The 56,849-nt window shown below is 39.9% G+C and carries 67 protein-coding genes and 1 other annotated feature (1 of these 68 running past the window's edge); of the genes, 19 read left to right on the forward strand and 48 right to left on the reverse strand.

Translation table 11 applies throughout. The annotated features are described in order from the left end of the window. Positions 1-292 precede the first annotated feature (292 nt). The 4 genes from J7I96_RS25815 to J7I96_RS25830 form a co-directional block, all read right to left on the reverse strand. A complete protein-coding gene (locus J7I96_RS25815; protein WP_214770702.1) occupies positions 293-982 on the reverse strand; it encodes a response regulator in 690 nt (229 codons plus the stop codon). Continuing rightward, positions 976-2,571 (reverse strand): ATP-binding protein, encoded by a 1,596-nt coding sequence (locus tag J7I96_RS25820; RefSeq protein WP_214924647.1) that lies wholly within the window; start codon positions 2,569-2,571, stop codon positions 976-978. Before J7I96_RS25820 ends, J7I96_RS25815 begins: the two co-directional genes overlap by 7 nt. A 282-nt stretch (positions 2,572-2,853) precedes the next feature. Beyond that, the gene (locus tag J7I96_RS25825; RefSeq protein ID WP_214924650.1) at positions 2,854-3,267 is read right to left on the reverse strand and encodes a collagen-like protein; all 414 of its coding nucleotides are present in this window, start codon (positions 3,265-3,267) and stop codon (positions 2,854-2,856) included. Between the two features lie 147 nt (positions 3,268-3,414). Next, positions 3,415-4,341: a DNA-3-methyladenine glycosylase family protein gene (locus J7I96_RS25830; protein WP_285292108.1), complete on the reverse strand. Its 927-nt coding sequence runs from the start codon at positions 4,339-4,341 to the stop codon at positions 3,415-3,417. A 174-nt stretch (positions 4,342-4,515) separates the two neighbouring features. On the opposite strand from J7I96_RS25830, the gene J7I96_RS25835 reads away from it, so the two are divergent. Further along, positions 4,516-5,112: a bifunctional transcriptional activator/DNA repair enzyme AdaA gene (locus tag J7I96_RS25835; RefSeq protein ID WP_214924654.1), complete on the forward strand. Its 597-nt coding sequence runs from the start codon at positions 4,516-4,518 to the stop codon at positions 5,110-5,112. Next, positions 5,102-5,644: a methylated-DNA--[protein]-cysteine S-methyltransferase gene (locus tag J7I96_RS25840; protein WP_214770694.1), complete on the forward strand. Its 543-nt coding sequence runs from the start codon at positions 5,102-5,104 to the stop codon at positions 5,642-5,644. Before J7I96_RS25835 ends, J7I96_RS25840 begins: the two co-directional genes overlap by 11 nt. A 25-nt stretch (positions 5,645-5,669) precedes the next feature. Here J7I96_RS25840 and J7I96_RS25845 read toward each other — a convergent pair whose 3' ends face one another. From J7I96_RS25845 to J7I96_RS25860, 4 genes are all read right to left on the reverse strand, one after another. Next, a complete protein-coding gene (locus J7I96_RS25845; protein WP_214771306.1) occupies positions 5,670-6,113 on the reverse strand; it encodes a DUF2690 domain-containing protein in 444 nt (147 codons plus the stop codon). An 84-nt stretch (positions 6,114-6,197) separates the two neighbouring features. Beyond that, positions 6,198-6,659: a DUF2690 domain-containing protein gene (locus tag J7I96_RS25850; RefSeq protein ID WP_396020147.1), complete on the reverse strand. Its 462-nt coding sequence runs from the start codon at positions 6,657-6,659 to the stop codon at positions 6,198-6,200. Between the two features lie 371 nt (positions 6,660-7,030). Further along, the gene (locus J7I96_RS25855) at positions 7,031-7,657 is read right to left on the reverse strand and encodes an NUDIX hydrolase (protein ID WP_214924657.1); all 627 of its coding nucleotides are present in this window, start codon (positions 7,655-7,657) and stop codon (positions 7,031-7,033) included. A gap of 39 nt (positions 7,658-7,696) precedes the next feature. Then, complete coding sequence (locus J7I96_RS25860; RefSeq protein WP_311315237.1) at positions 7,697-7,963, reverse strand: transporter suffix domain-containing protein; 267 nt, start codon at positions 7,961-7,963, stop codon at positions 7,697-7,699. 229 nt (positions 7,964-8,192) lie between these two features. On the opposite strand from J7I96_RS25860, the gene J7I96_RS25865 reads away from it, so the two are divergent. Then, positions 8,193-8,873: a copper homeostasis protein CutC gene (locus J7I96_RS25865; protein ID WP_214924660.1), complete on the forward strand. Its 681-nt coding sequence runs from the start codon at positions 8,193-8,195 to the stop codon at positions 8,871-8,873. 31 nt (positions 8,874-8,904) lie between these two features. Here J7I96_RS25865 and J7I96_RS25870 read toward each other — a convergent pair whose 3' ends face one another. The 6 genes from J7I96_RS25870 to J7I96_RS25895 form a co-directional block, all read right to left on the reverse strand. Further along, positions 8,905-9,327, reverse strand: a complete 423-nt coding sequence (locus tag J7I96_RS25870; protein WP_214924662.1) for a UPF0715 family protein — start codon at positions 9,325-9,327, stop codon at positions 8,905-8,907. Between the two features lie 128 nt (positions 9,328-9,455). After that, positions 9,456-10,250, reverse strand: a complete 795-nt coding sequence (locus J7I96_RS25875; RefSeq protein ID WP_311315239.1) for a putative protein N(5)-glutamine methyltransferase — start codon at positions 10,248-10,250, stop codon at positions 9,456-9,458. 183 nt (positions 10,251-10,433) lie between these two features. Continuing rightward, positions 10,434-11,171, reverse strand: a complete 738-nt coding sequence (locus tag J7I96_RS25880; RefSeq protein WP_214924671.1) for a MerR family transcriptional regulator — start codon at positions 11,169-11,171, stop codon at positions 10,434-10,436. Positions 11,172-11,621: 450 nt separating this feature from the next. Next, the gene (locus J7I96_RS25885) at positions 11,622-12,464 is read right to left on the reverse strand and encodes a pentapeptide repeat-containing protein (protein WP_251029249.1); all 843 of its coding nucleotides are present in this window, start codon (positions 12,462-12,464) and stop codon (positions 11,622-11,624) included. Between the two features lie 250 nt (positions 12,465-12,714). Further along, complete coding sequence (locus J7I96_RS25890) at positions 12,715-13,173, reverse strand: VOC family protein (RefSeq protein ID WP_214924683.1); 459 nt, start codon at positions 13,171-13,173, stop codon at positions 12,715-12,717. Between the two features lie 197 nt (positions 13,174-13,370). Continuing rightward, positions 13,371-13,880, reverse strand: a complete 510-nt coding sequence (locus tag J7I96_RS25895; RefSeq protein ID WP_214924973.1) for a GNAT family N-acetyltransferase — start codon at positions 13,878-13,880, stop codon at positions 13,371-13,373. Between the two features lie 337 nt (positions 13,881-14,217). Between J7I96_RS25895 and J7I96_RS25900 the strand changes: the two genes are divergently transcribed. The 3 genes from J7I96_RS25900 to J7I96_RS25910 all read left to right on the forward strand — a co-directional run bounded on the left by J7I96_RS25900 (position 14,218) and on the right by J7I96_RS25910 (position 17,542). Beyond that, on the forward strand, positions 14,218-14,784 hold the full coding sequence (locus tag J7I96_RS25900; protein ID WP_214770668.1) for a sigma-70 family RNA polymerase sigma factor: 567 nt from the start codon (positions 14,218-14,220) through the stop codon (positions 14,782-14,784). Continuing rightward, on the forward strand, positions 14,781-15,920 hold the full coding sequence (locus J7I96_RS25905; protein ID WP_214924685.1) for a DUF4179 domain-containing protein: 1,140 nt from the start codon (positions 14,781-14,783) through the stop codon (positions 15,918-15,920). The genes J7I96_RS25900 and J7I96_RS25905 overlap by 4 nt, the downstream gene beginning before the upstream one ends. A 233-nt stretch (positions 15,921-16,153) precedes the next feature. Further along, entirely contained in the window at positions 16,154-17,542 is a 1,389-nt protein-coding gene (locus J7I96_RS25910; RefSeq protein WP_214770664.1) for an L-cystine transporter, read from the forward strand. 139 nt (positions 17,543-17,681) lie between these two features. Here the strand turns inward: J7I96_RS25910 and J7I96_RS25915 are convergent, their stop codons facing one another. The 16 genes from J7I96_RS25915 to J7I96_RS28530 all read right to left on the reverse strand — a co-directional run bounded on the left by J7I96_RS25915 (position 17,682) and on the right by J7I96_RS28530 (position 32,106). Beyond that, positions 17,682-18,884 (reverse strand): hypothetical protein, encoded by a 1,203-nt coding sequence (locus J7I96_RS25915; RefSeq protein WP_214924687.1) that lies wholly within the window; start codon positions 18,882-18,884, stop codon positions 17,682-17,684. A 153-nt stretch (positions 18,885-19,037) separates the two neighbouring features. Then, on the reverse strand, positions 19,038-19,694 hold the full coding sequence (locus J7I96_RS25920; protein WP_214924690.1) for a phosphatase PAP2 family protein: 657 nt from the start codon (positions 19,692-19,694) through the stop codon (positions 19,038-19,040). 229 nt (positions 19,695-19,923) lie between these two features. Next, positions 19,924-21,273, reverse strand: coding sequence for an amino acid permease (locus J7I96_RS25925; protein ID WP_214924692.1), 1,350 nt, complete (start codon positions 21,271-21,273; stop codon positions 19,924-19,926). A gap of 59 nt (positions 21,274-21,332) precedes the next feature. Beyond that, positions 21,333-21,569: a binding site (T-box leader), on the reverse strand. Positions 21,570-21,906: 337 nt separating this feature from the next. Continuing rightward, entirely contained in the window at positions 21,907-22,395 is a 489-nt protein-coding gene (locus J7I96_RS25930) for a hypothetical protein (protein WP_214924694.1), read from the reverse strand. A 158-nt stretch (positions 22,396-22,553) separates the two neighbouring features. Further along, positions 22,554-22,787: a hypothetical protein gene (locus tag J7I96_RS25935; RefSeq protein WP_214924696.1), complete on the reverse strand. Its 234-nt coding sequence runs from the start codon at positions 22,785-22,787 to the stop codon at positions 22,554-22,556. 387 nt (positions 22,788-23,174) lie between these two features. Then, positions 23,175-23,870 carry a cupin-like domain-containing protein gene (locus tag J7I96_RS25940; protein WP_214924699.1) on the reverse strand — a complete coding sequence of 232 codons (696 nt, stop codon included), beginning with the start codon at positions 23,868-23,870 and terminating at the stop codon, positions 23,175-23,177. 13 nt (positions 23,871-23,883) lie between these two features. After that, positions 23,884-24,957 (reverse strand): TldD/PmbA family protein, encoded by a 1,074-nt coding sequence (locus tag J7I96_RS25945; RefSeq protein WP_214924703.1) that lies wholly within the window; start codon positions 24,955-24,957, stop codon positions 23,884-23,886. Further along, the gene (locus J7I96_RS25950) at positions 24,954-26,192 is read right to left on the reverse strand and encodes a peptide arginase family protein (RefSeq protein WP_214924705.1); all 1,239 of its coding nucleotides are present in this window, start codon (positions 26,190-26,192) and stop codon (positions 24,954-24,956) included. The genes J7I96_RS25945 and J7I96_RS25950 overlap by 4 nt, the downstream gene beginning before the upstream one ends. Next, positions 26,182-26,976 (reverse strand): hypothetical protein, encoded by a 795-nt coding sequence (locus tag J7I96_RS25955; protein WP_214770638.1) that lies wholly within the window; start codon positions 26,974-26,976, stop codon positions 26,182-26,184. The genes J7I96_RS25950 and J7I96_RS25955 overlap by 11 nt, the downstream gene beginning before the upstream one ends. Beyond that, positions 26,961-27,926, reverse strand: a complete 966-nt coding sequence (locus J7I96_RS25960; protein ID WP_095393037.1) for a multinuclear nonheme iron-dependent oxidase — start codon at positions 27,924-27,926, stop codon at positions 26,961-26,963. Before J7I96_RS25960 ends, J7I96_RS25955 begins: the two co-directional genes overlap by 16 nt. Positions 27,927-27,952: 26 nt before the next feature. Beyond that, positions 27,953-29,839 carry a B12-binding domain-containing radical SAM protein gene (locus tag J7I96_RS25965; RefSeq protein ID WP_214924706.1) on the reverse strand — a complete coding sequence of 629 codons (1,887 nt, stop codon included), beginning with the start codon at positions 29,837-29,839 and terminating at the stop codon, positions 27,953-27,955. 96 nt (positions 29,840-29,935) lie between these two features. Beyond that, on the reverse strand, positions 29,936-30,070 hold the full coding sequence (locus tag J7I96_RS28515; RefSeq protein WP_285289419.1) for a hypothetical protein: 135 nt from the start codon (positions 30,068-30,070) through the stop codon (positions 29,936-29,938). A gap of 48 nt (positions 30,071-30,118) precedes the next feature. Next, entirely contained in the window at positions 30,119-30,253 is a 135-nt protein-coding gene (locus J7I96_RS28520) for a hypothetical protein (protein ID WP_258831800.1), read from the reverse strand. A 51-nt stretch (positions 30,254-30,304) separates the two neighbouring features. Further along, entirely contained in the window at positions 30,305-30,439 is a 135-nt protein-coding gene (locus tag J7I96_RS28525) for a hypothetical protein (RefSeq protein WP_258831801.1), read from the reverse strand. A 63-nt stretch (positions 30,440-30,502) separates the two neighbouring features. After that, complete coding sequence (locus J7I96_RS25970; protein WP_214924708.1) at positions 30,503-31,894, reverse strand: MFS transporter; 1,392 nt, start codon at positions 31,892-31,894, stop codon at positions 30,503-30,505. Between the two features lie 83 nt (positions 31,895-31,977). Next, positions 31,978-32,106, reverse strand: a complete 129-nt coding sequence (locus J7I96_RS28530) for a hypothetical protein (RefSeq protein WP_283866295.1) — start codon at positions 32,104-32,106, stop codon at positions 31,978-31,980. A gap of 168 nt (positions 32,107-32,274) precedes the next feature. On the opposite strand from J7I96_RS28530, the gene J7I96_RS25975 reads away from it, so the two are divergent. The 3 genes from J7I96_RS25975 (at position 32,275) to J7I96_RS25985 (ending at position 34,766) form a co-directional block, all read left to right on the forward strand. Beyond that, on the forward strand, positions 32,275-33,180 hold the full coding sequence (locus J7I96_RS25975) for a helix-turn-helix domain-containing protein (protein WP_214924718.1): 906 nt from the start codon (positions 32,275-32,277) through the stop codon (positions 33,178-33,180). 424 nt (positions 33,181-33,604) lie between these two features. Next, complete coding sequence (locus tag J7I96_RS25980; RefSeq protein ID WP_214924720.1) at positions 33,605-34,381, forward strand: MFS transporter; 777 nt, start codon at positions 33,605-33,607, stop codon at positions 34,379-34,381. A gap of 64 nt (positions 34,382-34,445) precedes the next feature. After that, positions 34,446-34,766, forward strand: coding sequence for an MFS transporter (locus J7I96_RS25985; RefSeq protein ID WP_311315240.1), 321 nt, complete (start codon positions 34,446-34,448; stop codon positions 34,764-34,766). A gap of 60 nt (positions 34,767-34,826) precedes the next feature. On the opposite strand, the gene J7I96_RS25990 is transcribed toward J7I96_RS25985, so the two are convergent. The 6 genes from J7I96_RS25990 to J7I96_RS26015 all read right to left on the reverse strand — a co-directional run bounded on the left by J7I96_RS25990 (position 34,827) and on the right by J7I96_RS26015 (position 38,836). Then, a complete protein-coding gene (locus tag J7I96_RS25990; protein WP_251029251.1) occupies positions 34,827-35,177 on the reverse strand; it encodes a hypothetical protein in 351 nt (116 codons plus the stop codon). 75 nt (positions 35,178-35,252) lie between these two features. Then, complete coding sequence (locus tag J7I96_RS25995) at positions 35,253-35,894, reverse strand: response regulator transcription factor (protein ID WP_214770626.1); 642 nt, start codon at positions 35,892-35,894, stop codon at positions 35,253-35,255. Then, positions 35,887-36,933 (reverse strand): sensor histidine kinase, encoded by a 1,047-nt coding sequence (locus J7I96_RS26000; RefSeq protein ID WP_214924729.1) that lies wholly within the window; start codon positions 36,931-36,933, stop codon positions 35,887-35,889. The genes J7I96_RS25995 and J7I96_RS26000 overlap by 8 nt, the downstream gene beginning before the upstream one ends. Further along, positions 36,930-37,676 carry a cell wall-active antibiotics response protein LiaF gene (gene liaF / locus J7I96_RS26005; protein ID WP_214924732.1) on the reverse strand — a complete coding sequence of 249 codons (747 nt, stop codon included), beginning with the start codon at positions 37,674-37,676 and terminating at the stop codon, positions 36,930-36,932. Before liaF ends, J7I96_RS26000 begins: the two co-directional genes overlap by 4 nt. A 157-nt stretch (positions 37,677-37,833) precedes the next feature. Beyond that, a complete protein-coding gene (locus tag J7I96_RS26010; protein WP_096338052.1) occupies positions 37,834-38,469 on the reverse strand; it encodes a PspA/IM30 family protein in 636 nt (211 codons plus the stop codon). A gap of 19 nt (positions 38,470-38,488) precedes the next feature. Continuing rightward, on the reverse strand, positions 38,489-38,836 hold the full coding sequence (locus J7I96_RS26015) for a lmo0954 family membrane protein (RefSeq protein WP_034309581.1): 348 nt from the start codon (positions 38,834-38,836) through the stop codon (positions 38,489-38,491). Between the two features lie 278 nt (positions 38,837-39,114). Between J7I96_RS26015 and J7I96_RS26020 the strand changes: the two genes are divergently transcribed. Next, a complete protein-coding gene (locus J7I96_RS26020) occupies positions 39,115-39,477 on the forward strand; it encodes a hypothetical protein (protein ID WP_215048191.1) in 363 nt (120 codons plus the stop codon). 57 nt (positions 39,478-39,534) lie between these two features. Here J7I96_RS26020 and J7I96_RS26025 read toward each other — a convergent pair whose 3' ends face one another. Next, positions 39,535-40,149: a TetR/AcrR family transcriptional regulator gene (locus J7I96_RS26025; protein ID WP_053536079.1), complete on the reverse strand. Its 615-nt coding sequence runs from the start codon at positions 40,147-40,149 to the stop codon at positions 39,535-39,537. A gap of 171 nt (positions 40,150-40,320) precedes the next feature. On the opposite strand from J7I96_RS26025, the gene kynU reads away from it, so the two are divergent. The 6 genes from kynU (at position 40,321) to J7I96_RS26055 (ending at position 45,929) form a co-directional block, all read left to right on the forward strand. After that, a complete protein-coding gene (gene kynU, locus J7I96_RS26030; RefSeq protein ID WP_214924735.1) occupies positions 40,321-41,598 on the forward strand; it encodes a kynureninase in 1,278 nt (425 codons plus the stop codon). A gap of 88 nt (positions 41,599-41,686) precedes the next feature. Next, the gene (locus tag J7I96_RS26035) at positions 41,687-43,108 is read left to right on the forward strand and encodes an amino acid permease (RefSeq protein ID WP_214924743.1); all 1,422 of its coding nucleotides are present in this window, start codon (positions 41,687-41,689) and stop codon (positions 43,106-43,108) included. A 45-nt stretch (positions 43,109-43,153) separates the two neighbouring features. Then, complete coding sequence (gene kynA / locus J7I96_RS26040) at positions 43,154-44,008, forward strand: tryptophan 2,3-dioxygenase (RefSeq protein ID WP_214770613.1); 855 nt, start codon at positions 43,154-43,156, stop codon at positions 44,006-44,008. Between the two features lie 39 nt (positions 44,009-44,047). Then, positions 44,048-44,674, forward strand: a complete 627-nt coding sequence (kynB, locus tag J7I96_RS26045) for an arylformamidase (protein WP_214924746.1) — start codon at positions 44,048-44,050, stop codon at positions 44,672-44,674. Between the two features lie 146 nt (positions 44,675-44,820). After that, entirely contained in the window at positions 44,821-45,453 is a 633-nt protein-coding gene (locus J7I96_RS26050; RefSeq protein WP_214924749.1) for a LysE family translocator, read from the forward strand. A 140-nt stretch (positions 45,454-45,593) separates the two neighbouring features. Beyond that, positions 45,594-45,929: a hypothetical protein gene (locus J7I96_RS26055; RefSeq protein WP_214924751.1), complete on the forward strand. Its 336-nt coding sequence runs from the start codon at positions 45,594-45,596 to the stop codon at positions 45,927-45,929. A gap of 50 nt (positions 45,930-45,979) precedes the next feature. Here J7I96_RS26055 and J7I96_RS26060 read toward each other — a convergent pair whose 3' ends face one another. Both J7I96_RS26060 and J7I96_RS26065 read right to left on the reverse strand, forming a co-directional pair. Then, positions 45,980-46,831: an MBL fold metallo-hydrolase gene (locus tag J7I96_RS26060; RefSeq protein ID WP_214924752.1), complete on the reverse strand. Its 852-nt coding sequence runs from the start codon at positions 46,829-46,831 to the stop codon at positions 45,980-45,982. 131 nt (positions 46,832-46,962) lie between these two features. After that, a complete protein-coding gene (locus J7I96_RS26065; protein ID WP_214924763.1) occupies positions 46,963-48,390 on the reverse strand; it encodes a phospholipase D-like domain-containing protein in 1,428 nt (475 codons plus the stop codon). Between the two features lie 199 nt (positions 48,391-48,589). On the opposite strand from J7I96_RS26065, the gene J7I96_RS26070 reads away from it, so the two are divergent. Next, positions 48,590-49,036 carry a hypothetical protein gene (locus J7I96_RS26070; protein ID WP_214770593.1) on the forward strand — a complete coding sequence of 149 codons (447 nt, stop codon included), beginning with the start codon at positions 48,590-48,592 and terminating at the stop codon, positions 49,034-49,036. A 493-nt stretch (positions 49,037-49,529) separates the two neighbouring features. Here the strand turns inward: J7I96_RS26070 and J7I96_RS26075 are convergent, their stop codons facing one another. Both J7I96_RS26075 and J7I96_RS26080 read right to left on the reverse strand, forming a co-directional pair. Continuing rightward, positions 49,530-50,090: a peptidoglycan-binding domain-containing protein gene (locus J7I96_RS26075; RefSeq protein WP_214924765.1), complete on the reverse strand. Its 561-nt coding sequence runs from the start codon at positions 50,088-50,090 to the stop codon at positions 49,530-49,532. 805 nt (positions 50,091-50,895) lie between these two features. Beyond that, on the reverse strand, positions 50,896-51,078 hold the full coding sequence (locus J7I96_RS26080) for a hypothetical protein (protein ID WP_214770586.1): 183 nt from the start codon (positions 51,076-51,078) through the stop codon (positions 50,896-50,898). Between the two features lie 178 nt (positions 51,079-51,256). On the opposite strand from J7I96_RS26080, the gene J7I96_RS26085 reads away from it, so the two are divergent. Both J7I96_RS26085 and J7I96_RS26090 read left to right on the forward strand, forming a co-directional pair. Beyond that, positions 51,257-51,490, forward strand: a complete 234-nt coding sequence (locus tag J7I96_RS26085; RefSeq protein ID WP_214924766.1) for a hypothetical protein — start codon at positions 51,257-51,259, stop codon at positions 51,488-51,490. Between the two features lie 64 nt (positions 51,491-51,554). Next, the gene (locus tag J7I96_RS26090; RefSeq protein ID WP_214924773.1) at positions 51,555-52,193 is read left to right on the forward strand and encodes a DUF2238 domain-containing protein; all 639 of its coding nucleotides are present in this window, start codon (positions 51,555-51,557) and stop codon (positions 52,191-52,193) included. Between the two features lie 10 nt (positions 52,194-52,203). Here the strand turns inward: J7I96_RS26090 and J7I96_RS26095 are convergent, their stop codons facing one another. The 7 genes from J7I96_RS26095 to J7I96_RS26125 all read right to left on the reverse strand — a co-directional run. Beyond that, positions 52,204-52,659, reverse strand: a complete 456-nt coding sequence (locus J7I96_RS26095; protein ID WP_214770577.1) for a DinB family protein — start codon at positions 52,657-52,659, stop codon at positions 52,204-52,206. A 347-nt stretch (positions 52,660-53,006) separates the two neighbouring features. Continuing rightward, positions 53,007-53,156 carry an FbpB family small basic protein gene (locus tag J7I96_RS26100; protein ID WP_095393069.1) on the reverse strand — a complete coding sequence of 50 codons (150 nt, stop codon included), beginning with the start codon at positions 53,154-53,156 and terminating at the stop codon, positions 53,007-53,009. Beyond that, a complete protein-coding gene (locus J7I96_RS26105; RefSeq protein WP_214770574.1) occupies positions 53,149-53,316 on the reverse strand; it encodes a Fur-regulated basic protein FbpA in 168 nt (55 codons plus the stop codon). Before J7I96_RS26105 ends, J7I96_RS26100 begins: the two co-directional genes overlap by 8 nt. Then, on the reverse strand, positions 53,237-53,848 hold the full coding sequence (locus J7I96_RS26110) for a flavodoxin domain-containing protein (protein ID WP_214924775.1): 612 nt from the start codon (positions 53,846-53,848) through the stop codon (positions 53,237-53,239). Before J7I96_RS26110 ends, J7I96_RS26105 begins: the two co-directional genes overlap by 80 nt. A gap of 263 nt (positions 53,849-54,111) precedes the next feature. Further along, entirely contained in the window at positions 54,112-54,714 is a 603-nt protein-coding gene (locus J7I96_RS26115; RefSeq protein ID WP_214924777.1) for a nitroreductase family protein, read from the reverse strand. Positions 54,715-54,765: 51 nt separating this feature from the next. Further along, positions 54,766-55,416: a DsbA family oxidoreductase gene (locus tag J7I96_RS26120; protein ID WP_214924983.1), complete on the reverse strand. Its 651-nt coding sequence runs from the start codon at positions 55,414-55,416 to the stop codon at positions 54,766-54,768. A 247-nt stretch (positions 55,417-55,663) separates the two neighbouring features. Further along, positions 55,664-56,849 carry the 3' end of an efflux RND transporter permease subunit gene (locus J7I96_RS26125; RefSeq protein ID WP_214924780.1) on the reverse strand. The gene runs 1,850 nt beyond the window's last position, so 1,186 of the gene's 3,036 nt are visible here — the last part of the coding sequence; its start codon lies beyond the right edge, outside the window; its stop codon occupies positions 55,664-55,666.

Consider the following 56,849-nt stretch of genomic DNA (forward strand, 5'->3'; position numbering starts at 1 on the left):
GCCGCTTTCAGGGGCAGCGGTTTTTATTTTAGGCTCTTTTCGTAAAGAATGCTGTTTTTAAAACGAAACGATTTAAGGTTGATTGGAGCGGAAGTGCGAGACTCCTGCGGGAGCAGCGGGACAGGTGAGACCCCACAGGCGTTTACGCCGAGGAGGCTCACCGCCCGCACCAAGGAAAGCGAGCATCTGGAGGGGAATCAACCACAACTCACTACCTGGTAAATAGCAACAAAGTATGTGAAAAAAGCCTAAAAAAGACACCTTCAATCTTGAAGGTGTCTCTCACATAATTCTATTGAATTTTATAATATCTTCGCTCAGGTCTCCCCACTACCCCATATACGACTTCCGCTTTACATTTCTTAACGGATATCAAGTATTCCAGGTAGCGTCTCGCCGTTGTCCTGGAAGCACCGATCTGTCCGCTCACTTGCTCAGCCGACAAACCGATATCGCTTGCTTCGAGTACCTCGATCACCTTCGCCAACGTGATTTCGTCGACCCCTTTCGGCAGGGCCTGCCCATCGTTCGATTCCGAAACGGATGAACCCTTTTTCAAAATGAGATCCACAAAATCCTGGTCTATCTCTTGTTTGGATTTCATCAGATGGACTTTCTTCAGATACTCTTCGATAACTTGGTTGAAGCGCTTCATCTCCACTGGTTTAATTAAATAATTCTCTACACCATAGTGAAGCGCCTTTTCCAGTTGTTCTTTATCCGTTGCCGCGGTAATCATGATGATATCCACATTCGGGAATTTTTTCCGTATGTCCGGAAGGAGGTCTGTACCAAGCTGATCTGGCATATAAACATCAAGCAAAAGCAGATCCGGGCTTTTTTGTTCCAAAATCCGAAGCGTCTTTTTGGCATTGACAGCTTTTCCGACCACTTCTATTTCATCAAAGTTTTTCAGGAATTTTTCATGGATATCCGCTACACGAAAATCATCCTCTGCAATGACTGCTCTTATCTTCAGCATTCTTTCCCTCCTCGCTGTTCTTTAGGAAGATAAACGGTGAATATGGTGTTCCCAACCTCGCTTTGAACTTCGATGATGCCGCCCAGCTCTTTTACGACATGATCAGCATTCGAAAGTCCATAACCACTCGGACTTCCGCTGTTTTTCGAAGTGAAACCCCGATCGAAAATATGGGCGATGGCATCCTCAGGTATTCCCTTTCCGTTATCACTCACTTCAAATACCATATCATTTCCGATATCTGTGGCGAAAAATTTCACCAGCGGCTCCTCCATGCTTGAAACCGCTTCAAGTGCATTATCGATAATGTTGCCTAGAATCAATGTTAGTTGTGACAGTTTTATATGATCCGGCAGTTTCTCCAGGTAGCTTTGTGCATCTATTTCAAAGATGATCTTCTTCTCCGATGCTTTCCCGATCTTGCCAAGTAACAGGGCTTGTACCTTTGTATCCTTTATCTGTTCGAACACGACACGGTTCAGGGAATGCAATTCTGATGTTTCGCTTTGAATCATATCGATTGCTTCATCGTATTCCCCTAATTGTATCAAACCTGAAAGGACGTATAGTTTATTGGTAAATTCATGGGTTTGTGCCCTTAAATCCTCTGAATGCATCTTCACTTCCGATAATGTGTTGACCATTTCCTCAATTTCCGTTCGATCACGGAATGAAGCGACAACACCGCTTACCCCTTCACTATCGAAAATTGGCGTACAATTGACGATAACGGATTTGTCTTCCCATGAAATCTCCTTATCCATTTGCGGTTCACCGGACTTCAGCACCTCGAATAAATATTTTGAAGGAAAAAGGCCATCGACGTTCAAATGGCGAACGGACTCTTTAATATCCAGCAATTTTTTTGCCGGCTGATTCATCGAGGTAATCAGCCCATTTTGATCAATGGCCAGAATCCCTTCTTTCACCGATTGAAGCACTGCATTTTTTTCTTTATATAAATTGGCGATTTCAAATGGTTCCAGCCCCAGTGTATCTTTACGTATGCTTCTTGCCAGCATATAACTGCCAATGATCGAGATCATGATGGCCACTAAAGATACAATCATCTCCTTGGACAAATCCTTGAAAATTTGGGCGCGCACATCGTCCACCAAAAAACCGACGGAGACGATCCCAATTATTTTTCCATCCTCATTGAATACCGGTGACTTCCCCCGAATGGATAGGCCGAGTGATCCTGCCGCTTCGGAGACATAATATTCGCCTTCCCGAATGGCCCTGCTATTATCCCCGCCTTCCATCCGCTTCCCAATTTCGGGAGCCAGCGGATGGGAATAGCGAATTCCCTCTGCATTCCCTACAACGATGAACTCAGCACCTGTTTCCCTGCGGATCTTTTCGGCAATCGGCTGGATGATGCCAGCGGGATCATCCGTCTCAAAGGCCTCTGTAACAGTTGGCATGAAGCTAATCGTCTTTGAAAGCTCCAACGCCAATTGAGCTTTATCCTTCGCTATTTGCCTTCCTTCCATATAGGAAAAAGTAGTCGTCAATAACAGGATCAAAAAAAGGCTCAACGATAGAACTAACCCTAGAATCTTGGTCTCCAGCGATACTTTCCTCATATTCAACAGCATCCTCTATTTTCATTTTCATTCACTAATTTTTATAGGAGCATAATGATTTTACCATTTCTATTAAATATTGAACATTGTTGACCGACTATTTCTCAGTATCCTATTTAAGTAAGATGGACACCCCGATGATGGTGCGAAGTTCAAGGTGCAGTTGTTTTCCACCTTGTAATCTTAATGATGTTTTTCTTTGGACAATGCTGCTTCTGTCTAGAAAGCAAAACAATCTGAAAAATAAAATGCTCAAAGGAAACATTTCCTTTGAGCATTTTTTCAAAAACAGGTAAATGAATTGATTTGTCTTGTATCTATGCCAAAAATCGTCCAGAACCTGCCATTCCACCTGAAGCCGGCAACAGAACGCGGACCGACGAAGATGGGGTAAAACCAGAAACGCGCACCATTGTTTAGCCATATAAAAGTATTCCTGAACAGACAAAACGAAATCGCACCCGGATCTATCGCAAATACTGAAGCCGATTGCTGTTGGGGGATAAACGCTGGCGGAGGGGCAGTAGGTGCTTGCGAACCCGGCGGCAGTCCCGGTTGACCTGGAAATTGGGGTAAACCAGGGATGCCCGGTTGACCTGGAAATTGAGGTGAACCAGGGATGCCTGGAAAGCCGGGTAGACCGGGAAACTGCCGTTCAAGATAAGCTTGATCTTCATACTGATACGTTGGGTACATATAGTCATTCACCTCTATAAGATTGAATGTAATAAGTTATGAAATATGGACCCAACGTGTTTGGGCTGGAAAGGCATTTATATTAGAAAATAATATATCTCCGAATATGGGGATATATCGACGTTACTTGCAGGTTTATCCCGGGATTCAATATAGCATTCTCCATAAATAGAAGGTTGCATAGGATTCCCAACCGGCCCACGCTTCCGATAGTTTCAGGATTTCCGCTTTCGTTGGTTTTGCTTCTGTTTGCATGAGAAGTTTCATGGAATTATGCAGCCCGACGTCATCGATGGGAAAGGCTGCTGGAAAACGCAAACAGCGCATCAAGACATAGTTTGCTGTCCACGGACCGATTCCCCGTATGTTGGTCAGCATTTTTTCAGCCTCTTTTACATCCTTTGCATTCAATAGCTTTTCTTTAGTAAGTTCCCCTTCTGCAATCAGTTGGGCAACACCTATTAAATATTCACACTTCTTTACCGTCATCCTCAAATCGGCAAAATCTTCGACAGTCAATTTCGCGATCGCATCAGGTGTCGGAAACAGCCAATATTGCGTTCCCTCGAATTCAACATGTTCACCAAATCCCTCCACAAGTCTCCGTTTCAAGGTATAGGCATAAGTCAAGTTAATCTGCTGACCAAGTATTCCCCAGGCAATCGCTTCAAATAAATCAGGGATGCCCATATTTCTCAGGCCGAAGAATTGGCTTACCGGCTTTTGCAATAAAGGGTCCTTTTGGGCCAATTCATAAAAAGGAAGCAGATTTGTCTCAAGATCGAACCAGTGACGAACGTATTGGCAAACAGCATCCTTTACCTGATTTTCCATCGGTGCTGTTCGTCCTGGGAAACGGACGGTCAGCTCCGTTTCATTCATCGCACTGATTTCTATTAAAAATGTCTCGTTTTCGACAATAAGTGCTCGATAAACTTTTTGATCAACAATATCGAACAGACATTCATTGGAGGATCTTGATAAGTATTTAAGATTTTCCGAAAAACTAAACTCCTTTGGTGCATGAATCCTCAATTCCATCATGCCTTCATCATTTGATAATGTCTCTTTCATCCTGCTCCCTCCTTTAGCTTTATTCTAATGACAAACCGATACGTTATCTTGCTCTTTCTTTGAACTCCCTAATTTTAGCAAAACTTATTGAACAATTACGTTATCTTGCTTTTATATTCTCAAAATGTTTGTATATCAACCCTTTCTTGTATACTAAATGGAGAGGTGAATGTAGTGAATCCGAAAAAAGCAGATTTCCCGAATGAATATTGGAAAGCTATTATAGATTGTGATGCAGCATATGATGATCAATTTTTATACGGAGTAATTACGACGGGCATCTTTTGCAGGCCCTCCTGTAAATCCAGGGTGCCCAATAAGGAAAACGTGAAGATCTTCAAAAATGCCATGATGGCTTTGGAAGAGGAATTCCGGCCTTGTAAACGATGTAAACCGGAAGGACTGAATGTGCCGACAGAAGAATGGGTTGAACAAATAGCCGAATGGATCGACTCCCATTACAGCGAACACCTCACTTTGAACAAATTGGCGGATATTTCCCACGGCAGCCCGTATCATTTACAACGATCATTCAAGCGTGTGAAGGGGATATCGCCCAGTGAATACATCCAGCGGCTTCGCCTTGAAAAAGCGACGAGGCTGCTGGAAACCTCCGAACTGCCGATAACTGAAATAGGCTTCGCTGCCGGGTTCTCCAGTACACCCTATTTCATGACGTTATTCAAAAGGAAAATGGGGAATACCCCTTCAGGATATAGGAATGCTTATCTCAAAACTCAAGCATTGGAGCGTGAAGAAAATGAAGAATGATAAAGAACAAACCATTGACTGGGCCATATTGCATTATGATAAGTGGCAATTATATGTGGCCAGGACGGAAAAAGGGCTTTGCTATGTAGGCTCTCCCGGTCAAACGTATGAAGAGCTGAAGTCCTTGATGCAAAAACGCTTTCCAAATGCGAACCTTGTTGAAAATGAAAAAGCATTAAATCCCTATCTAAAAGAACTACAAGAATATTTCGAAGGAACCAGGCAGACTTTCTCTCTTCCTGCAGATATAAAAGGCACGCCCTTTCAACAAGAAATTTGGGCAGCGCTGAATCAAATACCCTATGGACAAACTTGTTCCTATTCCGATATTGCCCAAATCATCCAAAGACCTGCAGCTGTTCGGGCGGTTGGTACGGCCATTGGCGCCAACCCAATTCTGATCACGGTGCCATGTCACCGGGTTATCGGAAAAAACGGGGCCATTACCGGCTACCGCGGAGGTGCGGAGATGAAACGATATTTACTTCAATTGGAAGCACAATCTGAGCGCAAAAAAAGCATCCGGCTATAAGGATGCTTTTTTACGTTTTTGTTTTTTAGTACCAAATAGTCACAGCTTTATTATAGGCATCACTATTTGGAATCGCATGTATCCCTTGGGCCTGTGCTTTGCGCGGGTCATAATCATATACCATTGGTGTATAGCATGAGGTCTGCCCGATATTCACGACACCATTGCCCCCGGAACTTGAGCATGTATAGGCCTTACCATCAGTACTTCGGACGATTCTGGCATCCGCTTCATGATTGTATACGGCAGGGCGTGTTACGGTCACTTTTGCCCAGGCGGTTTTACACACAGTGCTGTATTTCAATTCTACGTACGAATTGGAATCGATCCATTTTTTATCCTTCGTTACCGCCGAATCTGCACAACTATTATAGTAAGGACTTTTTCCATCATAGGTGTGTGTTTCGGCCAGTGCTTGATTTTTTCCAAATCCAAAGTCGACAATAAACATCGACAGTGTCATCACCATGGATAAACCTATCATTTTAAGCTTTTTATTCAATTCATTCATCCTTTCTTTGCAAAAATATAGATGAAGGTTTTTCTTTTTTCATTAATACCAGTCGGTTTCACCTGCTGTATATGGCCAAAAGGCTACCGCTTTCGCTTTTCGCGGATCTAAATCATATACCATCGGTGTATAGCATGACGTTTGACCTTTATTTATTTCACCATTTCCTCCAGGAGATGCACAGCTGAATTGTTTATTATCAGTATTTCGAACAACCAATGCCGTTGCCTCACCATCCGCTATAGCCGGTCTGCTTAGAGTGATCTTCGCCCAGGCGGTTTTACAGACAGTGCTGAATTTCAACTCCAAATTGGCAGAACCGCCATTGGCATAAATTTTCACCGACTTTTTCGTGACAGCGCTGTTCGCACAACTATTATAGTAAGGACTTTTTCCATCATAGGTATGTGTTTCTGCTGATGCTTTGCTTGCAAAAGAATCAAGGAAGCCAAAAAGGACTAAAGAAGCTACAAAAAATGAAATGCATAAAACCATTTTTTTCATTATTTCACTCATCCCCTTAACAAAATTCATACACTGTTCATCTTACAATTTTGTAATATTCTTACAAGTGATAAATTCCCTAGTTCATGAAAAACGACACCCCAGCCTTTACGGTGCAGCCAAGCATCATCATTACAGTCTGGTATGTCTCGCTATACCAGCTGAATCATCACAGAGACAAAGTCATTATCCCTATGAGCCATTCAGGACAAATAAGGTAATAACTAAGAACTTATGCGTATCAAGCTGGAACAAAACGAGCCAATAGACTGCCGTTGATCGGAAAAGATACAGGTCGATATACTTAATGTTTTTTCAAGAAAAAAGAAAAGCCCCGACAAAACTCGAATCGTTTTGCCAGGGCTTTATTTTCATTTAGCGAGGTTTTCTCTGATCAATCTAATGATGCTATCATAATAGGAACGACCATGCGGAACGAACTCATTCCGTCCAACAAATCGATCGACCATCATCCTGCGGCCTTCGTGATTCATTTCAAATCCCTTTATATTCACTTTGTCCTTCGCTTCGGTCCAAAGCTCTTCGAAGTCAGTCAGCACAACCTTCACCATCCCGGAAACCTCTTCTGGCTGCAGGGTGAAATCATCGAAGCTATGTGCACGTTCATATAGAAAGACGTTTGCCAGTTCTTTGTCGATGAAACCTTCTTTCGTTTGATGGTATTCAATAATCCCTAATGGAACCAACTCGTCAAAGGAAACGTCAATGCCTAGCTCTTCTTTAATCTCCCTTACTCCGTCGTATACCGTTTCATGAGCCAGTAAATGGCCGGCAGCCGTAATATCCCATAGATTCGGATAATCTTTTTTCATCGCACAACGATGCTGAAGATATAGGTAATCCACGCCCGCTTCCGAACTTGCGAACCAGCAATGGAAAACCTCATGCCAATGTCCCAATGTATGTACTTCCTCTCGCGAAGCCACGCCGGTTTGAATGCGATTGGAATCGAAAACTTTCAACAACTCCGTTTCCATTTGAGCTTCACTCCCAGCCCTTTTTTATTAAAAACAGCTTCATCCTTTTTCTTTTCTCCAATTTTTCGGGTTTAAATAGCCCTTATATTTAGCGGCCACTTCTTTACCGACCAAAAGCGCGCCTGCCCAAAACATCACTTCCGCAAAGACGATCGCACCTGTGATGACCCCAGCCTTAACCGCAGCCGAAAATGGCGTAAAAGGAGCTGCGACAGGAATGATCCAAGTGAGAAGGGAAATGATAAGGAATCCCATCCCTACTTTGTAAAACCTCGATTTCTTTATTTCCTTACTTTCTTTATCCAATTAAATAACCTCCGTCATGATGATTTTCATTGAATTACCCTGCCGAACATTCCACTTTCAAATATACCATCGGATATATTCTTTTTTTATACGTTTGAATGTTCATTTCGTTTCATAAATTTGAGAAATAAAGATATTCCATTTGTGGAAAACTATTAATGAATTGACTTTACGATTTTTAATGGATTTAATATTCATATAACACTTGCATGCAGGAAAGGAAAATCCAATGTACATTGAATTCATTGCCACAACAATAGAAGATGCCCTCATAATCGAAGAATCGGGCGCAGACCGAATCGAGCTTGTCAGTTCTTTAGCCGAGGGTGGATTAACTCCAAGCCACGCCCTGATAGAAGCTGTCGTCAATTCAGTGAAGATACCAGTCAACGTGATGGTAAGGCCTCATAGCCAATCTTTTTGCTATACGCGAAAGGAATTGGAAATCATGAAAAAAGATATCCAAATCATTCGATCACTGGGAGCGAACGGGGTCGTATTAGGTGCATTAAATGAAGAAAATGAAATCAATCGTCCATACCTCGAAGAACTATTGACCGTATGTGAAGGTTTGGAGATTACATTCCACCGAGCCATCGATGATACGCACGACCCTGTCATTTCAGCTGAAATGCTAGCAAAATATCCAGAAATCACTACGATATTGACCTCAGGTGGGCATGGGGATTTCCCTAGCCGCATGAAAACGATTCAACAAATGAAAAGAGTCTGCGGCGAGATAGCCCTACTGGTTGGGAGCGGCTTGAATAAGGATAATATCCTTTCTATCCATTCCGAACTGCATACCGGTCACTATCATTTCGGTACGGCTGTTCGAAAAAACAATAGTATCATTGAAGGAGTTACAATAGAAAAAGCTAAAGAAATCGTAAACTTGCTAAAGAAATAATGTTAGAAGGGACCATTTAACCGGTCCCTTCTTATGAAGCAGAGCTATTTTTTTGTAAAAAGACCGAATCCCAAAACCAAAAAAACAGTGCCGCTAAAAGGCTGATTGCATAGTAATTCTTTGTAGTTAAAATATCCAGGCTGAAGTCAAAATTAAGCACGGACCTATAAATGAATACGGCCGGCAAAGAGAAAAAAATATAAAGGCAAAAATAGTTTAAACTGAATTTTTTAGGATGTTTATTGAAAAGGACCTGTACCGGAACAGCAAATAATAAATATGGGATAACGACATAAAAAGAATTCACGATAATGCCAATCATCCCCCATGTATCCAGGCTGAATGCAACCATCACCGTGGAAAGCGACAGACAGGAAGAAACTAGACTAAAAAAATAATAAGGAATCACATCGCTTAGTTCCGAAACCTTTTGACTGATTTTCCAAAGTTCCATGTAAACCGACACCTCAAGATGACTTGGATTTTTTCATTGCTCGATTGCCTCATTTTGTTGCATAAATTTGATTTTTGAAGGTCATGTTTTTCCCTAGTCATAACTTAACAAATGCCCCAAACATTTCTTTAGAGTGCGGGCCTGGTTCCAATTACGACAGTGGCATCCAGTTCTTCACACTTTACCATTTGTGGCATCATTCCGTATCCAGCAAAGATTTCAACGGTCTGCATCGCTTGCCGCTCACTCGTCTCGACTAACAAATGGGAGCCCGGTGCCAGCCAAAGTGTTGCCGAGGCCGCCACCCTTCGCTGGACATCAAGCCCGTCCGCACCGCCGTCCAATGCCACCCTCGCCTCATGCATGCGCGCTTCATGGGGTAATAGACCGATTCCCTCAGTGGGGACGTATGGTGCGTTTGCGACCAGGACGTCAACACGCCCCCGTAAATTTGCTGGAAGCGGTTCATAGAGGTCACCTTCGTATACTTGACCATTGATTGAAGTGACGTTACGACGGGCGCATCGCACCGCGGCTGGGTCAATGTCGACTGCGTACAACTCGATACCTTCGAGAACATCGCCAACCGCGGAGCCAACCGCGCCCGTGCCGCAGCACAAGTCCACTATGACTGCTCCTGGCATAGCGAGTGCTGTCGCTTGGCGTACCAAAAACTCGGTCCGTCGGCGGGGTACGAAAACTCCAAGATCTACCTCTATCCGGATACCGCAGAATTCCGCCCAACCGATGACGTGTTCAAGGGGCAAACCCGCTATCCGTCTATCCACCATCCCAGCAAGCTCGGCCGTTGTCCGTGCCTCGTTGATAAGCAGCCGACCCTCTTCCTCTGCAAAAACGCAACCTGCGTCCCTAAGTTTAGTGACGATGCTTGTATAAATGGTATCTCCATTAATAGCCTCCACTTTACTTCCATCAACATCATTGATCTTCCCGAGGTTAAAAGAGTCATGCCTAAACTCCATAGGTTTCCCCCTATTCTCTTCGATTCTAAATATTCCCATAATCATAGTATACAACTTCTTAAACTTACCGTCCCTTCCGCTCCAAAATAAAAAGGTTGCCGCAGCAACCTTCCATCTTGGGATTTAATTTTTGTTCGCATCTGCAAAATGCGCCATCGCATCACACATGAATTTTGCCAATCCTTCACCGTATTGGTCAATATTTTTGGTGAAGCGTTGATCGTCCACGTACATTTGACCTAATCCTTTGAAAGCATCCAGCGAGTATGTGCCGAAGTTATTGTTCAAACAATCATACCATTCTTTAATGGCCTCTTGTGCCTCCTCCGACTTAGGCGAAGCATCTCGGATTGCCGCAAGTTTTAAATAGATCTCCGATACGACTTTCTGTGCATCCTTGGACATGCCCGCCACTTTAGCCTTCGACTCATCGACAGCTTTATCCCCCCAAAGCTTGCGGGCCTCTTCTTCATATGGATTCTGACTGAAGTCAAATCCTTCAAATTTCTCTTTATTCGTCATCTGAATTTCCCCTTTCATATGCTTGATCGATTTTTCGACCGTCTTAATTAATTTATCGAGCTGACTGCGTTTCTCCAGTAACTTTTTTTGATGTTGCTTTAACGCATCTTGTTTATCAAACGAAGAGCTGTTCACCATTTGTTTTATTTCCTTTAATGGCATGCCAAGTTCCCTGAAAAACAGGATTTGCTGCAACATCTCAAGATTATCATTCGAATAAAGGCGATAACCTGCATCGGTTATTTCCTCCGGCGATAATAACCCGATTTCATCATAATAATGCAGTGTCCGCACACTAATGCCAACCAAATCGGCTAGCTCCTTCACTTTCATCGCCACTGCTTCTTACCTCCTTTCGATAACATTTACATTAAGGTATCACGCAACGTCAGAGTCAAAGGAAAAAATGAAAATTTCCCGCCCAAATTTAAAAGACGACCCTTCCTAATGAAGAATCGCATGTTAGTAGAGTTCACTCTTTGTAAAAGCTTCGGATTAAAGCCAAATCCAATTTACTTGTCCGCTATTGATGTTCAGCACTATGTAGTAAATTTCCCATTACTCGCGAGTTTCGCGCTTTTACTCGTGAGTTTCGCGCTTTTACTCGTGAGTTTGGCACTTTTACTCGTGAATTTGGGCCTTTTACTCGTGAATTTGGGCTTTACTCGTGAGTTTCACGCTTTTACTCGTGAGTTTCGCGCTTTTACTCGTGAATTTCACGCATTTACTCGTAAGTTTGGCGCATTTACTCGCGAGTTTCGCGCTTTTACTCATGAATGAAACATTCTTCTACCTCCAATGATCGGGAATTCTTAATGAGTGCGGTAATTTTGTCTTCGTGTCGCCTTTAGCCGAGTTAATCTGTGCTTGTGTGATGAAGAAACTGCCGGTGAGATCGGCACCGCTTAAATCAGCGTCCCTAAAGTCTGCACCGATCAGGTCCGTCACTCTCATGTCGGCTTCCCTGAGGTCGGATGCAATAAGCAAAGCCCCTCTTAAGTTCGCTCCCCTAAGGTCAGCACCTCTCAATTTTGCACCGATCAGGTCACTTCCCCTACCTATTTTGTTCGGCTTCTTCTTATTTTTCTTAATTGAAACCTTTGCACGTACCATTTCACTTGTGCGCAGGAGTAAATCGTTAACGATCGTTCTATGAGCTGGTACATTCAGGTCCATGATAGACTTTGGACTTTGTTTAGTGAGATATTCCGTGTCTTCAAAAGCGGCCTGCAATTCCCGGTGAAGAGGTTGCGCATCTTCTAAATTAAGTGCTTCATTTAAGTAGCAAAGCATTTCATGCAGTTGTTGCATAATTGGAAAAACTTCGAACATTTCCTTTGCTGATGCGGGGTTGTTCCTCCAATCGTTTCCATCAAAGGTGAGCTGGGATACCTTTTGACCGGCACCGAAGCATTCATATACCGTACAGCCTTTATACCCTTTTACTCGGAGATTTTCATGGATGCCGCAACGATAATCGGATTGAAGGTTTGAACATGGTGTACCTCCATCTTTATCAAATGCAAAATCAGCAGACTTTGCATAAGGCAGGGCTACACAGCACAAACCAAAACAATTCTCACAGTCTGCACGTAATTGATTATGGATACTTTCGTTATTCGTTACTTGCATTCTTACACTTCCTTCTATAAACACTGGCTCTGCCTTTTTTAAAATCAAAAGTTTCATACAGTATATTTTTTTGTTTTCATTTTATCAAAAAAACCAATTAATCTATATATTAACAAAATACAAATAAACAAGAAATCTGAAATTAATCATTAGAGGGAAGCAAGTGCCCTAAGCCTTTCGTATTGATTGCTCATACTTGTATAGTAAATTAATGATTGAGACTGGGCGGGAAACTTTTCATTTACAAAGTTCACCTGGTTAAAAGTTCTTCCCATTCTTCAAGTGAAAGTTTTTCGGTCATATGCTTATAGGCATCAGGGACTTTTATCGAACACATAAGTTCGAGACTATTGCCATCGGGATCATTGAAGTAGACGGAAGCGTTTCCTTGGTTCGGACGGACAAATGGTTCAATCGTTGTCCTTTTTCCGAATGGGACGACTTCAATTTGCAAGGATTTGAGCCAAGTTAATGCATTTTTCATATTATCATAAGTTACCCGAAAGGCGATATGCCTTAGTGAAGGGTGGTATGGGGTTTGATATTCCTTCCCTTCCCATAAGCCTACCCAGCTTTTGTTTTCCTCGATCCAAAAGAAGGCAGTATCTTCACCCCTCCAAGCTAGTTTCAAGCCTATTTTTTTATAAAAATCCATAGAGATGTCCAGGTTCTTGACTGGTAAATGGGCTTCATATAAACCTTCTATCATATTAGATTCTCCTTCTCCTTTTAAGTAAACGAACTCTTTTGCCGGGGAAATATCTCGCAATTAAGTCCTTTGCGACCATCAAGCGGTCTATCCTCGGTTAGTATACAGGGAAGGTGCTTTCTGTGACAGCCGCTACCTCCCCCTTTTTTCACAATTGAAAAAATGGAATGCGTTCTATTATATAGAAGAAAATGGATTCAAAGGTTCCTACTATAATGGAAGAATGTTAGCTTTTGACCCGAATCCGCACTAAGTTCCCCATTAATCGAAATCCGTTCAAAACCGTTTTTCACCAAAACCTTTTGGGAGGCGATATTGTCACTTGTCGTTTTGGCATGCATTTGCGTCACATTCAAATCCGGCGCCAGCTTCACCAAAAGCTTTAAAGCTTCATTCGCAATCCCTTTTTGCGTAAACGCTTCACCGATTCTATAACCGACATGAGCCGTACCGTTGATGGGGTCGATATCCACAAGATTAATCCTGCCGACGATTATGCCTGAACCATCCTTAATCAAATAAAAAGAGGAGATGGCCTCTTCTTGTTCTTTTAATAATTCCTTATGCCTGATCCCAAACGTTCCAAAGCTATAATAATCATCACCCCGGCCCGGGACCGTTTGTTCGAAAAACCTTCTATTATTGCATTCAAATTCAAATAACGCTTGTGCATCCCGTTCATTAAGACTGTCAATGTATATATCCACCATTCTTTCACCCTTTCAAAAAACGCTAAGCATATATCATTCAAGAAAACAAAGGGCTTATCCTTCCTGATAAATAAATATAGAATAATCTTTCATTCAACAGTTTTTAGCAGCAATCAAGTGTTTTGTTAAAGAATCTATTTTTAGCCGCTAATATGGATAACACTGTCGCATACTGACAAAATTTGATACCCTCAATACCATATCATTCCAAGTGCGAATGGACCAATCATACCTACTACCTTCGAAAAAAATCCAAAATTATTGAGAACAAATCTTTTTACACACGTTGTATTAAATGTAAAAGCTTTTACAAAAAAACAAGGGGAATCATGTCATGAAGTCTACTGATAAAAATTTTATCGAGCGGTTGCAACGCCAAGAAGAAGACGCATTGGAATTTATAGTGGATACCTATTTGCCACTAATCAAGGGGGTCACATATAAGGTTCTCTCTCCTCTTAGGAACGACGGTGTCCTGGAAGAATGTATCAATGATATTTTTCTCTCAATTTGGAACCATTCGAAAAAGTTCCATGGGGATACAACAGATTTCAGAAAATGGATTTGTGCAATCGCTAAGTTTAAGGCGATTGATTACTATCGAAAAACCGTAAAGAAAATGGAGTATACGTCAAGTTATACCGAGATAGATTCAGAAAAATCAGCAGAAGATGAATTGATTATATCGGAAGACAGAAAAGAACTGCTTCAGTTAATCGATCTTTTAGAGCCTGTAGATCGGGATATTTTCATCATGAAGTACTTTCTTGGTTTAAAAAATGAGGATATATCGATAAAACTCGGGTTGACCAAAGCATCAATCGATAATCGAATTTATAGGGGCAAAAAGAAGCTAAGTCAAAAAGCTACGAATCTTAAGTTAGGAGGCAGTGTCGTATGAAGGATATTTATGAATTATTAAATGATATAGACATAGACGAAACTGAATTTAATGAAATGAAAGTCACCGAACTAGAAAAAGCGAAAGTCAAAAAAAACCTAAAAAAATCAATAAGCAAGAAGAAAAAAATGAAACGTTGGCAAAAGAATGTTCTCGCTGCTTCGATCATATTCGGGTTATCCACCGCAACGATTGGATTCTCGTTTACCGCTTCTGCTAAAAGCATTCCTTTGATAGGAGATATTTTCAGCTATTTTAGTAATGAAAACTCAGGTCTCCCCGATGATATCAAGAATAATGGAAAGGGTCTTTATAGTGATTATAAGGCCTACTCTAACGAAATGGGCTTTAGCGAAGAAAGCAATGGCCTTACTTTCACGATAAATGACGCCATTTATGACGGAAAAACGGTAACCATCACTTATACTATTGAAAGCGAAGAAGATTTGGGTAACGGATCATTCTACATTCCCAGCCCGAATATAAAAGAAATGAAAGCCCAAGGAGGATCGGATGGAATTTCAAAAGTAGCTGATAAAAAATATGTAGGCTTATTAACGGTTAGTAACTTGGAAGATCTTAAAGTGGATAAGGTAAATATAGACTGGAATATAAACAGCATTAGTATTACCGACATGGATAAAGAGATAAAAGGAAATTGGAATTTTGCTTTCTCTCTAGAGGCAACTGAAAGCAACGAGAAGGTCATCAATAAAAGTGTGAATCAACATGGAGTAAAAGTATCCGTCGAAAAACTATCGATCTCACCAATGTCCTTTGTGGTTGATTATCATCAAGAAGTGTCCGACTCAGTCAAAAACAAATGGGATGAAGCCTATGTGGAGTTGACGATTAAAGATGACTTAGGGAATGTATACGATGGTCAAGGTAACGGAGGAAGCGGTATTGATTCTTATAATATGAACTTCAGCAAAACATTTCAAAAAATCGATCCAAACGCTACAAAACTTATTGCGACACCACATGTAACATTACGTAATTTCACTTCAGAGAATCACGGAGAAGTAACCATAACGAAAGATGGTGAAGAAAAGGTGTCATCTTTCCCAACAAAGCCGAGTAGTGTTCCAAAAGAGTTGGTATTGGATGATATCGTGATTGATTTGAAGAAATAACAATTTTACCTGCAAGAGGTATACTGAACCCTAGATCCCAGAGTGGAGAAAGGTTCATGTATATCTCTTTTTTGTGACTTCTTATTCAGTCCATGAATATGGATACATACATGAATTACTGGAAAAGTCAAAAATAAATTATTTTCTTCTGGTAAAAAATCAACGGATGATGTATCATAGGCTTCAGATATTTATTATTCTGATTTGGTTAATCGGAATTAGGAGGAATATATATGATTGGTTATGTGTTTTTAAATCTTGCCATAATGCTCGTTCTTTTAGGCGTTTTATTTTACATGAATAAGAAGCATATTTCCTTTACAAAAAGGGTCTTTACTGGCCTTGGTTTAGGGATTGTATTCGGACTTCTTTTGCAGTATTTCTATGAACCTCAGTCAGATGCGATCGTTAAATCGGTCGATTGGTTTAACATTGTAGGTTCCGGCTATGTCAAGTTCCTGCAAATGATCGTTATGCCGCTTGTCTTCATTTCAATCTTATCCGCATTCACAAGATTGAAACTGACTAGCAATATCGGAAAGATCAGTGTCCTGATCATCGGAATCCTGCTTGGAACGACTGCGATTGCAGCTGCTGTCGGGATCACCTCGGCAACTGTATTCAATTTGGAAGCCGTTCAAATTGAGCAAGGGGAAGCGGAGTTAAGCCGCGGAGATCAAATCTCGGAAACATACGGTACGATTCAGGATAAAACGATGCCGCAGCAAATTCTTGAATTGATTCCGTCCAACCCGTTCCTTGATTTAACGGGTGCACGTCCGACATCAACCATTTCCGTTGTAATTTTTGCTGCATTTCTTGGGATTGCCTATTTAGGAGTCAAAAGGAAACAGCCTGAACATGCTGAATTTTTTGCTAAAATAGTAGATACATTGCACAGCATCATCATGCGCGTTGTAACATTGATCCTGCGTTTAACACCTTACGGGATCTTGGCGATCATGACGAAGACTGTTGCTACGAGTGATTTGGATGCCATCCTGAAATTAGGGAAATTCGTAGGTGCTTCTTATGTGGCCCTGATTGTCATGTTCCTCATCCATTTGCTATTGCTGATGCTTGCAGGATTGAATCCAATCGTATATTTGAGAAAAGCTTTCCCGGTATTATCGTTTGCCTTCACTTCAAGAACAAGTGCTGGCGCCCTGCCATTGAACATCCAAACACAGAAACAACTAGGGGTGTCCGAAGGTATTGCCAACTTTGCCGGATCCTTCGGCTTGTCGATCGGTCAAAACGGCTGTGCCGGAATCTATCCGGCCATGTTAGCGGTCATGATCGCTCCAACGGTTGGGATCAACCCGCTAGACCCTTCCTTTATCGCCATGTTGATTGCCATCGTGGCCATTAGTTCTTTCGGGGTTGCAGGTGTAGGCGGAGGAGCAACATTCGCTGCCATCCTTGTATTATCTGCAATGAACCTGCCAATCGCCTTGGCCGGCCTGTTGATTTCCGTCGAGCCATTGATCGATATGGGAAGAACGGCCGTGAATGTCAGCGGAAGCATGACTTCCGGTATTCTGACTAGTAAAATAACGGGTGACCTGGATAAAGAACAGTTCAGCGAAGACTCATCTTTGAAAATTGAAGCTGAAATGTAAAAGAAAAAAGCATCGGACTTCCTGTCATGGGAGGTTCGATGCTTTTTTTCATGGGGTGTACATTCAATTCAACCAAAAGTCTTGGTGCAATAAGTAATAAGGGAATGATGCTTGGAACCCAGTTAAGATAAAATTCAGTTTAAATAAGTACATGCCAGATATTTTCTTGTTTCTTATATCTTCCCTTTATTTCTCCAACGCCATCAATTATAAGCGAATCAATGGTTTCAGTGGGTTCATTCTCTATTATCAGATGTAATTTATTTATGTTTTGAATTCCATGATCAACATGGGCAATAACCGGTTGTTGAATAAGAAAATCTTCATTGTTCATTCTTACTTTTATAAAGCTCTTATGTAAAAGTCTATCTCCTGATGGGATCATATTCATTGGGTCAAAGGATTTAGCCATTATTTCCCCAACAATATATAAATGAATGCCTGCTTGTTTATTAAACTCTTCAAATGCTTTCATTCTCTTTTCCATAGCTAAATTAATGACTTCCTCTGTTTCAGAACTTATCTTCACATCAGCCATTGAATGCTCCATATAGTCACCGGACTGCTGTTTTAAAAGGTCATATAATGTTTCTTCTCTATCAAAAAAACTTTCCATCCAGCCTGGTGAAAGCTCTTCCAGTAACAAACACATACACAACCCGGAGCTATAACAACTACTTCTAATACTAGAAGTGGATTCATACTTGTTTATTAGTTGTTGTGCATACTTTTTTAATACTGAACCGTAATCAAACCGGCTTTTTTCCGAGTAAGCCTTCAATTCGACATACCACGCAGGTCCCTCAATGGTTTCAATCAATTTTTCGTATGTCAGGTATTCTTCAATCATGTCTGCTCTTTTTTCCCTTAGGGCAATGAAAGCATTAAGGTATTGTTTCTTCTTCATTATGTTATTTTCCAATAACGCATGATAAAGATTTGTCCGTTCCTGATTTCGCAATTCCACATTTTCTTTTGACAGCGGATATGTGATTCCCATCATTTCATCGGGAAACCGTTTTTCATCCTTTATGTATTGATAGCCGTGAAACAATTCATGAACCGCTATTGAAAACAAATCTTCATATTCCTTATAGTGATCCATATTAACAATTGCAGTGGGATATTCTTCATACATCATGATTGTGTCAGCAGTAAATTCGGTATCCCACTTTAAAATATGATATGTACATTTTGGATTGTTACTGAATTTAGGATGATTGAATAGATAAACATTACTCTTGTCATATATGGCATAAGCAACAAGTTCAAAACCCGGCCAATAATTTTCCAACTTTGCTTTAACCAAGTCTTCAGCCATTCGATCAAGATGATGAGGCATTCTTTTCCTCCCTCCACTGTTTCGATTCGATTAAAAACATAATATCATATATAATTTACATAAATGTCCAATTAATTTCAATAAAAAACAAAAAGCCACTGTAACATATCAACTCATGGGAGTGAATATTCTTACAGTGGCTTTTTCCTGTGGTCACTTTTTAATTTGCCTCGCTGCGTAATGATTGGCCTGAAAACCAGGTAGCGCATGGAAGGTATACTGGACGGCTGCATATACTCCGCATGCAAGGAGGATTCCTGCGAGTGCATCCAATACAGCATGCTGTTTCGTAAAGAGCGTGGAGAGGATGATCAGTGTTCCGAATGCAGTGACACTGGCATACTCCCATTTATGCTCTTCTTTCCGCTTATGGGCGACGATCATCATGATGAATGTGGTCAGTACATGTATGCTGGGAAGGCAGTTGACAGGTTGATCATGACTATAGATGAGCCGCATTAACTGGGCAAAGATATCGTTGCCCACGACTTCTGGACGCGGAACTGTCGTTTGCCAAAGGCAATATACAAGAAAACAGAGAAGTTTCCCCGATATCAAACTGCCTAATCCGACGAAATAGTGCTTTCGGTCAACAAAGCAATAGTAAATCAGCAATCCATAAATATACGGATACCAAAGTAAATAAGGAACGGCAAATTCTTTAATAAAGGGAATCTCCCTATCTAATATAGTCGTAACATCAACAGCATGACCTGAAGATTGATTGATGATTGAGTAGATGGAACTAGTAATCACCAAAAGTAATAAATAATATAACGGGTGAAAGGATAGTATGGAATTGTTTTTCATAGCTCGCTCCGGCTTTCAATATATATTGGTTTTTTTCCAAAGATTATTATACTACATTTTTCACTAGATTAACTCTTTAATCGCTAAAGTTAATGATTCCCATGAACTAGTAAAATGGATATCTCTTACTTTTAATCCGACTAAGAATACATAACGAAAGCCATGGCATATACCACGGCTTGATATGAAACTTATATGCGGGAAGGCAAAAGTGATCCCTCCGCCTTCTCTAGATATTGTTATGGCGTTTTTTCCATACATACGTTAAAGAAATGAAGATGTAGATGCAAAGTGTAATGATCGTAACGACTATGGATGTCGTGAAAATGATTCCGATCAGGATCGTTATTAAAGCGATGATCGCAGCCCAAGTCGTATACGGGAACCATTTTACCCTATAGGCACTTGTTTTTCCGGACTGTTGTTTACGTGATTTCAAATGGGCGAAAGCAATGATCAACCAGATGAATAATACGGTATATCCAAGCGAACCCATTAGGAAATCGAAGGTCTTGCTTCCAGCAAACAAGGAAATCAATACACCGCCATATAAAGCCGAAGTACACATTAATATTGCGGGAACAGGTACTTTCTTCTTGGATAAACGGGAAAAGACTTTCGGAACGCGACCATCCACGGCTTGTGTAAAGAGAACGCGGGATGAACCATATAACCCGGAGTTCATCGATGATATGATCGCTAATAGAACAACAGCGTTCATGATATGGTCGGCACCTGGAATCCCGATCATTTGAAAGACCATTACAAACGGACTTTCCTTCACCCCGTTCACTTCGTTCCAAGGAATTAAGCTAACGATGATGAAAAAAGGAATGATATAGAAAGAAATGATCCTGACCAATGTACTGCGAACCGCCTTTGGAACCACTTTTTCAGGATTTTTCGTTTCAGCTAATGTGACCCCGATGATTTCCGTACCGCCATATGAATAGATAACCACCAGCATCGCCGTGATCAAACCTGTCGATCCATTCGGGAAGAATCCGCCATGTTCGGTCAAGTTAGAAAAACCGACCGCGGTATGATCACCAAAAGTAACGAGCAGCAACAATAATCCAGCCATGATGAACACAATGATGACCGTAATCTTAATTAAAGCAAGCCAGTACTCCGTTTCTGCAAAAACCTTCACCGACAGCAAGTTAACCGCAGTAACTAAAACCGAAACAGCTAACGCCAGTATCCAGATTGGATATCCGGGCAGCCAATATTGAAGGAAAATCGCCGCAACCACTGATTCGGCCGCGATATTCAACACCCACATTTTCCAATAAATCCAATCCAGGAAATAGGCAGGATACTTTCCTAAGATCGATTGGACCAAATCCCTGAATGTTCGTGCACCGCTATTGCGGACCGCCATTTCAGCTAAACCTTGCATGATGAATAATAGGATGATTCCTCCTATCAAGTACGCAATGATTACGGAAGGGCCTGCCATATCAATGGCTGAACTGCTTCCTTTAAATAAACCTGCCCCGATGGCACCGCCTAATGCCATCATCGTAATATGCCTTGAAGTCATTGTCCTCTGTAAATTCCGTTTGTCCGTTTCCATATCCTAACCTCCCAAAAATCAAAAAAAGCATATCGTCTCTTCCTTCATAATCAAATGAAGAAAGAGACGATATGCCTTAAGCTTACCGCGGTACCACTCTTATTGGCTCTTTAAAGAACCCTGCTTTAAAAACCTTGTAACGAAGGTTAATCGTTAAAACAAAAGAATGGAATCATTCCTATCTTTCGCTTTACCACTCCCAGGCAAGTTCAAAGTATCATTGGACTGCGTCGCACCAACCCGCAGCTCTCTTCACCGAATAATAAGCTTTTACTACTCCTGTTCATTGCGTTTGAAAAATTATATCTGAATATTTTTAATAATATCCCATACTATACGGACTCAAGGTGAATTTGTCAATAACTTTCTTAGGATAATATTTTCAACGAAATAAATTAGGGGAAATCGTAAAAGCCCTTGATTCACTGGTGGACAAATAATATACAAATTCATTAGCACTTAAGAAACATCCTGCGGCTGCAGAATCAGGGGGTAGACGGCATTAAAAGATGAAAATGAAGAACCCCTGATGTGTGAAGCGTATTTGCAAGGTTTACTAAAGACAAAGAGTGCCCTTTTTGAATACCCTCAATTTACCAGTAGTTTCGTAAATTCAACAAATGTTCTTATGACTTATTTAGCAGGTTCTATATAGAAATAAATCCCACTTTCCTTGTCTATTGCAGGGCTTACTTCACTAGTTTGTGATTTAACGATAGGACTTTGATCTTCACTTAATCCAGTGTAAATTGTAAAACTCTTTCCTGATTGTGTTGTTGTTCCCCAACTTATCTGGGAGGAATACTTTTTGACTTTATCGTTTTTAACAAGAACATCTTGATCAGGGTCATACCAAGCAAACTTTCCTTCCTGCTCACTTATACTTGATACCCCTACTCCCAAGCCTTCTTCTAATTGTTTCTTATAAACAACAAATGTTTCTCCGTTTTCACTAACTTCTCCAATGATGTCTTCTTTTTTCATCTTTTCTTCTTTAATGCCATGATTAACCGTTTCTTCTTTGGTTTTATACCATTTCAATTCACCGGTTCCATTATCAGCCACTGCAGAACACCCTGTAAGTGCAATCATGGCTATTACAAAAGGCAGCACCACTTTCACTTTAAAAATCCCCCTTTTTAGAAAAGATGCAATACTTAAATCATGCATTCGAACGCAAATGAAATTACAATATATAGAAAAAACCTTTTCCCTATCCATCATCAATAATCCCCACTGGTCACCTAATCAAACCAATATATTCATAAAAGCCCAGACGTTTAAAACTCGATCCCTAACCAAGATGCAGCCACCATCAGAGCCCCAACGACAATCACTATAACCGGTCCTACAACAACTAATCCAAATAGCAGTGAGCCTACTGCGTCCAGGAAGATTCGAAATGGTCCTGCTTTTTCCTTTTTATTCTGTTGCTGCGTTAATAAATCTTCAAGATGACTGACTTTTTGATTCAATTGCTGCAACTCATGAAACACTTTTGTGTCCTGGTCCATGAATTACCACCCTTCCAAATTAACAATAAATGTTAATTATATCATTTACATCCATTTTCAAACAGTGAAATTGACGACTATTTTCTGGCACTGACACCAAAGTAAAGAGGATCTTCTACAAAATCTCTTTTTTCTGAGATGATTCACATTAGAACTTTGACCTTTAAGCGTACAAGAAGAATCGATAAATTCGTATAGAGGTTTTTTAAGAAGCAGGCGATGTATGAGGGGGCAAAAGGGATTCAGAAGGTAAAAAGAAAACAGCCCTATGGCTGATTTCCCGATTTCATTAAGTATGTCGGCACCACTAAAATCCACAGAATGTTTGTAAGCCGCAAATTTAGTAATTACGAGTTTTTAACCTGTCCATTTAAAAGGGATAAAGGGTTATTCCTTTTCATCTCTATACCAAAAATTCTCACTAACCGAGAAAGAAGTTTCGATATTTCGAACGGTATGCCACCAATTTTTAGGGGTGTACATTAATTCTCCAGAAAACTGTTCCACAATATAGGGCGTGGTATATTTGAAGTTTGGATCCTCCTTTAAATCCAAATCGAATAAATCATGCTTGAATTCTTTCACATACTCCGTATCATCAGGACTGAAAAAAATCCATTTTTTTTGGCCAAATACTACTGCATTCCAATTATGTGATTTCTCAAAATCCTGGTGTATTGGGGTTCCTGTTCCACCCGAACCAAGGAAAATCCATTTTAATTTCTTTTTGTTTTTTGTCTTGATTGTATTATGGTTGAATAGGGATGGGGTTTCGAAATAACCCTCTAAATCCTCATTGCCCATGATGGAAAAAGGCCAGTCACAATACAATTTTTCTGGGTTATCATTTAATATACCGATGAATTTGCCCAGTTTTGATTTGTAAAATTTTTTTTCTTGATCATATCCTGATTTCCTTATAATTATTTCCCTTTCTCCATAATTAGACTGTAGATAGTCTGTATCCCAGTCCCTGGAAGGCCATGAATCTACTAATCCAGTTATTATCAGTGGCTTTTTACCCGCATAATTTTCTTCAAAATCCGTTAGTGATAATTGTTTATAGTGTATCTTTTCGATCAATTCGCTCATCCTTTCAGAGTACGGGATAAAGTGTTAGATTTTCAAAATGAATATGAGGTGACCCTTGGGTGACACTAAGATTATTTTCACCATTCTTATTACAACCGAAAACCGGATTAAAGAAAAGCAGTTCATTGCTAAGGGACTTAATGGCTTTAGCTGAATCCAGTTTGTTTCCTTTAATATCAAATCTTCTAAGTATTTTATTGGTTACTTTCCCATTTTTAATGACCAAACCATATGATGGACGGATTACAAAATTCAAACCAAGTGATCCCCCACCCCAGGCACCTCTGCAATAAATACCATTGTCGATGCCTGAAATTATCTCCTGTACTTCCATATTGCCTGAATCCAAATAAGTTGTTGACATTCTGGGCATCGCAAGTGAAGATATGCCAACGCTTCTTGCATTACAGGAAGATTGTAAGCCCAGGAGCTTACGAGTCTTTGCATTATGCATCAAACCTACGTTTATCCCGTCCTTTATTAAGTGGGTCCTAAATGTTTCATTCTGTTCCGCATCCAATAAATAACTACCATTTTGCCCAGGAATGGTCGGGTCATCGAATACGTTAATTTTATATTCTGACCATTTGTATCCCATCGTTATTCCATTTGGCTTTAAATACTCTAGGTAATTATCTGCTTCTAATGTATGTCCAAAACATTCGTGTACATAATGAGAACCAGTCCATGGCTCAAGCACAATTTGTGTTTCAATCTTGCGTTCAAGTTGCTGACCGTATATAGCAGCTTCTACTTCCGCTAAAATCACTTCAAAATGATCCATTAATTCAGAACATGGTGACTTATTAGTTCTTGTTTGCCATAATACTGGAATAATAGATGTTGAACTCTCTATGAAGATCATTATAAGAATGGAATACTTTAATTCATAACTGCTTAATCCAATACGAAGCTTAAAAGACTTCCAATGTCTTGAGTGATCATAGCGATCACGTTCAATGAATTTTAAACAATGATTTAATTCTTCTTGAAGAAACTTATTCTTTTCATTATCGCAGCTTGGTGAAACAACCCCTTCAACATTCGAATCATATGATAGTAAATATTCATTGTTCATGGCTTCGTATCAGCTCGGCTAATTACTAATTGCGAAGGATCATGCTGAATCTTGCCATCAAAATCCACAAATGCCATTCCCAGTTTTGCTGCGAATGCTTCACCCAATATATAACCCTCTATTCTCATAGGTAATAATTCGATGCACTCTTTTGATAAATCATATCCTTTTTGATACAGCTCCAAACGAAGGCAACAAATTAAACGTAATATTAAGCCATGCGCCTCGATGGTATCCACTATATTTCCAGTTTTACTAAACCAACTTAAAGCCTCTTCATAATTACCATCCTTGAAAAAGTGAATGCCTAAAACATAGGCAGCCCAATATGAATCATCACCCGTTTTAGTCGCTATTTGATAGCAACTCTTAGCAAGTTCAATTTCACCAGACTGGGTATAGAGAATCGATTTCAATTTCCACCCTATTGCTCCCAATGGCCTCAATTCAAAGTTTAATTCATCTATTTCTGCTAGACTCAACTTTTTATTTGATGAAATTTTCTCCATCGTTACCTTCGGGGAAATCTTATCTTCCTTGGAATATACAATCTCCCTCCCCAGTTGCCCGGCTATATATTCCCCCATCCACCTGAAACTTTCAGGCAGAAACCCGCTTTTGATTGAATAGGTCATTGTTTTCACTTGATTAAAGAGGCCTAAATTTTTCAATACATTTAAGGTTTCGTCTATATCATTGGATAAATCATTAGTCTTGGGATCATAAAAGTAATCCAAATCGATATCTACAATAACCTGTTCATTAATTAGGAATTCTCCCAGAGATTCAATGGTTGTGACATGTAACTCAATATTATTTAATTGTACAGAAGCAGAATTTTCACCGTTTCTAAAGCTTGCCATGAATTCTTTTCCATGGTTAGGTACAAGGGATAAAAGCCCCCAAAGTAATTCACTAAACCCTTTTTCTCCTAACATACGAGGGTATACCCATATAATTTTCCGAAAAAGACCCTCTTGTATGGCGGCGTACAAAAAGTCATCAATCCCATAAGAATATCTTCCATCTTCCCTACAAGGAATATCTTTTTTCAATTCATCAATACACAGACCCTCTTTAATGAACTGACTGATTCTTTTCATTTTTGAATTTTCTATGAACTTTAAATCCAAGTGTTGATCAAAATAAACCAAGGTACTATTCCTGGGAGTTTTATTGACCCAATATGAAAATACTTCACTATGTTCCTCATATACATATATTTTATCCATCATTCTTAATTAACCCTAAGTTTAGAATCCAATTTATCTGGTCTTGATTGAACTTTTGTTGGCGGTTTATTTCCCTTGAACCTCCTATTTCCACCATTTCTAATACACTTGGGTGAATGGGTCCCCTAATTAAATTTTTTTCGGTTGCTGCATATAGCCATATAACCTTTTCGGAATCGCTAGCTACTTTTTTTCCACTTAGTGCCTCGGCTATTTCTTTAGAATAGGCTTGGTACGCATAGTGAATATGACCATTATTTTTAACCAGGTCACTATCTATCCTGAAAAATGGGTGTTTATTCACTGTTAGTATAGATAAAATGGCATTTAAAAATTCGTGTTTTAATAGTAAATGATTATTATCAGCCGCATGGATAAACTCTTCGTTTTCAGACAAATAATTGTAAAACGCTTCCTCGATACATGTCCCTTCCCCTGCATAGGGCAATTCCATATAACACTCGAAATGTTTGGACGCCAGGAACTTATGCATTAGCAGCGTTATATCGGTATCAAGGAGTTCCAAAGCCTGAAAAACACCAGGAAAAGATGTTCTTAAACCACCTTCATGTTCAATATTTCCACTCATTAAATTTCTTACAATCGTTGTAGCCGTTGCTACAAGCTCTTCTTTATCTATTGTTTTTATGTGATTTAAATGATCAGCTGATAAATTCAATTCATCGAATTCATCATTTAAAAAGTAATTTCTATATTGGTAATCATATAATAAATTGTAAAGCAACTCGTCCAGTGAATAGTTCTTCGGTTTTAAATCATTTGCCATTTTTCAACTGCCTCCTTCATTCTTTGATAATTTTTCTGTGACTTCGGAATTAATATTCCTTCATCTGTATATTTAGGGTCTTCATATGTAATCGCTTTTAAATTAGGGCATAAAGGAAGCAAGTAATCTAAAAGCTGGATTTGTTCATCCATTAATACTCCATGATGCAGATCTCTGAATTTCCCTTTAATAATTTGACAACCTGAAAGATGCAATTCAAAACAGTTTTCAAAAGGCAATTTTTCTAAACCATTGAACATCTTTTCATTCATATTCCCTAACAACCATTGATAACTAAGGATATGACCAATATCTATAGTGATAGGGGAGTTTGTCTCCTCGACCAATGTTCTGAAATAATCAAATCCATTTATTTCCCCAATAAAGAAGTTAGTACCTTCAGTGAATCCAGGAAACTCAACTGAAACTGGAACGGCCAGTTCAGATTGGTATTCGTTGATGTTCTTTATACAAGCTTCCAATCCCGCTGGTGTCATATATGGTGGTAAAGGGAAAGGGACGGTTTTCCCTTTTATTGACCACAGGCCAAGATCTTCTACAATCCATCTTATGTCATATCTTTCTATAATCTTATTTGTGAATTCTATGATTTCCGTTTTTTTGTAATACTCGGTAGCCCCCATATTTAAAATCGTTTGATGGAATGCTCTCGCCTTTAGATGTGGATTGGCTTCAAATAATCTATCATAGGCATCAAAGTAGTCCTCGGCTTTTAACACACTTCTATTTTTCGGTTGAAAAGCAAAGAAAATATAATTAAACTCGTCTTTATAATTTTGAAAAAAGCCTTTCATCTTAGGCGTTATGTCGTCATGGTCCCCTTTGCTGGAAAAACCTATATCTTCCCCCCAAGGTAAATCCATGCCTAAACCAAGTCCAAGCTTTTCCTTTACATTTGGAAATTTAATTGTCTGATGAACTGTGCTCATTAGTCATTCCTCCCCATAAGTTATTTTCATTCAAGGTTAATCACACCTTTTTCGACAAAATACTCTAGGTACTTTTTATCATCTGCCTTGCTCATTATCAGTGCGTTTCCGAATACTTCTAAGGACTCTGGCACCAAGAAGATCCTTTGCCATACAAAATCCATGATATACGTTTTATCTAACTTAATGATTTTAGTCCAAGGGTTTATGAATAAGGTATTTGAAGTGATATCCTGTCCTTCCCTTTTGTATTTATCAGGAGGAAGCTCATCATTCTTTTGGGGGTTGACATTTTTGTGCAGTTGCAAGAATCTATTCAGCTTTTCTTCAAACGTTATTCCGTCAGAGTATTGAAATGTAGCACCCATTCTACCCATCCCATAATTGAGTAATTTGTTTCCTCTTAGGTTTTTTCTTGATTGAATATGGATTTCAGGATTATTTGTATCTTCATAAATATAGGTACCTGGTTCTAAAACGAGCATTTGCATGACATCGATGCCAATTTTATCTTGATTTTTAAGTAAAAATTCCTCAGAACATTTAATTTCATCCTCGGTTTCACCAGGTAAGCCGCCAATTATAGACATTCGCAGCGTAATGTTGGCATTATGTAAATTATCTATTATCTGTTGATAATTATTAGATTGCACTCCTTTATCCAAGGAATCTAAAATCCTTTGAGAATTGGTTTCATAGCCAACAGACATTAAAATACAACCTAAATTACTTAGTTCAAAACAAAATTCAGCGTCTAACAACACATTCTCAAGACGGTTTCGTGTACTGAATGTAATTTCATAACCTCTAGATTTAAGTATTTTGACTGCATGGACGACAAGCCGCAAATTAGTATTCTCATCTATGAAATTAATTCTATTAACCCCATAATTGTTAATGATATCCTCGCACTCGTTTGCTACTTGCCTTGCCGTTTTCTGCTGATAACTTTTTTCTTTTCTTGATCTATTACCATATGAACAAAAAGTACATCGTCCCCAGTAACACCCCACACATGTAATCAAAGACATATGCACTTCTTCATCTAAATAGTTTTTGTACGGTAAATCAGAAAAATCAGGCGGTAAGGCATCCGTGATCCTATATGCAGACTTGGATGGGGCATTTTCACCATTTTTTTCATTAAGCCAAACAATATCCGGCACCTCGCCGATTTGGCAATCGTTTTTCAAATACCTGTCTAACATGAATAATGTTTCTTCACCTGCCGATATTCCTAATGAATCCACAAATTGATTTAATCCATTTAGGCTAAAGAAAGATGATTGACGAATCATGATTTGTTGTCCACCCAGAATAATGTGGGTATTAGGGGAAAGTTCTCTAATCCACTTGCATATTAAAAGGGAAGGTAATATTTGGCTATAGTATGCAATAGAAATCGCGAAGATTTTGGGCTTATCGTTAAGAATTTTTTCTTTGATATTTTCGTATAAAACCTTTGTGGCAATATCACTTTTTTTCCAACCAAAATCCCTTACCAATTCAAGGATTTCTTCCAATGAGGTAATCTCAAGTTTTAAAAACGAATTTACTAGTAATAATTCTATGCCTTGTCTCACCAACCGAACGTCATACTTCAATGAATCAGAAGATCTTTTCTCTATAAATACATTATTGTAAAGTTGCTTTTGTTCTTTGAATAAGTATTTAGCCATTTCGACTTTATATATCAATTTCAAGTCTTTACTTCCGTTTTCATTGATGCTCACATATTCAGCTAAACAATCTTCACTAAAAAGGGTATGGCATAATTCAATATTTAAATCAATTTGGCTTACACCCATTCCCTTGTTCCTCAAAAAACTAGTAATCATAGGTAAACTTAAATATGGAAAGAGCCTGGCTTCAGTTAGAGGCGGAAAAACTATCATAGCATCTGAATTTTCCATCTAAAGAAATTCTCCTTTAATTTATCCAAAGAGAGTGTTAGTTTCATTAAAAGCTAACACTCTCTTTGAATCACCATTATGGATTTAGGATCTAACTTATTTTTCTACATCCGATACTGTACTGAAACGGAATGCATGAAATGCACTGCCCACTTCCAGCTCTTTAGCTTCGATTACTTCAAGGTTTTCCACTAGCTTTTCCGCTTGTGTATTTTCCACTTGCTTCGTCATATGTTTCACCCCTTAACCTTTAAAATGATTGCCTGTATCTGCCCTGATCTATTTTTCTGTGTCCGACACTGTACTGAAACGGAATGCATGAAATGCACTGCCCACTTCCAGCTCTTTAGCTTCGATTACTTCAAGGTTTTCCACTAGCTTTTCCGCTTGTGTATTTTCCACTTGCTTCGTCATATGTTTCACCTCCTTAACCTTTAAAATGATTGCCTGTAACTCTGCCCTAATCTATTTTTCTGTGTCCGACACTGTACTGAAACGGAATGCATGAAATGCACTGCCCACTTCCAGCTCTTTAGCTTCGATTATTTCAAGGTTTTCCACTAGCTTTTCCGCTTGTGTATTTTCCACTTGCTTCGTCATATGTTTCACCTCCTTTCGATCACTTCAAAACTGTTGTATATATCACTTTCAGCTAAACGAGAATTATACTTCTTCTTTCAAAGACAATTTCATATTGCTCTTTAGAAGCCTTTTATCATAAACGACTGTTCCTATAGCTACCAAATATAACCCTATACAAATGAATAACACGTATGAAAAACCAACTTGGGAAAAGTCACCTTGGTCAGTGCCATAGTCCAATAAAGTGTTGAATATCCCCGCCGCGAAAGCCCCAGTTCCAAACTGTACCATTTGGAACAAACCCATATAAACCCCTGTTTCTTCCTCAGGAACGGCCATCATGGCAATCTTATTTTGTGTGGGCATGGAAATGACACCGGCCAATCCAAAAAGGAGAAACGCAAATATAAAGAAAATTAAGCTGCCATTAAACATTGTCAAAGTGAGGTTCACCATTCCAATTATGGAAATCGAAATAGATAAAAGTAAAAGGTTTCTATTGTCTTTTAAATCTGCAAGTTTACCCGCATACCCAGATAACAAAACCGCCAGTATCGAATCTGCCATAATGATATAGCCAACAATATCCGGTTGAATATTGTGTATATCCCGCATGTAACTTGGAATGTAAAGCACTATTACATTTGTAATGAGGAAGAGAACGAATATTCTAATAATTGAAGAGACAAAAATAGTGTTTTTTATTGCCTTTCTTGGAAGCAAAGAAGTATTTCCGCGGTTAGCCCGTTCATAATAAATAAATAAAATTAAACTCAATATCGTAACCGCAATAGAAAGTGACCGTTCCACTATACTAATTTCATCCTTGAATATGAATTGAAAACTGATTACCATGACGAGTAAAGCCAAACTGTTTTTTAAAGGTAAATGAAGGTTTGCCGTGATTCTTTTTTTTGATTTGGGAGTTACCATTAATACAAGAACTAAAGATATGCAACTTATGATAATCAATACTCCAAATATCATTTGCCAAGAGTAATGCTTTATTACCAAACCACCAGCAGCTGGTCCAATAAGTGTGGCAGTCGCTAAAACTCCGGAAAACCATCCAAAAGCCCACCCTAATTTATTATCCTTAAAACTTTGCCTAATCAATAATACCTGTGCCGGTACTACCATTGCGTCTGCAATTGCCTGAAGTGTCTGATAGACCAAAAACAAATTCCAACTATTTGTGGTTCCACTAAGAGCCGTAGATGCGATAAATAGCGATAGGCCAAATATCAGCAATTTTCTTGCTCCTAATATATCCGCCACTTTACCAAAAAGCGGAATGAGAAATGCGAAAAAAGAAAAGAATAGAATATTTCTAATCTGAAGTGTGGAATAAGAAATATTAAAAAAGTCTACAAGATTAGGGAACGCAATCGTCAACATGGACGTAGACATCACACTAGCTATAACACATGAAGAAATGGTTATAATCAATAATTGATCTTTATTTATTTTCATATAAATAATCCTTTTTTTATTTATTTTATTTAAATTTGCCTTTAGGCTTCCTTTTTTAACATAGGTTCATATGTAATTAAATCTTAATGCTGATTCGGCAGATCATTAAATATGGGCCGATCATCTACAGCCAAATTGACGCTTGAATCGAATTGTAAAACCATCGCTAGCGTAAACAGAATGGAGAACCCAGATACTAATATTTTTTTCATATACCCCAACCTCCTGATATTGATCGATACAACTAGTATAAACCATCCAGATATGGTACATTTTTCTTGTATGGCTGCTACAGAGTATTTTTTTTGATATTTTTTTGGTGTTTCCAATGAAATATATAAAAAAATATAAAAGTATTTATATTTTTAGGAGTTGATAAAATGGATGAAAGCATTCCTTTTAAGCTTGGAAATGTACTCTACACTTTAAGAAAAAGGTCAGGCATAACACAAAAAGTCATGGCAGAGGGAATCATTTCTCAAGCACAACTAAGCAATATAGAGAAGGGGAAAGTCATTCCATTAGCGACTACTTTATATGAGCTCTCATTACGTTTAGGTATCAGCATTGAAGATATACTTTTAGAAACTTATTCAGACCGAATGGAATATAGTGAGGAAGTGAAATCACAAGTCAGGGTTTCTATTAGAAATAGAGAGTATCGGCAGGTAAAACGGATTCTCGAAGCAGAAAAATACCATGCAGATTTCCAGTCACCCATCAATAAACAATTCATCCTCTGGCATTTGGGCATCGTAGCATATTATTGTGATAATGATATATTGAAATCCCTGGATTTTTTAGATCAAGCATTGGACTTATCTACTCATTTTCATATTTTTTCCGCTCAAAAAATAGAAATTTTGAATAGCAAAGCCATTATTTATAACGAAATTACTGAATATAAAAAGTCAATTGCCTCATATAAAGATGCCCTTAAGCAATTTCAACAACTTCCAAAAACCTCAATGAATTATAAAATTAAAGTCCGGATTCATTACGGATTGACAAAATCCTTACATAAGGACGCACAATATTATGAATCTATAAAAATTTGCTCTGATGCTATTCAAATTTTAATCCGGGAAGAATCTATGTACCTTATGGGAGAAGTTTTATATCAGCGTGCCCAATCCCTGCAGTCATTGAACAACATGGAAAGTGCCACAAAAGGGTATGAAGAGGCAAGGAATATATTCTTATTGCAGCAGAATTACGAATTTGAGAAAGTCGTTCAGGAAAGACTGGATGAGATAAAGAAATCGCTTAAAGTGTATAAAGATTGAAGAATTACCTTAGCAAAACATGCTGTACCTTTTTGGTTAGTATAATGACACTGATACATTCTTGGAACGTAAACAGGCTGCCTATTGGAGTTAAGGAAAACGTTTATTCATATTTTCAATTAGTTCAATCACCTGTTAAAAATTCCTGAAAACGACCTTTTCCAAACCATTCAAATAGACGTCATGAACAGGACTAATAAAAGAAACCTAGCTTATTCAAGCTGGAAAGCAAAGGAAAGCATAGGGGGTCCCTATCTATATTCCCCGATGTCATGAATTTTGAAAGGCCCCCTACCCTCCTGGGTCCAGATCCTTTTTGAAACCAACTCCATCATTCTATTTTTTCAAATTCTGTCATCAATGATACAATAACATGGTCTGAAATCAATCCACTCTATAGAACACGTGAGGTATCATATTTTTTATGAAAGCAATACGATTATTAAAGAGTTTTAACTTTTTATATTTTGGACTGCTTGCCATTTTCATTCCGTTTCTCCCAGTCTATCTGGCTGATCAAGGTTTGCGTCCAGCCCAAATCGGATTCATCATCGGTACAGGAGGTTTTGTCACCCTCATTACCCAGCCTTTATGGGGAATGATCAGCGACAAAACAAGGACTATACGAAAAGTCCTGTTATTACTCATCTTTTTCTCGAGCGTAATCGGTTATTTCCTCTATGATTCAAGCAGTTATCTTCAGCTCATCCTGTTTGCCATGCTGCTATATTTCTTTCTGATGCCGATCGATCCCCTGACGGAAAGCCTCAATTTTACGATGGCAGAGAAATCCGGGATCAGCTACGGCTCCATCCGGACATATGGTGCATTGGGTTATGCGGTCATATCGCTGATCACCGGCTATGTTATGTCATATTTCGGAGCGAACAGCCTTGCGTTCCTTTTTGCAGGCATAGGATTGATCAGCTTCATTGTCAGCTGGATGATGCCTGATGCTCCCGTTTCAGGGAAACCTGTCACCTTAGGCAGCCTTAAGCATTTTTTCAGCAATAAAGAGACGCTTCTCTTTCTCTTATTGGTCTTTATCTGTGCTGTTCCAGCAAGGATGAACGATACCTTCCTTGGGGTATATATCAGGGAACTTGGAGGAAGTGCCAAGCTTGTAGGCTTGACCTGGTTCTTAGCGGCGGGAAGTGAAATCGTTGTATTCGCCCTAAGCTTTTGGGCTGCGCAAAGGTAAGGAAATCATCATCATTTCGTTTGCAGCAGCGTTTTTCTTTATCCGTTATTTCGTCTCTGCGTGGATTACCGATCCACAGCTATTGGCTTATTTGCAAGTCATGCAGCTATTGACTTTCCCGATTTTCTACTCGGCGGCCATCCAATATCTTTACCGGATCGTTCCGGTGGAATGGCGTGCCACAGGCCAGACCGTACTGGCGCTGCTATTCTTCGGGGTTTCGGGAATCATTGCTTCTTATATAGGCGGAGCCATATATGGAGCATATGGCGGGAAGACCCTTTACTTGTTCATTTCCTCCATCTCCTTTATAGGAATGGTATTCGCTTTCTTTCTTTATCGGATATACGGAACGAGGCTCGATACCGCAGAGGAAGCTGTATAAACTAAAAAACGGTATAAAAAAGAGCATGTTTTGATTAAAACATGCTCTTTTTACATTCCGTTAGCGAAATAAAGGGGCAACCGTCAACATTAACACAGACAAGCAAAGCAGAATAGTAGTTGTCCTGTTTGAGAGTTTTACTTGTTTGCCATTTTTATAGAAACCTGAAAATTGAAGCCGGTTTTTATAGAGTACATAAAGTAATGGGAAAATTGCCATACCAACAATCCATCCGCCCGTGGTATTCTCTACGGTTATTCCAAAAATCGCATAGATTGAATTAATGATGAGGCCCATTATCATTCCAATAACGAAAATAATGGTGATTATACGAAATAATTCTAAAATCACTCTTAACATCATTTCACCTGCTTTTTTCCTGCTATCCTTAAAAAAGGCTGCAATCAGCAACCTTGAATGAACTTTACAGGATGGGATATTTCCCTAAATATAACAAACTTTCCTCTATTGGTAAATAGACGCTCTTTACTCTTCTTCTTGAACGAGCGAATGCTTAAATGCGTAAATCACTGCTTGCGTGCGGTCCTGCACGGCAAGCTTGCTTAATATATTGCTGACATGCACTTTGGCGGTTTTCAGGGCTATGTATAGTTCATCGGCAATTTCCTGATTCGTTTTCCCTTGTGTCATCAGCAGTAAAATTTCCATTTCACGGTTTGTCAATTGATCATGAAGCTGGGTGATTTTTGGGCGACGCAGCTTTTCCATCATTTTTCCCGTCACTTCAGGTTCAAGTACGCTTTGACCCTGGAAAGTGGAACGGACGGCTCTCGCAATCTCGCTGGCCTTGGATGTTTTCAGCATATAGCTCGTCGCTCCGGCTTCCAATGCCGGGTACACCTTTTCATCATCCAGGAAGCTTGTCACAATGATGATTTTTGCTTCTGGCCATTTTTCAATGATTCGTTTCGTCGCTTCTATGCCGTCCATTTCCGGCATCACCAAATCCATCAAAATGATATCCGGACGCAATTGCATTGCCAGTTCGACAGCTTTCAAACCATTGTCCGCTTCCCCGACCACTTCGATATCCGACTGTGCGGATAAATAAGCCGATACCCCTATCCTTACCATTTCATGGTCATCGACAAATAATACTTTAATCATGATGGTCACCTCCAGCATTCAATAATGGGATTTTCACTTCAAGTTTCGTTCCTTTATTCGGAACACTTACAATTTGCATCGTCCCGCCTAATTCAACAGCCCGTTCATGCATGTTTTGCAGTCCATATGATCCCGTTTTCGACTCCTCGACGTTAAAACCGATGCCGTCATCCGTTATTCGTAAAATGATCATTCCATCACGGACGATCAATAGCACTTCAAGCGAATTCGCTTTTGCATGTCTCAGCGTATTGGAAATCGATTCTTGTAAAATCCGAAACAGATGGTCCTCAATCCCCTTATCCAGAGTGACAGGCTCCATCTTCCAATTTATATCCATCGTCACTTTTTGGGCCAATTCCACAAGAAGCTCCTTCATTCCTTCATGTAAAGATTTTCCCTTTAATGCAACAGGCCTCAAGTGAAGCAATAGCGCCCGCATCTCAAGCTGGGATTGATGGATCATTTCTTCCACTACCTTGAATTGTTTCATTTCCGTTTTTTCCATATCGGATTGTGATTCGGTGATGGCCGACATGAACATCGAAGCGGCAAACAATTGCTGGCTCACCGAATCATGCAGCTCCCGCGCTAAACGGTTTCGTTCCTGGGAAACGATTTCCTGGATCTGTTTCTCCTGATCAATGGCCTTTTCATTCGCCATTTTTTGCGATAATTTAGTCTGCTCATTGATTTGCTTATGGATCAGTTGCATCCGTTCCGCCATTTTAGCCATCTCTTGGATTGGATACGTTTCCTGTTGCGAGGGTATGCGGCCATGTTCAAGGAAATGCAGACCTTCATCCACCCTTTCAAGCTGTCTCTTCCAAAACATCCCCGAAACGACTCCATAAATAAGCCCTACCGTCATGACCAGGCTTGGCAAAAATATGACGAAGGGTAATCCCATGACCACTTTCTCCCATAATAAGCTCCAATCGGATAAAGGAAAGATGAAGAAAACCATCGCCGGCAAAGCAAGGGAAAGAACGAAAGCAACACCAAGGGCAGTCAATATCTGCCGTGTCAGTATGCTCATATCCGCTTCACCTCTAAATCGCCAACTAAGATTGAAGTGATGATATGAACCTTGTGATCCGTTTCATTGAACCCTTCCGTTTGGTAGGAATAAATTTGATTAAAGATCCTGGATTCAGGCTTATTTTCAAAAATCCGCGCTCTGCCTGCAATGACAGAATGATGGACCCTGATTTCGATGCCATACGGTACAAGGACGGTGATATTGCCAATGATATTCCTGATGGAAATGACAGCATCGCCTTTCGGTAAAATCGTTTTGCTTAAATCGATAACCGTATCACCGACCCCGCCCTGAACATTCACGGAATTCCATTCATATACATGTTCGGTCGTTTGTTGATGACCAAACAACTTATTTTTAAATAGATAATCGGTTTTCAGCAGTCGTTCCTTATTGATCTTTTCTTCGTCCGAATCATCATTGGTTAAAATGGGACTGACCCAATCAGGATTCTTTTTGGACTGATAATATAAAAGCAAAAGATAAATGAGGATCGCCATTAGGAAAAATCTAAAGACGAACATATTCAAGACTGTGATGATAAGGGAAATCAGCCCTATAAAAAATAGGATTTTCCCGATTGTCCGTTTTGTGAATTTCCTGCCTAAATAGATGCATCCTATTGAAAAAGCGATGGAAAAAAGGAGACCCCCACCCGTAAATGAAATCTCTAAAAAAAGCAGGACGACTCCGATGAGAAGTATCCATCCCATATAGTCCGTCTTCATCTTGTTCAACATCGGTTCGCCTCCCCTGTATATGATCATGATATTCTTAAAAGGCACAGAAACCCGTGCCTTTTAAGAATACCATGAAATTGTCACGTTCTGACAGACTGTTTTCCCCCGCCCTCCATTCCAAAAGGCGAGGGGATGACAGCGATGCCTTGAAAAAACTTTACGCTTCTTTCTGTTCCAATTCTTTTTCAAGCTGAACAATCCTGGCATCGATCGTATGCCGATTATAATCTGTATGGACCTGGTGCTCGATGCGATCGATATAATGCTCCATTTCTTCAAACATCGCTACCGGTTTGGCTTCGGAACTGCCTCCGTCCAAAACCCGATTAATCCGGTTGTTTGCCCGGGCAATATTTTCCCTGCCCATCAGTTCCAACCGCTTTAGATGCATATCCTTCAGCTTATGTTTCATTTCTTCATATTTCCGCTCCAGCTCAGCCAACTGAACCTCTGCACTTTTATGCGCCTCTTTCAAACTTTGCGCCCGCTCTTCATAGTGCAGGCTTTCCTTTAAAGCAAATTCCATTAGATCGGTTTCTCCCGACTGCTTGGCAATCTCAGCCTGATGCTTACGTTTTTCAGCTAGATTTTGCGCTTGATTATATTCACGCGTAAACTCTTCTTTCAGAAGATATTGACGTTCAAGCAACTTACCGACCTTTTCCGTCTCCTGCTCACATTGACGTAAATATTGATTTAACATCCCAATTGGATTTTTTTGCTCCTTTTTATCCAACAGATCGTGAAAATCAGCCGAAATCGTTTGTTTCATTCTAGAAAATAAATTACCCATTCCAATTACACCCCTTCTATTAGTTCTTATTCAACTCTTTCCACTCTCTTTCAAAATTTGAGAATGGGTCACTTTCTTTCGATGAAGCACTTTCATCATTTTCATTCCATTTTTTATAAACCAGGTAAAGAACATAAGCTGCCACCAGTCCCAATATTGCCGGGATATGGGAAATAGAAACGATCAGCACGATAATGGAGACTGATCCCCACGCAATCTTCGCCCCTGTCGATTCGGACTTCATGAACTGCTTGAACCCAAAGTATAGGATCGCCAAGCAAATCGCCAGGCTGATCAGTGGGCCAACGTTCGCCAGCAACAGGAAAAGTGCGATCAGTCCTACAATAAATAAACCAAATTTCTTCATTGTTTTCGTCCTCCTTTCTATGTTTATATCTTATCTACTTTTACAAGTTCGTATAATGAGCCTTAGCTATATTTTCTAGTAAGACTTAAGGCGTAGACGCTGTAAGTCCGATGCTAATGTAGTTTTTGGTTTACTCGTGAGTTTCACCTTAATTGTAAGTTTGAGTGATATATTCGAAAGTTTAATCGATATATACCAGAGTTTGCGCGATATACTCATGAATTTGCACTTTACTCGTGAATTTTGCTGCTTTACTCGTGAGTTTGGGCACTTTACTCGTGAGTTTTGCTGTTTTACTCGTGAATTTCCGCTATTTACTCGTGAATTTGGACACTTTACTCGTGAGTTTGAGCACTTTACTCGTGAGTTTGAGCAGTTTACTCGTGAATTTCACCTTAATTGTAAGTTTGAGTGATATATTCGAAAGTTTAATCGATATATACCAGAGTTTGCGCGATATACTCATGAATTTGCACTTTACTCGTGAGTTTCCGCTATTTACTCGTGAGTTTGGGCACTTTACTCGTGAGTTTGCGCTTTTTACTCGTGAATTTGAGCAGTTTACTCGTGAGTTTGCGCTATTTACTCGTGAGTTTGAGCACTTTACTCGTGAATTTGGCCACTTTACTCGTGAGTTTTGAAAATAAAAAAATCTTCCGATTGTTTATAACCGGAAGATTGGTGAGCTGCCATTATCATTACACATATAAGCCTTCGACGTAGACTGAGGTGATGGTTTGAGCAATTTCTTCTACTGAACTTTGATGTTCGTTTCGGACGATTTCCCATAGGTACATTTCATTTGTGAAAAACCATCCTCTTGCGACAAGCTCATGGTTAAGTTCAGTTCTTGCCAGCCCGTTTTGCTGTGCATAGGCGACGTCCTGCGAAATTCGCTGAATGAACTTCATGCGGATCGCTTTCCATTTATCTGAAATAATGGTTGATATCCCAATGGCCTGTTCGAAAACTTGCATCATGTTGCGTTCAGCTTCTGCCATTTTCAAAAATGCATTAGCTTGTCTGTTGATGATATGTTTTGCTTCATCTTTTGATTTTGGAAAGAAAGAGGTTTCGGCAATTTCATAGAATTGCTCCATTACATTTTCCATTAATACAATTAACAGATCCTCTTTCCCTTTAAAATGAACATAGGCCGTCCCGTATCCGATGTTTGCCCTTTTGATCATTTGGGAAATAAGCGCAGCTTGATAACCTTCTTCAAGAAATATTTCCTTTGCAGCTTCCAATAGCTTTTGTCGTGTCATGATCGAGCGTAAATGCCGTTTATCCCCTGTTTTGCCATTCTCCATGCTTATTCCTCCCTTTATCTTCTAGCATAAAGGATTTCCATGAAATAAAAAACATTTGTTGGAATGACAGCTTGAATGTTTATAATTTTCTGAATTAACTTATTGACACTATGTCATATTCTTTGGTACGATTCTCCTAGAATTTAAAAAAACTAATATAGGAGGATGATTATGGTTTCTGAATATACATTGGATCACGCTAAACAAATGGATGAGAATGATACGCTAAAAGGTTTTCGAGAAGAGTTTTATTTAAAGCCGGATTCCATCTATATGGATGGAAACTCATTGGGGCTTCTTTCGAAAAGGGCTGAACGCACTCTTCTGGAGTCTTTGGAAGATTGGAAAGAGCATGGGATTGATGGATGGACGCAAGGGAATCACCCATGGTTTTTCATGGCTGAGAAATTGGGCGCGAAGATGTCCCAATTGGTCGGAGCTTCTCCCGAGGAAGTTATTGTAACCGGCTCCACAACTGTAAATCTGCATCAGCTTGTAGCCACTTTTTATAAGCCTGAAGGAATGCGCAGAAAAATTTTGGCTGATGAATTAACCTTCCCGACTGATATTTATGCTCTTCAAAGTCAGCTGCGTACACATGGATACGATCCGGAAACCGATCTCATCCGCGTGAAAAGCCGTGATGGCCGATTTCTTGAAGAGGATGACATTATCGAAGCAATGACCGATGACATCGCTTTGATCATCTTGCCGACGGTCCTGTATCGCAGCGGTCAAATACTGGATATGAAACGATTGACTGATGAAGCTCATAAAAGAGGCATTGTAATCGGATTTGACGGATGTCATTCCATCGGTGCCATCCCGCATTCATTCAGCGAATGGGATGTGGATTTTGCGTATTGGTGCAATTATAAACATTTAAATGGCGGCCCTGGCGGTGTTGGCGGTTTATATGTAAATCGAAAACATTTTGGGACGATGCCTGGATTGGCTGGATGGTTCGGCTCCAAAAAAGAGAAACAATTCGATATGGAACATACCTTAACACCAGCTGAATCAGCAGGAGCGTATCAAATTGGCACGCCGCATGTGTTAAGTTGTGCACCTTTGATTGGATCTTTGGACATTTTTATAGAAGCTGGAATTGAAAATATTCGTGAAAAATCCCTGAAAATCAATCAATATTTAATGGATTTAGTCGAATTCGAATTGGAAGACATGGGATTTTTCATTGGAACTCCAAGAGAAGACATCCGCCGCGGAGGTCATGTAAGCCTCGAGCATAAAGAAGCTGCACGGATATGCAAGGCATTGAAAGAGAACGGTGTCATTCCAGATTTCCGTGCACCTAACATCATTCGCCTCGCCCCGGTTGCACTCTATACTTCTTATGCGGAAGTTTGGGAAGTTGTACAAATACTCAAGAAAATCATGTCAGAAAAACAATATGAAAAATACAAGAATGAGCGTGAAGTGGTCGCATAACCCGGAGTTCCGCCAGATGGGGCTCATCCCTCAAATGGTTAATTAATTGGGGCAGGATAAAATCTTTTTGATAAAAAGGAGATGAACTATGGAGAAAAACAATACTCAATTGAACTTTAAAGATGAGCCGGAAAAAGGATTGAAGCGAGAGCTGAAAACAAGTCAGCTTTCCATGATCGCGATGGGCTGTGCCATCGGGACGGGGCTATTTCTTGGCAGCGGACTTGCGATTCAAGCGGCAGGGCCAAGTGTATTGCTCAGCTATGCTCTTGGGGCGTTCATTGTCTTACTATTGATGGGCTGTTTAGCCGAAATGACGGTTGCCCACCCTACTTCCGGATCTTTTGGGGCCATTGCGGAAAAGTACATGAGTCCAATGGCAGGCTATCTTGTCCGCTATTCCTATTGGATTGGCAATGTTTTGGCTGTTGGGGTTGAAGTGAGTGCAGTCAGCGTATATATGAATTATTGGTTTCCGAACGTGCCGGGAATCGTATGGATATTGTTGTTTGCGGGTGTCCTGATTTATGTGAATGCTACCAGCGTGAATACATTCGCGACATTTGAGTATTGGTTCTCCTTCATTAAAATAAGTGCCATTGTTGGTTTTATCCTCCTTGGAGCCTATGTACTGTTCGGTTCATCCGAACAGCCGCATATAGGACCGGAAAACTTCGTGAATGAAGGCGGTTTTTTCCCATTTGGTTTGAAGGGGATGTGGATAGCCGTATTTATTTCTTTATTCAGCTTTCTTGGGACTGAATTGATAGCGGTTACATCAGGGGAAGCAAAAGATCCGGATGCTGCTGTCCCAAAAGCATTAAAAGCGACCGTGTTCCGTTTATCCACTTTCTATGTGCTGACAATCGGCATCATGCTGATGATCGTTCCTTGGAAAACGGCTGGGATCGAGGTAAGCCCATTCGTAAAAGTTATGGAAATCCTGAACATTCCAGGTGCATCCGGAATCATGAACTTTATCATTCTAACGGCTGCCATATCTGCCATGAACGCTCAGCTCTATGCTTCAACACGGATGATGTTTTCGTTGGCACGCGGAAAACATGCACCTAGCTTTTTAGGAAAGTTAAACAAAAGCGGTGTCCCTACAAAAGCACTTGCTGTCTCTTCAACGGGGATTTTCATCGCTGCAGGCGTTCATGCGTTACTTCCTGGTTCATCCTATGCTTTCATGATGGGGATTTCCATGTTCGGTGCCATGTTCACATGGCTCATGATCTTCATTTCCCATTTGTTTTTCAGGGTGAAATGGGAGAAAACCGGCGGACGCAAATTACCTGTTAGGATGATCGGTTTCCCCTATTTAACGATACTAGGAGCCGTTCTTCTATTCAGTTTGATGATTACGTCATGGTTTACGGATTTCAAAATCATGCTTCAATTCGGGATTCCTTGGTTACTTTTTTTAGCTGTTGCTTATTTTATTTCAAAAAGAAGAAATATTAACCATAATGTAATGGAAGAATCTCTGAAAAAGAAGATAGAATAGAATGGCGGAATAAATAGTTTTTTCGAAAAGTGAGGAGATTGCGGAATGAAGAATATAGATAAAAATGAACAAACAATAACGGGTTTGGAGAAAGAAATTCAAACCGACTTTCAAAAATCGATGTCTTACGGAGATTACCTCCACCTTGATAAAATTTTAACCAGTCAGCATAGATGCTCCGATCATCATGATGAAATGCTATTTATCGTTATCCATCAAGCGAGTGAGCTATGGATGAAGCTCATTTTACATGAATTGACAGCAGCAACTGAGTCCATCCGCCAAAACAAGTTGGAACCCTCGTTTAAAATGCTGTCGCGGGTTTCGAGGATTCAGCAGCAATTGATCCAGTCATGGAATGTCCTTTCAACCTTAACGCCGGCTGAATACATGGAGTTCAGGGATAAATTGGGACAATCTTCCGGATTCCAATCTTATCAGAATCGTTTGATTGAATTTGCATTAGGAAACAAAAATGTCCATACGCTATCCGTCTATCAGCACCAAACGGATTTATACGAGCAAATGCAGCAGGCCCTTCATGAGCCAAGTATTTATGACGCGGCGATCAATGCTCTTGTGGCACGCGGATTACCTATTGATCAAGAAGCCCTCAGCAGGGATTGGTCCCAAAGATATGAACCAAATGCCAGTGTAGAAGAGGCATGGCTGACAGTTTACCGCGATGTTGAGCAATATTGGGACTTATATGAGCTGGGCGAGAAGTTAGTGGACATCGGCCATCAACAGCAATTATGGCGTTTTAATCATATGACTACAGTGGAAAGGATTATTGGTAATAAACAAGGAACGGGCGGATCATCAGGTGTAACGTATTTAAAAAGAGCACTGGATCAACACTTTTTCCCAGAACTATGGAGTCTAAGAACGAAGCTATAAGATATACAAGAAACAGCCAGAAGAACTGGAGGTAAATGCATGGGGACATGGATTGATATTTCACAACGTCTGGATGATAACGTTGCAGTCTGGCCTGGAGATACACCTTTCTCTTATAAAGTCAATTGGAGTAAAGAACAGAGCGGATCTGTCAATGTAGGTCAAATCAATATGAGTATCCATACCGGTACCCATATTGATGCACCTTTTCATTTTGATGATGATGGAAAAAGAGTGATTGATTTGGATCTCGACTTATATATAGGAAATGCCCGAGTTATCCATTTACCAAACAAGACAAGCATCGGAGTCGATGAATTATCCCATATAGATCTACAAGGCGTTACCCGTCTGTTAATTCGCACGGATGCATGGAAGGATCGACGTGAGTTTCCACAAACCATTCCACATATCCAGCCAGAATTAGCGGCATACCTTTCAGAAAACGGCGTCCGTCTGATTGGACTTGATTTACCATCAGTAGATCCACTGGATAGTAAAGAGCTGTCTGCCCACCATGAACTTGCCGATCATGGCATTCACATTTTGGAAGGACTTGTATTAGACGGTATCGGACCGGGTAATTATGAGTTGGCGGCCCTCCCTCTTCCTTTGGTTGAAGCAGATGGAAGTCCGGTACGTGCTGTGTTGAGAAAGTCGCCCTGACAAAATGTTTTTTAAAAAAACACGCCAGATCAAAACTGATTTGGCTTGTTTTTTTTGTAATCATTAACTTTCAAATTTATCTCCCTAAACCACTTGCATCTATGTTATAATTTTCAGAATTCATCACCAAGAGTGGAGGTCTGAATATGGAAAACTTTTATCTGTTCATCATCATGTGCATCCTTCTCATCATCTTACCTGGTCCAGATACAGCAATAGCAACAAGGAACACCGTTACCGTGGGGACATCGGGAGGTTTTAAAACGATGTTCGGCACATGCTGTGCCCTGCTCATCCATACATCTGCTGCCGTGTTCGGGCTTTCAGCAATCATTGTGAAATCCGCTTTATTATTTTCCATCTTCAAATATGTCGGTGCCGTTTACTTGGTATATCTAGGCTTCAAGACTCTCTGGGGATTAAGGAATAAGCAAGTGGCCGCAGCTGCGGAAACGTCGGTCAAAAATAAGTACGAAAACCAGTCATGCTTTAAGCAAGGGTTCCTTACCAATCTGCTGAACCCTAAAGTGGCCGTCTTCTTTTTAACGTTTCTGCCTCAGTTCGTGAATCCGGGGAATGATACGTTTTTACCGTTCCTGATCATGGGCATGACGTATACCGTTTTAACTGCGTTGTGGTTTGTATTTTATATCTATCTGCTGAACCAGATCAGTGCTTTCATGAAAAAGCCTAGAACCCAAGCGATATTCGAGGGGATAACCGGGACGGTCTTGATTGGTTTCGGGTTAAAGCTAGCTCTAGAAAAAGCTCATAATTAATTTGAACTGCACCTTTAGACAATTGGAGGTGCAGTTTTTTTTATTGGGGTTCTGATATAGGTGTATGGATTTAAGTACTTGCTGAGTTACGTTACAATAAAAACCATAATTTGGTTTTCATTACTAGGAGAAAAAAGAACATGACAACCATTGAAGTTAAGAAAACAAAAGATATCGGATTAGGTTCACTTTCTTTCGTGTTATGTTTATTGGGAATATTGTTTACGTTTGAATTTGGCGATAAACCTTGCATGGGAGATCATATTTTACATATTATCGGACTTAGCCCCTGGTCAAATGGAAATTCAGGTATTCATTATACCGTGTTCTATTCGGCTATATTTTTCATCCCCTCCTTTATTATTGGTCAAATATATCCCGATAATAGAGGAGCAAAAGCAGGGAAAATCATATCAGGTATCCTATCAGTTCTTATCGTTTCAGCACTATTAACGTTAATTATCTCTTTTGTATAGGCCTGGGTGTGAGCCCAAAAATGCCGAGCTCACACCCCACTTTAGTTCAGTCACTCAACATACCCATTCACGAAAAATCCAATCGTTTCGAGCTCGTCCTCAGTTAAATCCCGCTTTAATCCTTTTGCCAATTCCTGCTCCATTAAAGCCCGGTTTCCCCGATGTTCGACCACCGCTCTGGCACATTCTTTCATTAGCTTAAGCTCCGCCTCCATCTCCAGTCTCGTTCGAGGCTGATCATGATGGGAAAGAATATATGTTTCGGCATCATAGGCTTCAATTTTCTTAAGAAGCAGCAAAGCTTGTTCAGCCGTATAATTCCATTTTTCCGCATAAAGATTGGCATACAGGCAGTCTCCCAGAAATAAGGTCTTTTCCTCCTGTATATAAATGATGCAGGAATCATTGGCATGGTCGCCGCCGACATGTTCGATGACACAGGTTATATTGCCGAGATCGATCGTCATCGTTTTTTCAAAGATGATATCGGGCAGGGGGAGGGAAATCTCTCTATTCGTCCCATGTTCCAATTTGATTGCATCGGCACAAAAGGCAATCTCCGTCCCTTCTTCGACCCGTTGATCAAGGGCCCGATCTTCCCATGAAAGAAGCTGCATTTCTTTAATGTTCGTGTATGTTTTTTCCTGGCAAATCACCGGAACCCCGATATTCTCCAGTCCGAATACATGGTCCCAATGTGAATGGGTAAGGACGAGGAAATTCCCGCTTATATCATTCCGTTGCAATTCATCCTCAAAGAGCTGCGCATGCCTGACAGAGTTACCGGCATCGATGATGAGTGTTTTCTTGTTTCCCTTCACGGCGGCAAGAACCGGGCGATCCGTTTCCTGAACTGGCGGCAGGTAGACAATATGTTTCGATAGGTGCTGTAATGTTTGCATGTTTCTGTTCTCCTTAATTGTTGTGATTAGCTTGCTCAAGTATAGCAAATTACATATGTATTCATAAGATAATCTCCGCAAAAGGCTAAAAAGACAACAATCACTGAGATTGCTGTCTTTTTAGTCATGTTTCAAATGAACCTATTGAAATATACCGTAATTTTCGATAGGGCATTTAAAAAGGTGGCCTTGAAAAAGGACTCTTCCCTTTTCCGATCTTCCGGCAGTTGTATATATTTTTTATTGTCCGCAATGAGTGTACTATTTTTGATCTTTGAATCGATGGCTCCTATCAACTGCACTGCAAACCTTTCACTATCGATGACCACCATCGATTCTGTATTTAAAAAGGCAGATCGAGAATCCAAATTGTAGGAACCCACTGCACTTAATCGTTGATCATAGACAATCGATTTACCATGCAAAGAATAAGGCTTTGAATATTCATATACCCTTGCCCCCGTCTCAACGACGCTATCCCTAAAAGCCAAGTAACCGGAAAAAGCGATCATGTTCGGGGTTGAGGCAGCTGAGTTGGTAAGTATGGTCCAATCAGCCTTTGAATCCAATTGCATCGGTACATATTCCTTCAAGGCATCCGCAGGGACAATATAGGGGCTTTGGATGTATACCGATTGATTGGCGTTCGCAGCAATACTCATTAAAGATCTCCACACTATAGGGTATTTGTTGAACCGTTCGATCGGGTTATGAATGAAGGACACTTTTTTAGTAGGTGTTGTAGCCTTGCTCCAATCGACGACTGGTTTCACGAAATCGGTTTCAGTGCGCAAAGCTTTTCTGTATTTTTTCGCTAATGCATTTCTTTCGCGTTTTCCTTTTTCCGTTTGCCTTTTTGACAGGTCCGAAAAAACATCGCTCGTAAACGGATGGGTCCATAATTCATTCAAATAGTCCTTCATTTCAACGATTACACTATCTTTCTCTTCTTTAGCATTGAAAATGAGTACATCCCTGTCATAGACAAAATTCCTCGGCGGCTTGCTTGCTAAGTACTTATCGGCAATATTCCTCCCTCCGATGATGCCTAACTTTCCATCTACCGTGATGATCTTGTCATGAAGGCGATTATGCCAGGTCCACGGCTTAAATGGCTTAAAGGTTTCGTAATATCTTAATTCAATGTTTTCATGTGAAGCCAATGCATAACGGGCACTGCTTAATTGACCTCTAAGCCCATGAGCCATTCCATCCAGAAGGATTCGGACTTTCACACCTCTGTCAGCCGCATCAATCAAGGATCCAAGTAAAAGCTCGGTCGATTCGCCTTTTCCAAAAGCATAGTAGGCGATATCGATTGAATGCTTTGCTTCCTGGATCATTCGCATTCTTGCGAGTCCAGACTCATAACCGTCTTCGAAAAGCAGGACACGATCCACGGTGGCTTCCTTCTCTCCCATATATTCACTTACCTGTTTAATCGGCCTGTCTTCTTCTTTTTCTGCTTTGGGGAAAAGAACAACAGCCGTCACAACTACATAAAGGAAATATAATAGAAGAACAAGCAATAATCCCTTAATTGCCGTTTTTACAGTCATTGAGCACTCCCCCCTTTAAGCGATATTTTATTACTATTCGTAATATGCAAAGACTCTATTCAACATCTGCAGGCTTGATACACATGACGGGGCAGAGAGCGGCGATGAGTGGAACCGGAAGGATTTTTTTCCTTTTAAATGTGACAAAGTGGTGAACATGAAAGCAGTTGCATAATATGATATAGAAAGGAGGGATTTCATGCTTAAACAACCTGATAGAATAAGTATCTTCAATTATTGTTTTGCATTAGGGGTATCAGAGGTTTTCTTTTTATCCAGCTTTTATCTTTCCATTCTTGACGTTTCATTATTTGCGATCGCTTTGCCATTTTCCGCTTTATTTCTAATGTTCTCCTTGTATCTATTCCTTCGAACGCACAAAGAAGCAAAGACCTTACCCAACCAGGATGAACGAAGAAGGGAAATACATGCATTCTATCATCAATCTTTCGGGATTTTCACGATCATTTTTTTCACTTTACTTTTTGTTGCTTTAGCCTTCATTCCCTTGCTCGATGACGGAGGGCATTTCTATCTTCTATATTGTTTGCCGATGGCCTTGCTTTGTATGATTCCTGTGATTGTTTCTTATAAAGGAATGAAATCATTCAAATTGGAAAACGGCAGTAATTTAACGAAAATCTAATTGATTTTACTTTTATTCAAGATTTCATCCAGGTTTTTTAGTTGAATGTATAGGGAAAATGAGGATATAATAATAAATATAAAAAAAAAGACACTGGTTAAACCAGCGTCTCAATGAACAGCAAACTGCATAAAGAGCAGCGGCTTTCTGTGGTAAGTCAGTTGCTACTCGATCATGAAAGTAACCCTTTTCCTACATACATCTGGCCGGATGGTATGGAGGGGGTTACTTTTTTAATGTAACCGCGATTACTGCGACGATTAAAGAGGCGAATGAAATCATTAGCATCAGTCCGTCCATAATAGAAATCACCAGCGACACCCCCTTTCTGCAAAGGAGTGACCGCTGCCCACTATACCAAATTGCTGTCCATTTACTATTATATCTGTATTTACTTGTTATTTATAGCCAAAAATAGCTGTATTTAGTCTACTTGATCCTTCACAAAAAAAAATCCCACTTAAAGTGAGAACCATTTTTGCATGTATATCCTTTATTGTTCCACTACACGGCCATCTTTATAAATGTGGAACCACCCAATCGTTCCGGAGCCGCCTTGATCGATCCAATCTTTATTAGCTGCTTTAAAGTTGTAATATGATTTTCCCTTGCCATCTTTCAGCAATCTTCCATCACCGCTGAATAAGATGTTGCTACCCAGCTTCTTCTTCCCTAACCCAATCGCGTCTTTCTCCGTGAACTGTCTTCTTTCCACCTTATTTTCATCTAAAGCAGCCCATGTCTTCGGTCCGACGATACCATCTGAAGCTAAGTTATGATCCTCTTGGAACTCCCTTACCACATTTTGTGTTTGGGTACCGAAAATCCCATCAACACCTACATGATATTTAACATCTTTAAGGCTTTGCTGTAAGTCTCTTACATAACTTGAACGTGAGCCTTTCTTGAGGGTCGGGCGTGTTTCCGCCTTCGTTTCGATTTTCTGGATTTGACTCCCCTTTGATGCCGCTTCGGTATTTGAAGTCCCCGTTCCTAAAGGGGCCAACATCAAGGCAACTGTTGGAATCATGACCAATAATTTTTTCTTCAACACATATAACCTCCATTCAAATGATCACTCCTGCAGGTTTCTGACACTTCCCTTAGGAGCCCATTCATTATAACGCAAGGAGCTATTTTATTGGTGTTTCATTACTTTAATTATAAAAAATGGTAAATATGATTCATCGTGTCATTTCCAGAGGTGAGCCTATGATGGAAGTCCCGTTTTTTTGGGGGTTACCTATAATTTCAAAACAAAGTTAATTTGCGAGACTCCTGCGAAAAAGCGCGTCTAGGGAGACCCCGCAGGCACAAGCCGAGGAGGCTCCCTGACCGCCCGCGGAAAGCGAGTGCTTGGAGCGGAAATCAACGTTCGTTGTACAAGTCCTAGTTAAACTGTAGAAATAAGGATTTCTCCTAAAGTTTAAAAACTAAGTGAAGATTGGAACGAAAGGTGCGAGACTCCTGCGGGAAAAGCGCGTCTAGGGAGACCCCGCAGGCGCAAGCCGAGGAGGCTCCCCGACCGCCCGCGGAAAGCGAGTACCTGTAGTGGAAATCAACGTTCGTTGTACAAGTCCTAGTTAAACTTTAGAAATAAGGATTTCTCCTAAAGTTTAAAAACTAAGTGAAGATTGGAACGAAAGGTGCGAGACTCCTGCGGGAAAAGCGCGTCTAGGGAGACCCCGCAGGCACAAGCCGAGGAGGCTCCCCGACCGCCCGCGGAAAGCGAGTGCTTGGAGCGGAAATCAACGTTCAAATTGTACACTCCGCAAAAAAAGACTTTAGACAAACTCGCGATTTTCATCGAGATTGTCTAAAGTCTGAAACCATCCCCTATAGGAGATGAATTTTGGTTTTTATTGATTTTCTGGCTGTTGTTGATTCTGCCCTGGCATCCCAGTCCCCATTCCCATCAAGTTGGTGGCAAGCGGCACCATATTTTTCATTTTCCCGCCTTTTCCGCTCAACATTTGATAAGTGGCTATACCTACTCCGACAGAAGCGACAACTGGTAAAATTTTATCCAAGTTTGCTCTCATTTACATCACCTTATTTTTATAATTTTTGTCCTTTTCCTGAACTCTTATATCTTGTTCAAAAGAACCCTAAAAATTCAATTAGTTCGCTACCAAAACAATTAGTAATAAAAACATGTTATATAGGGAAAATTCTTTCAGGAGGGATATTACACAAGTACTCTTCGAATGATGTGATATCATGCCAATGTTAGATGGGGACGGTATCAGCTTGCATTATTCTGTTAATCTTCCCACTTTACTGATCTATGGTGAAAAAAATAAACCAATGTATCGCCATGCCCATTTATTGCATGAAAAATTGCCCTATACGGAATTAAGATTCATTGATCATGTAAAGCCTCAAATCCCTACAAAAGCGGCGAATGATTTAAATGAAAGTATTAAGCATTTTATCCATTCACAATCCGATTGATTTTTCCGATTGCAAATTTCAATCTTTTGCGATGTACATATCATAAATTTATGGAGTGAAAAAATTGGGAAGAGATAAAAGCAGACTAATTCATTTATTATTTCTATTGCTAGTCACTGCAGTTTTTATTTGGTCAGTGATCAAGCCTGAAGGATACTTGATATGGACAATGGAAGTCCTTCCTGCCGTAGTGTTTCTGATTTATGTAATGGCCACATATAATAAATTCCGCCTCACTACATTATCCTATTTCATCATTGCCGTTCTTTCAATTACCATGTTCATCGGTGCCCATTATACATATTCAAAAGTTCCTCTATTTAATTGGATAAAAGATCATTACGAACTAACCCGGAACCACTATGATCGGTTCGGGCATTTCATAAAAGGTTTATTTGCGATTGTGATTAGAGAAATAGTAATACGTAAAACCCCTCTAACAAAAGGACCGTGGTTATTTGCTGTCACAGTAAGTTTTGCGCTTGCCATTGGAGCACTCTATGAAATCATCGAATGGATAGCTGCCATCATTTCAAAAGGCAGAAAAGCTTCAAAGGACTTTTTAGGCACACAAGGTGATATTTGGGACGCCCAATGGGATATGACGTTAACCTTAATCGGCTCTATCCTCGTATTGCTCACCCTTTCCAAACTTCATGACAAGCTGTTGCGAAAAGTGAAAAATCGAATTAAAAAAGAGTGACCTTTATAGATCACTCTTTTTTAATTAGGATTTGATTGTTAATATGATGTTCCATATGTTCCAGATAGTCTTTTATTAGCCACTCCATTGATTTTAGTTGATTATTTCCTATATCACAAAGATTAGATAATCTATCATTTGGTGTATTCGTTATTATATGAACGATTTGCTTATTTAAAGCACAAAAAAGGTTAACGATCTCCTCCAATGGTCGCTCTTGGTAATTCTGGACTAATACCCATTGGTCTTGATTATATGATTGTATAACATATGGGTGTTCTTCGTACTGAATCTTGATGAACCTATTCATATTGTTCAAGGCAGAATCGCATAGATGTCCTAAAATCTCTTTTTTGGACCATTTGTGTGGCATTGGTCGATGATTCAATTCTTTTTCTGTCATCCGGTTGAACTCTTCAGGTATGAAGCCTATCCAATGATTGATTCCATCTATTACATTTTTCAATTTGCACTCCTCCTAAGTTTTACATTAAGGATTTTTATTCGGTAACCAATCGGAAAATACCTCCTTCTTTTGTTGAATATAATCAACATCGTTCAATAACGGAACCAAAAGAAAAAACCGAAATCAAAAAAGGATTTCGGTTCAGACTATAGAGTTTTACATGCAGTTTTTTTCTAAAAGACATGCCAGTGATTTCAGAAATCCGCTCCCTTTCCGCCAACTTGGAATGTTCGAGACTCCAGTGGGGAAAGCGTATCCAAGCCGTGACCCCCACACGCGCAAAGAACGCCGAGGGCGGATCACCCTTGGAAAGCTAGTGACTGGAGCACCGTTCAAATTTTGACCATTCATGATTGTACTTGCTTACTGCCCTTTTTTTCATTGATGGCTTTTTGGTCGATTTTTGTATAGATGCGTTCCACTTCAATTTTGTCATGCAACAGAAGCTCGCGGTTTTCTTTTAGCAGTTCAGTATAAGATTTCCTTCTCCTAGACATTTTTTAATTCACCTCTCAAGTGATTGAATTCCTTCTGTAAAACTACGATCGGAAGCTCGTATAATTGTTTATTATATTTTTTAAAAATCCCGAATTTCAGAAGTTCTTGTATAAGTTCTTCTTTTTTTGCTTCTCCCTTTGTACTTAATTGGGCATTCATCAAGGACCCTCCTTAACAAAAATACAGACTTTTGGTATTTGGGGCTGCCTAGCATCCGATCCCACATGAAGAATCTCCACTTCTTCCTATTGCTTCCCCATATAAGGGCATGCTCTGCAAAATCTTCGCATTTCCTTAATTGTTCGTATGTACTGCTTTCATGGTGTATTTTCAACACTTTATCATATACATCAAATCCAAATCGCTTCATTCTATCGGATAGGATACCTATCGCGGCGCAGGGTTTCGAATGGTTCAGGTCGCCGGCACCAAAGAATGCAACTTTCACTCCAGCAAAGTCCACTTGGTCAATTTCTTCATAAAACTCGTTTGCTTCATACGGTAAATCTTCAAGATTCCATGTATATAAACCGATAAAGGCCAAATCAAAATCCTTTAAAGCATCAACTTCAACCGTATCCAATCTTTCCATATATACTTCACAGCCGACAGCCTTCATTCTATTCTTAATGTTTATAGCCATTTTCTCGGTATTACCGGATAAACTGACATAACCAATGAATACCTTCATCTATATCACCTTCCTAATTGAGAATTAATTTCATTACACATATCAATATAAATGAAAATGATTCTCATTGTCAATTATTTACCTCCGCTATTATATGTTGATGAATATTAGGAACGTATATTTCAGCTTCACTTTCCCTGTTTCTGTAATGCTGCTGGGACGTTCAAACTCATTCCTCAAAAAAAAGAGCCCTTTTTACTCATAGAGTAAATGGGCTTTTGATTAATCTAATAATCTATTATCCTAAATCTTTTATCTTATAATTAATAAAATTTCACAATATCTTCGAAAGGCAGGAACGTTTTTTCTCCTGGCTGTTCATTCGGCTCACCAAATGGCATTTGAGCTATCAACGACCATTTCCCTGGAAGTTCCCAAGTTTTCATCACTTCTTCATCAATGATCGGATTATAATGCTGTAAAGATGCCCCTATGCCTTCCGCTGTCAACGTCATCCATATTGCATACTGCAGCATGGCACTTCCTTGATGGGACCAATATGGAAACTGTTCTTTATAGGAGGGGGCTTTTTCTTGCATTTGTTCTATCGTTTTCTGATTTTCAAAGAATAGAATGGTTCCCACTCCATCACGAAATCCTTGCAATCGTTCCACAGTAGCCGCAAAGCTCTCTTCCGGGACATGGGAACGAAGTGTTTCTTTTACAATATCCCAGAACTTTTCATGCTGATCATCCATCACCACCACCACACGTCCGCTTTGCATATTAAATGAAGTTGGTGCATGTAAAGCGATTTTTAACAATTCATTGATTCTTTCTTTCGATATATTATCGTTCTTTTTCACCTTACGGATGGAACGGCGATTGATGATTGCTGCTTTTACATTTGTTGTAGTTGCTGACATTTTAAGTCCTCCAATTTTATGTTTCATTTCATTTTATTTAATAGCAGGCTTTTAGCAATTCCCCTTACCATCACATTTCAAGCCATCAAATTCATTCCGTTTATTTTTTTCTTCTTCCTTCTCGATGACTTGCGCTAACCGTTCTTTGCTGGCTAGTCCTTGAATGACTTCATCACCAATAATAAACGTCGGGACAGCCCTGATATCTGCTTCTTCATAAGCATGTTTGAGTGCTTGTTGGTGCACTTCCCGATACTTTCGTGACACTAACGCTTCTCTAAAGGCATCTACAGGAAGCTCAACTTCACCCGCTAATTTTGTCAATACTTCAATATCTTCAATATTTTGTTCCTCTTGAAAAAACGCGGTAAATACTCTGTTATGGAATTCATTCCCTTTTCCGTGCTCCTTTGCAAAATGGCAGCCTTCGAATGCCAAATGTGTATATGGATGCGGGGAGACACGGGGTAAACGCATATCAACCCCTAGTTTTTTCGCAACAGGAAGAATGTAGGAATCCCATGAATTCAACTTATCGGGTTCCTTCCATGGATCAATTTTCGTATATGGACTCGGACGCAATTCAAATGGCATCCATTCCACTTCTACATCCTTTTCCTTCACGATTTCGTCCAAAGGCCCTTTACCTAAAAAACAAAATGGACAAATAAAATCAGAATACGCTTTAATTTTCACTGTCATCATTTATACCCTCACTTTTCAATATCGGCTAAACTTGTAACCAAACTAGTTACAACATAGAGCAAAAAAAATCAATATAATTACATGGCATTCAGTAACTGTACGGTCGATCGCTTCCTGCGATTGTTCACCACCTGCTGTAATCATTTTAGTTACAGGAAGGAGGAAAGTCAACCATTATTTTAAATAAAAAAAGTTTGTAAAGAAAATGTTGCTTTTCTCTACAAACTTTTTTATTAAAACTTCCTTACATCTCGATTTGTTCGTTAACGGGTTCTCTCTTTTTCCTTCTCTGTTTTTTCGATTTTTTATAGTACAGCAATTCGTATATACATGGAATGACGATCAGTGTGAGCATTGTGGAAACAGCTAGCCCGCCAATGACAACGATCGCCAAGCTTTGTGAAACCAAGCTTCCTGTTTCCGCCTTTTTATATAAAAGCGGCAGCATGGCACAAATCGTTGCTACAGCCGTCATTATGATCGGACGGAATCTTGTGGCTGTCGCTTCGACGATTGCATCACGGATGATCATTTTTTCTTCGTTTTGTTTGACTCGATCCAGAAGCACAATCGCGTTTGTCACAACAATTCCTATTAACATGAGAGCACCCAGCAGTGCTGTAATATCAACTGGAATTCGACTGATGACCAATCCTAAAACCGCTCCAATGGCAGCGAATGGCAAGGAAAATAGAATGGCAATCGGTGCTTTGATCGATTTAAAGGTTATAACCATGATTAAAAAGACAATCCCGATCGATATTAACATTGTAAGGAATAAATCGGAAAAATCATCTGTCTGCTGAGCACTGGCTCCGCCGACTAAAATCTCTACATCATCCGGAATATCAAGGCCTTTGTTCTCTTTATCTCCAAATATCTCAAGGTTTATTTTGCTTGCAATATCGGACAGCTTAGCCGGATCGACCGTTGCCGTTAATTGGAGATATGTTTCTCCATCTTTATGGAACTGCGTTGTTGCGCTCTCTTCGCTCTTTAAAGAAGCAACTTTTGACACTGGGGCTAGACCCCCGTCTGTCATGATCGGAATGCTTTTTAAATCCTCTGGTTTTTTAGGGTCCAAGATTGGTTCAAGGACGACAGGTGTTTGCTTATCCTGTAAAGTTATATGGCCGATAGGCGTTTTGTTAAGCATGATACCCAATTGTTGGCCTATTTGTTCTGTATTGCCTTTAGCCGGATCTACCGTGAATGAATAAATGGTTTTCTTTTCATCCTGGTTCGTTGTAATCTCTTCGATTCCTTTAATATCCTGAATTCTTTCTTTGACATTATTGGCCGTCCGTTCCAAATCTTCAGCATTACTGCCGATCACATCTATCGTAATGTTCGTCTTTGATGCTCCCGCCATAAAGGAAGAGGCTTGGGCCGTAAGCTTCGCATCAGGATAGTTTTCTTGTTCCTTTTCC

Origin of the sequence: Bacillus sp. ISL-78 (assembly GCF_018613455.1) — a bacterium.
Lineage (GTDB): Bacteria > Bacillota > Bacilli > Bacillales > DSM-1321 > Peribacillus > Peribacillus frigoritolerans.

Excerpts from the sequence above, each read along its gene's own strand:
- J7I96_RS25815 (WP_214770702.1), bottom strand. The coding sequence starts at position 982 with ATGCTGAAGATAAGAGCAGTCATTGCAGAGGATGATTTTCGTGTAGCG.
- J7I96_RS25820 (WP_214924647.1), bottom strand. The coding sequence starts at position 2,571 with ATGAGGAAAGTATCGCTGGAGACCAAGATTCTAGGGTTAGTTCTATCG.
- J7I96_RS25825 (WP_214924650.1), bottom strand. The coding sequence starts at position 3,267 with ATGTACCCAACGTATCAGTATGAAGATCAAGCTTATCTTGAACGGCAG.
- J7I96_RS25830 (WP_285292108.1), bottom strand. The coding sequence starts at position 4,341 with ATGAAAGAGACATTATCAAATGATGAAGGCATGATGGAATTGAGGATT.
- J7I96_RS25840 (WP_214770694.1), top strand. The coding sequence starts at position 5,102 with ATGAAGAATGATAAAGAACAAACCATTGACTGGGCCATATTGCATTAT.
- J7I96_RS25845 (WP_214771306.1), bottom strand. The coding sequence starts at position 6,113 with ATGGTGATGACACTGTCGATGTTTATTGTCGACTTTGGATTTGGAAAA.
- J7I96_RS25850 (WP_396020147.1), bottom strand. The coding sequence starts at position 6,659 with ATGAAAAAAATGGTTTTATGCATTTCATTTTTTGTAGCTTCTTTAGTC.
- J7I96_RS25855 (WP_214924657.1), bottom strand. The coding sequence starts at position 7,657 with ATGGAAACGGAGTTGTTGAAAGTTTTCGATTCCAATCGCATTCAAACC.
- J7I96_RS25865 (WP_214924660.1), top strand. The coding sequence starts at position 8,193 with ATGTACATTGAATTCATTGCCACAACAATAGAAGATGCCCTCATAATC.
- J7I96_RS25870 (WP_214924662.1), bottom strand. The coding sequence starts at position 9,327 with ATGGAACTTTGGAAAATCAGTCAAAAGGTTTCGGAACTAAGCGATGTG.
- J7I96_RS25885 (WP_251029249.1), bottom strand. The coding sequence starts at position 12,464 with ATGCAAGTAACGAATAACGAAAGTATCCATAATCAATTACGTGCAGAC.
- J7I96_RS25890 (WP_214924683.1), bottom strand. The coding sequence starts at position 13,173 with ATGATAGAAGGTTTATATGAAGCCCATTTACCAGTCAAGAACCTGGAC.
- J7I96_RS25900 (WP_214770668.1), top strand. The coding sequence starts at position 14,218 with ATGAAGTCTACTGATAAAAATTTTATCGAGCGGTTGCAACGCCAAGAA.
- J7I96_RS25905 (WP_214924685.1), top strand. The coding sequence starts at position 14,781 with ATGAAGGATATTTATGAATTATTAAATGATATAGACATAGACGAAACT.
- J7I96_RS25910 (WP_214770664.1), top strand. The coding sequence starts at position 16,154 with ATGATTGGTTATGTGTTTTTAAATCTTGCCATAATGCTCGTTCTTTTA.
- J7I96_RS25915 (WP_214924687.1), bottom strand. The coding sequence starts at position 18,884 with ATGCCTCATCATCTTGATCGAATGGCTGAAGACTTGGTTAAAGCAAAG.
- J7I96_RS25920 (WP_214924690.1), bottom strand. The coding sequence starts at position 19,694 with ATGAAAAACAATTCCATACTATCCTTTCACCCGTTATATTATTTATTA.
- J7I96_RS25925 (WP_214924692.1), bottom strand. The coding sequence starts at position 21,273 with ATGGAAACGGACAAACGGAATTTACAGAGGACAATGACTTCAAGGCAT.
- J7I96_RS25935 (WP_214924696.1), bottom strand. The coding sequence starts at position 22,787 with ATGGACCAGGACACAAAAGTGTTTCATGAGTTGCAGCAATTGAATCAA.
- J7I96_RS25945 (WP_214924703.1), bottom strand. The coding sequence starts at position 24,957 with ATGAACAATGAATATTTACTATCATATGATTCGAATGTTGAAGGGGTT.
- J7I96_RS25950 (WP_214924705.1), bottom strand. The coding sequence starts at position 26,192 with ATGATGGATAAAATATATGTATATGAGGAACATAGTGAAGTATTTTCA.
- J7I96_RS25955 (WP_214770638.1), bottom strand. The coding sequence starts at position 26,976 with ATGGCAAATGATTTAAAACCGAAGAACTATTCACTGGACGAGTTGCTT.
- J7I96_RS25960 (WP_095393037.1), bottom strand. The coding sequence starts at position 27,926 with ATGAGCACAGTTCATCAGACAATTAAATTTCCAAATGTAAAGGAAAAG.
- J7I96_RS25965 (WP_214924706.1), bottom strand. The coding sequence starts at position 29,839 with ATGGAAAATTCAGATGCTATGATAGTTTTTCCGCCTCTAACTGAAGCC.
- J7I96_RS28515 (WP_285289419.1), bottom strand. The coding sequence starts at position 30,070 with ATGACGAAGCAAGTGGAAAATACACAAGCGGAAAAGCTAGTGGAAAAC.
- J7I96_RS28520 (WP_258831800.1), bottom strand. The coding sequence starts at position 30,253 with ATGACGAAGCAAGTGGAAAATACACAAGCGGAAAAGCTAGTGGAAAAC.
- J7I96_RS28525 (WP_258831801.1), bottom strand. The coding sequence starts at position 30,439 with ATGACGAAGCAAGTGGAAAATACACAAGCGGAAAAGCTAGTGGAAAAC.
- J7I96_RS25970 (WP_214924708.1), bottom strand. The coding sequence starts at position 31,894 with ATGAAAATAAATAAAGATCAATTATTGATTATAACCATTTCTTCATGT.
- J7I96_RS28530 (WP_283866295.1), bottom strand. The coding sequence starts at position 32,106 with ATGAAAAAAATATTAGTATCTGGGTTCTCCATTCTGTTTACGCTAGCG.
- J7I96_RS25975 (WP_214924718.1), top strand. The coding sequence starts at position 32,275 with ATGGATGAAAGCATTCCTTTTAAGCTTGGAAATGTACTCTACACTTTA.
- J7I96_RS25980 (WP_214924720.1), top strand. The coding sequence starts at position 33,605 with ATGAAAGCAATACGATTATTAAAGAGTTTTAACTTTTTATATTTTGGA.
- J7I96_RS25995 (WP_214770626.1), bottom strand. The coding sequence starts at position 35,894 with ATGATTAAAGTATTATTTGTCGATGACCATGAAATGGTAAGGATAGGG.
- J7I96_RS26000 (WP_214924729.1), bottom strand. The coding sequence starts at position 36,933 with ATGAGCATACTGACACGGCAGATATTGACTGCCCTTGGTGTTGCTTTC.
- liaF (WP_214924732.1), bottom strand. The coding sequence starts at position 37,676 with ATGTTGAACAAGATGAAGACGGACTATATGGGATGGATACTTCTCATC.
- J7I96_RS26010 (WP_096338052.1), bottom strand. The coding sequence starts at position 38,469 with ATGGGTAATTTATTTTCTAGAATGAAACAAACGATTTCGGCTGATTTT.
- J7I96_RS26015 (WP_034309581.1), bottom strand. The coding sequence starts at position 38,836 with ATGAAGAAATTTGGTTTATTTATTGTAGGACTGATCGCACTTTTCCTG.
- J7I96_RS26025 (WP_053536079.1), bottom strand. The coding sequence starts at position 40,149 with ATGGAGAATGGCAAAACAGGGGATAAACGGCATTTACGCTCGATCATG.
- kynU (WP_214924735.1), top strand. The coding sequence starts at position 40,321 with ATGGTTTCTGAATATACATTGGATCACGCTAAACAAATGGATGAGAAT.
- J7I96_RS26035 (WP_214924743.1), top strand. The coding sequence starts at position 41,687 with ATGGAGAAAAACAATACTCAATTGAACTTTAAAGATGAGCCGGAAAAA.
- kynA (WP_214770613.1), top strand. The coding sequence starts at position 43,154 with ATGAAGAATATAGATAAAAATGAACAAACAATAACGGGTTTGGAGAAA.
- kynB (WP_214924746.1), top strand. The coding sequence starts at position 44,048 with ATGGGGACATGGATTGATATTTCACAACGTCTGGATGATAACGTTGCA.
- J7I96_RS26050 (WP_214924749.1), top strand. The coding sequence starts at position 44,821 with ATGGAAAACTTTTATCTGTTCATCATCATGTGCATCCTTCTCATCATC.
- J7I96_RS26055 (WP_214924751.1), top strand. The coding sequence starts at position 45,594 with ATGACAACCATTGAAGTTAAGAAAACAAAAGATATCGGATTAGGTTCA.
- J7I96_RS26060 (WP_214924752.1), bottom strand. The coding sequence starts at position 46,831 with ATGCAAACATTACAGCACCTATCGAAACATATTGTCTACCTGCCGCCA.
- J7I96_RS26065 (WP_214924763.1), bottom strand. The coding sequence starts at position 48,390 with ATGACTGTAAAAACGGCAATTAAGGGATTATTGCTTGTTCTTCTATTA.
- J7I96_RS26070 (WP_214770593.1), top strand. The coding sequence starts at position 48,590 with ATGCTTAAACAACCTGATAGAATAAGTATCTTCAATTATTGTTTTGCA.
- J7I96_RS26080 (WP_214770586.1), bottom strand. The coding sequence starts at position 51,078 with ATGAGAGCAAACTTGGATAAAATTTTACCAGTTGTCGCTTCTGTCGGA.
- J7I96_RS26085 (WP_214924766.1), top strand. The coding sequence starts at position 51,257 with ATGCCAATGTTAGATGGGGACGGTATCAGCTTGCATTATTCTGTTAAT.
- J7I96_RS26100 (WP_095393069.1), bottom strand. The coding sequence starts at position 53,156 with ATGTCTAGGAGAAGGAAATCTTATACTGAACTGCTAAAAGAAAACCGC.
- J7I96_RS26105 (WP_214770574.1), bottom strand. The coding sequence starts at position 53,316 with ATGAATGCCCAATTAAGTACAAAGGGAGAAGCAAAAAAAGAAGAACTT.
- J7I96_RS26110 (WP_214924775.1), bottom strand. The coding sequence starts at position 53,848 with ATGAAGGTATTCATTGGTTATGTCAGTTTATCCGGTAATACCGAGAAA.
- J7I96_RS26115 (WP_214924777.1), bottom strand. The coding sequence starts at position 54,714 with ATGTCAGCAACTACAACAAATGTAAAAGCAGCAATCATCAATCGCCGT.
- J7I96_RS26120 (WP_214924983.1), bottom strand. The coding sequence starts at position 55,416 with ATGACAGTGAAAATTAAAGCGTATTCTGATTTTATTTGTCCATTTTGT.